At 42.5% G+C, this 57,671-nt stretch carries 48 protein-coding genes, 2 pseudogenes and 2 riboswitches (2 of these 52 running past the window's edge); of the genes and pseudogenes, 45 read left to right on the top strand and 5 right to left on the bottom strand.

Features of this window, described 5'->3' with window-relative positions; translation table 11 throughout:
* A protein-coding gene (locus R0K30_RS10245) for an MFS transporter (RefSeq protein WP_410610521.1) crosses the window boundary here: on the bottom strand, positions 1-183 show its 5' portion. It extends 1,002 nt beyond the left edge of the window; only the first 183 of its 1,185 coding nucleotides appear in the window; it begins with the start codon at positions 181-183; its stop codon lies off the left edge, out of view.
* Between the two features lie 101 nt (positions 184-284).
* Between R0K30_RS10245 and R0K30_RS10240 the strand changes: the two genes are divergently transcribed.
* From R0K30_RS10240 to ablB, 22 genes are all read left to right on the top strand, one after another.
* Positions 285-1,154, top strand: a complete 870-nt coding sequence (locus R0K30_RS10240) for a LysR family transcriptional regulator (RefSeq protein ID WP_410610519.1) — start codon at positions 285-287, stop codon at positions 1,152-1,154.
* Positions 1,155-1,296: 142 nt separating this feature from the next.
* Positions 1,297-1,398, top strand: a riboswitch (purine riboswitch).
* Positions 1,399-1,542: 144 nt separating this feature from the next.
* Complete coding sequence (locus R0K30_RS10235; protein WP_099727435.1) at positions 1,543-2,868, top strand: NCS2 family permease; 1,326 nt, start codon at positions 1,543-1,545, stop codon at positions 2,866-2,868.
* 218 nt (positions 2,869-3,086) lie between these two features.
* Positions 3,087-3,881 carry a hypothetical protein gene (locus R0K30_RS10230; RefSeq protein ID WP_410610516.1) on the top strand — a complete coding sequence of 265 codons (795 nt, stop codon included), beginning with the start codon at positions 3,087-3,089 and terminating at the stop codon, positions 3,879-3,881.
* Between the two features lie 204 nt (positions 3,882-4,085).
* Positions 4,086-4,640 (top strand): DUF2179 domain-containing protein, encoded by a 555-nt coding sequence (locus R0K30_RS10225; protein WP_034320274.1) that lies wholly within the window; start codon positions 4,086-4,088, stop codon positions 4,638-4,640.
* On the top strand, positions 4,637-4,837 hold the full coding sequence (locus tag R0K30_RS10220; protein ID WP_230031509.1) for an NETI motif-containing protein: 201 nt from the start codon (positions 4,637-4,639) through the stop codon (positions 4,835-4,837). The genes R0K30_RS10225 and R0K30_RS10220 overlap by 4 nt, the downstream gene beginning before the upstream one ends.
* Before the next feature lie 79 nt (positions 4,838-4,916).
* A riboswitch (purine riboswitch) is annotated at positions 4,917-5,018 on the top strand.
* A gap of 169 nt (positions 5,019-5,187) precedes the next feature.
* Positions 5,188-5,676 (top strand): 5-(carboxyamino)imidazole ribonucleotide mutase, encoded by a 489-nt coding sequence (purE, locus tag R0K30_RS10215; protein ID WP_410610564.1) that lies wholly within the window; start codon positions 5,188-5,190, stop codon positions 5,674-5,676.
* Positions 5,669-6,811, top strand: coding sequence for a 5-(carboxyamino)imidazole ribonucleotide synthase (gene purK, locus R0K30_RS10210; RefSeq protein ID WP_410610513.1), 1,143 nt, complete (start codon positions 5,669-5,671; stop codon positions 6,809-6,811). The genes purE and purK overlap by 8 nt, the downstream gene beginning before the upstream one ends.
* Entirely contained in the window at positions 6,808-8,103 is a 1,296-nt protein-coding gene (gene purB / locus R0K30_RS10205; RefSeq protein WP_099727396.1) for an adenylosuccinate lyase, read from the top strand. Before purK ends, purB begins: the two co-directional genes overlap by 4 nt.
* 71 nt (positions 8,104-8,174) lie before the next feature.
* Complete coding sequence (gene purC, locus R0K30_RS10200; protein ID WP_099727395.1) at positions 8,175-8,897, top strand: phosphoribosylaminoimidazolesuccinocarboxamide synthase; 723 nt, start codon at positions 8,175-8,177, stop codon at positions 8,895-8,897.
* Complete coding sequence (gene purS / locus R0K30_RS10195; RefSeq protein ID WP_003214349.1) at positions 8,890-9,144, top strand: phosphoribosylformylglycinamidine synthase subunit PurS; 255 nt, start codon at positions 8,890-8,892, stop codon at positions 9,142-9,144. Before purC ends, purS begins: the two co-directional genes overlap by 8 nt.
* Complete coding sequence (gene purQ, locus R0K30_RS10190; RefSeq protein WP_410610510.1) at positions 9,141-9,824, top strand: phosphoribosylformylglycinamidine synthase subunit PurQ; 684 nt, start codon at positions 9,141-9,143, stop codon at positions 9,822-9,824. The genes purS and purQ overlap by 4 nt, the downstream gene beginning before the upstream one ends.
* The gene (purL, locus tag R0K30_RS10185; RefSeq protein WP_230031511.1) at positions 9,808-12,039 is read left to right on the top strand and encodes a phosphoribosylformylglycinamidine synthase subunit PurL; all 2,232 of its coding nucleotides are present in this window, start codon (positions 9,808-9,810) and stop codon (positions 12,037-12,039) included. The genes purQ and purL overlap by 17 nt, the downstream gene beginning before the upstream one ends.
* Positions 12,015-13,445, top strand: coding sequence for an amidophosphoribosyltransferase (gene purF / locus R0K30_RS10180; RefSeq protein WP_099727392.1), 1,431 nt, complete (start codon positions 12,015-12,017; stop codon positions 13,443-13,445). The genes purL and purF overlap by 25 nt, the downstream gene beginning before the upstream one ends.
* Positions 13,446-13,540: 95 nt before the next feature.
* Positions 13,541-14,581: a phosphoribosylformylglycinamidine cyclo-ligase gene (gene purM, locus R0K30_RS10175; RefSeq protein ID WP_410610507.1), complete on the top strand. Its 1,041-nt coding sequence runs from the start codon at positions 13,541-13,543 to the stop codon at positions 14,579-14,581.
* Positions 14,578-15,147 carry a phosphoribosylglycinamide formyltransferase gene (gene purN, locus R0K30_RS10170; RefSeq protein ID WP_099727390.1) on the top strand — a complete coding sequence of 190 codons (570 nt, stop codon included), beginning with the start codon at positions 14,578-14,580 and terminating at the stop codon, positions 15,145-15,147. The genes purM and purN overlap by 4 nt, the downstream gene beginning before the upstream one ends.
* A 15-nt stretch (positions 15,148-15,162) precedes the next feature.
* Entirely contained in the window at positions 15,163-16,701 is a 1,539-nt protein-coding gene (purH, locus tag R0K30_RS10165) for a bifunctional phosphoribosylaminoimidazolecarboxamide formyltransferase/IMP cyclohydrolase (RefSeq protein WP_410610504.1), read from the top strand.
* 12 nt (positions 16,702-16,713) lie between these two features.
* Positions 16,714-17,991, top strand: coding sequence for a phosphoribosylamine--glycine ligase (gene purD / locus R0K30_RS10160; protein WP_410610502.1), 1,278 nt, complete (start codon positions 16,714-16,716; stop codon positions 17,989-17,991).
* A gap of 139 nt (positions 17,992-18,130) precedes the next feature.
* Complete coding sequence (locus tag R0K30_RS10155) at positions 18,131-18,367, top strand: hypothetical protein (RefSeq protein WP_212046334.1); 237 nt, start codon at positions 18,131-18,133, stop codon at positions 18,365-18,367.
* A gap of 70 nt (positions 18,368-18,437) precedes the next feature.
* Positions 18,438-19,940: a hypothetical protein gene (locus R0K30_RS10150; RefSeq protein WP_268496248.1), complete on the top strand. Its 1,503-nt coding sequence runs from the start codon at positions 18,438-18,440 to the stop codon at positions 19,938-19,940.
* The gene (locus R0K30_RS10145) at positions 19,900-20,418 is read left to right on the top strand and encodes a stage II sporulation protein M (protein WP_268496247.1); all 519 of its coding nucleotides are present in this window, start codon (positions 19,900-19,902) and stop codon (positions 20,416-20,418) included. The genes R0K30_RS10150 and R0K30_RS10145 overlap by 41 nt, the downstream gene beginning before the upstream one ends.
* A 604-nt stretch (positions 20,419-21,022) precedes the next feature.
* A complete protein-coding gene (locus R0K30_RS10140; RefSeq protein ID WP_268496245.1) occupies positions 21,023-21,769 on the top strand; it encodes an ABC transporter ATP-binding protein in 747 nt (248 codons plus the stop codon).
* 205 nt (positions 21,770-21,974) lie between these two features.
* The gene (gene ablB / locus R0K30_RS10135; RefSeq protein ID WP_249705249.1) at positions 21,975-22,820 is read left to right on the top strand and encodes a putative beta-lysine N-acetyltransferase; all 846 of its coding nucleotides are present in this window, start codon (positions 21,975-21,977) and stop codon (positions 22,818-22,820) included.
* Here the strand turns inward: ablB and R0K30_RS10130 are convergent.
* Positions 22,815-24,473: a PucR family transcriptional regulator gene (locus R0K30_RS10130; protein WP_099727385.1), complete on the bottom strand. Its 1,659-nt coding sequence runs from the start codon at positions 24,471-24,473 to the stop codon at positions 22,815-22,817. The genes ablB and R0K30_RS10130 overlap by 6 nt on opposite strands.
* A 191-nt stretch (positions 24,474-24,664) precedes the next feature.
* Between R0K30_RS10130 and R0K30_RS10125 the strand changes: the two genes are divergently transcribed.
* The 4 genes from R0K30_RS10125 to R0K30_RS10110 are packed head-to-tail and all read left to right on the top strand — an operon-like array spanning position 24,665 to position 28,649.
* The gene (locus R0K30_RS10125) at positions 24,665-26,029 is read left to right on the top strand and encodes an aspartate aminotransferase family protein (protein ID WP_410610498.1); all 1,365 of its coding nucleotides are present in this window, start codon (positions 24,665-24,667) and stop codon (positions 26,027-26,029) included.
* Positions 26,030-26,041: 12 nt separating this feature from the next.
* The gene (locus R0K30_RS10120) at positions 26,042-26,728 is read left to right on the top strand and encodes a CoA transferase subunit A (protein ID WP_367308170.1); all 687 of its coding nucleotides are present in this window, start codon (positions 26,042-26,044) and stop codon (positions 26,726-26,728) included.
* Positions 26,704-27,369, top strand: coding sequence for a 3-oxoacid CoA-transferase subunit B (locus R0K30_RS10115; RefSeq protein WP_249705250.1), 666 nt, complete (start codon positions 26,704-26,706; stop codon positions 27,367-27,369). The genes R0K30_RS10120 and R0K30_RS10115 overlap by 25 nt, the downstream gene beginning before the upstream one ends.
* 14 nt (positions 27,370-27,383) lie before the next feature.
* Positions 27,384-28,649, top strand: coding sequence for a peptidase (locus R0K30_RS10110; protein WP_410610495.1), 1,266 nt, complete (start codon positions 27,384-27,386; stop codon positions 28,647-28,649).
* Between the two features lie 33 nt (positions 28,650-28,682).
* On the opposite strand, the gene R0K30_RS10105 is transcribed toward R0K30_RS10110, so the two are convergent.
* The gene (locus tag R0K30_RS10105) at positions 28,683-28,904 is read right to left on the bottom strand and encodes a YgaP family membrane protein (RefSeq protein ID WP_034320223.1); all 222 of its coding nucleotides are present in this window, start codon (positions 28,902-28,904) and stop codon (positions 28,683-28,685) included.
* A gap of 126 nt (positions 28,905-29,030) precedes the next feature.
* Here R0K30_RS10105 and R0K30_RS10100 point away from each other — a divergent pair, with 126 nt between their 5' ends.
* Positions 29,031-30,773 (top strand): adenine deaminase C-terminal domain-containing protein, encoded by a 1,743-nt coding sequence (locus R0K30_RS10100; protein WP_230031517.1) that lies wholly within the window; start codon positions 29,031-29,033, stop codon positions 30,771-30,773.
* Between the two features lie 553 nt (positions 30,774-31,326).
* A complete protein-coding gene (locus tag R0K30_RS10095) occupies positions 31,327-31,641 on the top strand; it encodes a YerC/YecD family TrpR-related protein (protein WP_099727379.1) in 315 nt (104 codons plus the stop codon).
* Between the two features lie 247 nt (positions 31,642-31,888).
* Here the strand turns inward: R0K30_RS10095 and R0K30_RS10090 are convergent, their stop codons facing one another.
* Positions 31,889-33,469, bottom strand: coding sequence for an FMN-binding glutamate synthase family protein (locus R0K30_RS10090; protein WP_410610492.1), 1,581 nt, complete (start codon positions 33,467-33,469; stop codon positions 31,889-31,891).
* 137 nt (positions 33,470-33,606) lie between these two features.
* Here R0K30_RS10090 and R0K30_RS10085 point away from each other — a divergent pair, with 137 nt between their 5' ends.
* Positions 33,607-33,837 carry a hypothetical protein gene (locus R0K30_RS10085; RefSeq protein ID WP_249705252.1) on the top strand — a complete coding sequence of 77 codons (231 nt, stop codon included), beginning with the start codon at positions 33,607-33,609 and terminating at the stop codon, positions 33,835-33,837.
* On the opposite strand, the gene R0K30_RS10080 is transcribed toward R0K30_RS10085, so the two are convergent.
* Positions 33,818-34,240, bottom strand: coding sequence for a DUF2283 domain-containing protein (locus R0K30_RS10080; protein WP_257213768.1), 423 nt, complete (start codon positions 34,238-34,240; stop codon positions 33,818-33,820). The genes R0K30_RS10085 and R0K30_RS10080 overlap by 20 nt on opposite strands.
* Positions 34,241-34,513: 273 nt before the next feature.
* Here R0K30_RS10080 and pcrB point away from each other — a divergent pair, with 273 nt between their 5' ends.
* The 16 genes and pseudogenes from pcrB to R0K30_RS10010 all read left to right on the top strand — a co-directional run.
* A complete protein-coding gene (gene pcrB, locus R0K30_RS10075; protein WP_410610490.1) occupies positions 34,514-35,206 on the top strand; it encodes a heptaprenylglyceryl phosphate synthase in 693 nt (230 codons plus the stop codon).
* 57 nt (positions 35,207-35,263) lie between these two features.
* Positions 35,264-37,486, top strand: a complete 2,223-nt coding sequence (gene pcrA, locus R0K30_RS10070; protein WP_099727374.1) for a DNA helicase PcrA — start codon at positions 35,264-35,266, stop codon at positions 37,484-37,486.
* Between the two features lie 44 nt (positions 37,487-37,530).
* Positions 37,531-39,537, top strand: a complete 2,007-nt coding sequence (gene ligA, locus R0K30_RS10065; RefSeq protein WP_230031522.1) for an NAD-dependent DNA ligase LigA — start codon at positions 37,531-37,533, stop codon at positions 39,535-39,537.
* A gap of 15 nt (positions 39,538-39,552) precedes the next feature.
* Positions 39,553-40,740, top strand: coding sequence for a CamS family sex pheromone protein (locus R0K30_RS10060; protein WP_370461142.1), 1,188 nt, complete (start codon positions 39,553-39,555; stop codon positions 40,738-40,740).
* 133 nt (positions 40,741-40,873) lie between these two features.
* Positions 40,874-42,073: an MFS transporter gene (locus R0K30_RS10055; protein ID WP_230031523.1), complete on the top strand. Its 1,200-nt coding sequence runs from the start codon at positions 40,874-40,876 to the stop codon at positions 42,071-42,073.
* A gap of 91 nt (positions 42,074-42,164) precedes the next feature.
* Positions 42,165-43,457 (top strand): annotated as a pseudogene (locus tag R0K30_RS24050) (condensation domain-containing protein); the annotation flags it as partial.
* Positions 43,449-44,726 (top strand): annotated as a pseudogene (locus R0K30_RS24045) (non-ribosomal peptide synthetase); the annotation flags it as partial. The pseudogenes R0K30_RS24050 and R0K30_RS24045, both read left to right, overlap by 9 nt.
* Complete coding sequence (locus R0K30_RS24040; protein ID WP_486304016.1) at positions 44,703-46,634, top strand: condensation domain-containing protein; 1,932 nt, start codon at positions 44,703-44,705, stop codon at positions 46,632-46,634. The pseudogene R0K30_RS24045 and the gene R0K30_RS24040, both read left to right, overlap by 24 nt.
* On the top strand, positions 46,631-48,172 hold the full coding sequence (locus tag R0K30_RS10045) for a serine hydrolase domain-containing protein (protein ID WP_410610483.1): 1,542 nt from the start codon (positions 46,631-46,633) through the stop codon (positions 48,170-48,172). The genes R0K30_RS24040 and R0K30_RS10045 overlap by 4 nt, the downstream gene beginning before the upstream one ends.
* Positions 48,135-49,115: a C39 family peptidase gene (locus tag R0K30_RS10040; RefSeq protein WP_410610481.1), complete on the top strand. Its 981-nt coding sequence runs from the start codon at positions 48,135-48,137 to the stop codon at positions 49,113-49,115. Before R0K30_RS10045 ends, R0K30_RS10040 begins: the two co-directional genes overlap by 38 nt.
* Positions 49,112-49,822 carry a thioesterase II family protein gene (locus R0K30_RS10035; protein ID WP_410610479.1) on the top strand — a complete coding sequence of 237 codons (711 nt, stop codon included), beginning with the start codon at positions 49,112-49,114 and terminating at the stop codon, positions 49,820-49,822. Before R0K30_RS10040 ends, R0K30_RS10035 begins: the two co-directional genes overlap by 4 nt.
* Entirely contained in the window at positions 49,819-50,676 is an 858-nt protein-coding gene (locus R0K30_RS10030) for a 3-hydroxyacyl-CoA dehydrogenase family protein (protein ID WP_410610477.1), read from the top strand. Before R0K30_RS10035 ends, R0K30_RS10030 begins: the two co-directional genes overlap by 4 nt.
* A gap of 14 nt (positions 50,677-50,690) precedes the next feature.
* Entirely contained in the window at positions 50,691-51,746 is a 1,056-nt protein-coding gene (locus R0K30_RS10025; RefSeq protein WP_230031528.1) for an HAD-IIIC family phosphatase, read from the top strand.
* Between the two features lie 27 nt (positions 51,747-51,773).
* On the top strand, positions 51,774-52,043 hold the full coding sequence (locus R0K30_RS10020; protein ID WP_034320179.1) for an acyl carrier protein: 270 nt from the start codon (positions 51,774-51,776) through the stop codon (positions 52,041-52,043).
* The gene (locus R0K30_RS10015) at positions 52,030-53,172 is read left to right on the top strand and encodes an acyl-CoA dehydrogenase family protein (RefSeq protein WP_410610472.1); all 1,143 of its coding nucleotides are present in this window, start codon (positions 52,030-52,032) and stop codon (positions 53,170-53,172) included. The genes R0K30_RS10020 and R0K30_RS10015 overlap by 14 nt, the downstream gene beginning before the upstream one ends.
* A gap of 19 nt (positions 53,173-53,191) precedes the next feature.
* Positions 53,192-57,671 carry the 5' portion of an amino acid adenylation domain-containing protein gene (locus tag R0K30_RS10010; protein ID WP_410610470.1) on the top strand. 4,610 nt of this gene lie beyond the right edge of the window, so 4,480 of the gene's 9,090 nt are visible here — the first part of the coding sequence; the start codon lies at positions 53,192-53,194; its stop codon lies off the right edge, out of view.

The following is a 57,671-nucleotide window of genomic DNA, read 5'->3' as shown; positions in this document are numbered from 1 at the left end:
GAGAGCGCCTACTGCATAAAAGAGAGAGTAAACGGTGATAAGCTGCCCGGCAGAAGGAATGGAGATGTGTAAATCAGCAGCAATTATATCTAGAATACCTGACACGACGAATTCTGAAGTGCCTGTGACAAATGAACCGACAGCTAAAAGAATAATCAATAACTGGTGAGATGTGTTTTTCATTTTTGAACCCTTCCTTCATTTTGATACGTTGTATTCAGTTTAAATTCCGTGCTAACATAAGTAAAATTGATGTTTTTCATGAAGGAGATGAGTAAATACTCATGAGCTTTGTTCGTTTTGACATTATTGCGAAAGTGGTTGAGCTAGGAAGTTTTACAGCCACTGCTGAAGCATTAAATATGACGCAGTCCGCAGTGAGTCATGCTGTGGCAAGTTTAGAAGCGGAGTGGGGTGTTTCTTTATTCATTCGTGACAGAAAAAAAGGAATTATGCTGACGGACATTGGTCAAACGCTTCTCCCGCATATAAGAGAAGTGTTAAATAGAGTGGAGAAGATCCAGCAAGAAATTGCGTTAACGAAAAATATTGAAACGGGCTTGATTCGTATCGGGACATTTGCCAGTGCATCGGCTTGTTTATTACCGAAATTGCTTGTGAGCTATCAGAAAAAGCATCCGAAGATTGAATTCAAGTTTTATGAAGGGACGTATGAAGAAATATTGGAGTGGCTGGATTCTGGCATCATTGATGTTGGATTTGTTGTGAAAGGCAATGCGGATGATGCCTTTGATTTGCTGCCACTCATCAAAGATGAGATGGTGGTCGCCTATCACTCCAATCATCGATTTCAACAGCAGCCCATTGTAAAAATAACAGATTTAGCGGATGAAGCGTTTATTATGCCGACCGGTATGTATCAATCGCATGTAGAGGATATTTTTTCAGAGGCTCAAATCAAGCCAGCTACTTTATTTGAGGTGCATGATTGTACGACCATTGCCCGTATGGTCGGGGAAGGACTCGGTGTCACGATAGGCCCCGAGCTATTTTTGAAAACGCAGCAGCATGTGCAGATTAGTCAGCTGAATGTGTCGCATCATCGTGAGGTGGCGCTCGCCTGTCCATCTCTCTCTCATGCTTCTCCTGCGGTGAAAGAGTTTTTCCATGTAGCCGATGCGGTTTTTGCATAGGAGAGGAATTCAGAGAAGGGTGTATAAAGAACTAGATGCGATTTTCCAATTTCGTGTAATAAGACGAATGAAGCGGACATTTTTTTGAAAATTGTTCGCTTTTCGTATTGTGTTTTAAAAATGAAGTTGGTACAATAGACACAGAAATCAAATAGATAGAAGTCGTATAATCGCGGGGATATGGCCCGCAAGTTTCTACCAAGCTACCGTAAATGGCTTGACTACGTCAATTCACACTCGTTTGATATAAATCATGCATTGTTCTTGTTTGATGTCACGGTCTGAATTCACAATTGTAGTCAAGCGTCCCAAACTGTTGGGGCGTTTTTTATTTGACTTGTGAATGGGACAGACTAAAGCAAAAGGACATGAAGGGAGTCAGTTGGCTTTGAAACAGTTTTTTCAGTTTGATGAGTTAGGAACGAATTATCGCAGAGAGATCATCGGCGGTTTAACGACATTTTTGTCGATGGCTTACATCTTGTTTGTCAATCCGGTCACACTTGCTTTAGTGGCAGTACCGGATTTTCCAGATAAATTACGAATTGACCAGGGGGCTGTCTTTACAGCTACGGCATTAGCCTCTGCCGCAGGGTGTATCCTGATGGGATTGATCGCCAGGTATCCGATCGCGATTGCACCGGGTATGGGATTGAATGCCTTCTTCGCCTTCTCGGTTGTTCTTGGCATGGGCATCACATGGGAAGCAGCACTTTCTGGTGTGTTTGTTTCAGGATTGATCTTTGTTGCCCTTTCTTTAACAGGTTTCCGTGAAAAAATCATCAATGCCATTCCGGCTGAGCTGAAGCTGGCGGTTGGTGCGGGTATTGGTTTGTTCATTACGTTTGTCGGTCTGCAGGGCTCTGGCATTATCGCCAATAATGATAATACACTCGTTTCGATTGGAAACATTCATAGTGGTCCTGTTCTGTTGACGGTGTTTGGTATCGTAGTGACCGTTATTTTAATGGTTCTTCGAGTGAATGCAGGTGTCTTCATTGGGATGCTTGTGACCGCTATTGCAGGGATGCTTGTTGGTCTTGTACCAGTGCCGACGCAAATTGTGGGAAGTATTCCAAGTTTGTCTCCAACCTTTGGGCAAGCCTTGATTCATTTGCCAGACATTTTCTCGGTTCAAATGCTTGTCGTGATTTTAACGTTCTTATTCGTTGGGTTCTTTGATACAGCGGGTACGCTTGTGGCTGTTGCAACCCAAGCTGGTTTAATGAAAAATAATGAGCTGCCGCGTGCAGGAAGAGCACTTCTGGCGGATTCTTCTTCTATTGTTGTAGGTTCTGTCCTTGGAACATCGACGACAACGTCTTATGTTGAATCCAGCTCAGGTGTTGCTGCTGGTGCTCGTTCTGGATTTGCAGCGGTCGTGACAGGTATTTTTTTCTTGCTTGCGATGTTCTTCTCGCCGCTTTTATCAATCGTTACACCGAATGTGACAGCACCTGCTTTAATCATTGTCGGTGCATTGATGGTAGCTCCGCTAGCGAAAATTGCCTGGGATCGTTTTGAAATTGCTGTACCAGCCTTCTTAACGATGATTATGATGCCACTCACATACAGCATTGCGACAGGAATTGCGATTGGTTTCATTTTCTACCCGATTACAATGATCTTTAAAGGAAAAGCAAAAGAAGTGCATCCAATTATGTACGGATTGTTTGTCATCTTTATTCTTTACTTTGCGTTCTTAAATCATTAATTGTTCGCCTAAAACAGCAGCTCATGGAAGCTGCTGTTTTTTTGTTTTGTCTTATTTTCTTGCCATTTTAAAACCTCTGCTGCCTTTTATCCGTCTATTCATATGAAAGTCAAGGCGTCTTGACTGAACAGAGAGACTCCGCTACTTTAAGAGGAGTTATCCGAACAGGTCATTCGTATGAGCCTGTAAGGATTGTGCTGGATAGGAGTTGATATGAGATGTTAGAGAAAGATCAAGAGCAAAGTACATCAGAATTAAAAAATGAAGAGCCATCAATAGATCAAGAAACAAGACAATCCCGCCTCAGCAGAAGCGCGGCAAAACGTGGAAGAACTTCAAAGGCAGCAGCGGATGATGAGCGTTCTTTCATTCAGCGTATGCTGCAAGGCGTAGGCGGCGCGTTTAAGCGCTATGGCTCATATGGACTGGCGATGTTGAAATCACCGAGTCGAGCAATCAATCAAGCGGAAACGCTGCGCATGAAGTACGCCTGGATTTCAATTGTGTTATTCAGCGTGTGTTTTGCTTTAGGTAACTATGTTCAATTAAAGGCGTCAAAGACCCGTTTATTAGGCTTTGGTATTCATTATTCTTTTGGCGACGCCTTTTTGAGGGTAGCTGTCTTTACACTCATCCTGTTGACATTGATGATGCTCACGGTTTGGGTGCTTGGGAAGTACATGCTGAAAGGGAACATATCGCTGAAAGAAGTGATCATGAAATTTGGGGCAGCGCTTGTGCCAGTGCTTCTTTTATCCATCCTTTGGCTTGTATTTGCCATGCTGAATATTCCATATGTGACCGTCATGTTATCTGTAATGATGTTTTTTGGTCTCCAGTTAATAGCTGTAGTGCTCTTTCGTTCCATTCAATCGGAGCATGAAGCCGTACGTGGAGATTTGATGTATGCTGGCTGGGCATTTTTATTGGTTGAGCTGATCATCATTGCACTGCTGTGGAGCATTGTTGGGGAGTATTTGATTCCATCACTTGTTCCTGTCCGGTTTGGATAAAATATTTGTGAAAACCTCCTTTTTTCGAAAAGGAGGTTTTCATGTTGAGAAGAGGAAAAAACGGGTAAACTCTTGGTAACAAAGGCCACCCTTGTTGTCGAAAGATATATGTGTTTTTATCGCGCAAATTTGATTGTATCAAGGTTTGTTCTCTAGTAGAATATGGGGTGCTTTATTTGATTTTTAGTGCAGGGGGTTCAAATCGTGCTTCAACAACTTTTATCCAATGCGTTCACCATGGTTTTGATCATTTTAGTCATTAATATTGTCTATGTCTCTTTCTCCACCATGCGATTGATTTTAACAATGAAAGGCAGACGGTACGCAGCAGCTTTTGCTGGTACGGTTGAGATGCTCATTTATGTGATTGGGTTAAGCATTGTGCTAGATAACTTAGACCAAGTACAAAATGTTCTTGCGTATGCACTAGGTTATGGGATTGGGATCATTGTCGGGATGAAAATTGAAGAGAAGCTGGCACTTGGCTACATTACTGTGAACGTGATTACAAAAGAATTGGATCTTGATCTCCCAAGACAACTGAGGGAAAAAGGATATGGTGTCACAACCTGGGCAGCAGGCGGTCTTGAAGGAGACCGGTCAGCAATGCAAATTTTAACACCGAGAAAATATGAACTGCAATTATATGAAACGATTAAAACGCTTGATTCAAAGGCGTTTATCATCTCATATGAGCCCAAATCGATTCACGGCGGCTTCTGGGTGAAGGCTGTGAAGAAAAGGAGAATTAAAGAATGACCGCAAAACCAAAGAAGAAGAAATTCTACGTGGAAGACAACATGACAATCGACCAAGTGTTGGCCCAAATGGCAGAGGAAGGCTATTCGCCTGTCCGTCGAATGGAGGAGCCGATCTTTCAGGAAAAGAAGGAAAATGGGTCGATTCAGATCATTCCGATTGGGAAAAAAATCGTATTTGAAGGAAAAATAGTCTAAACACGAACATTAAAACGACGACTTCATAGATTGTTCGATAAATCCGTTGACATCATGAACATCCGTTGTTAAGATAAACATGAAATCAAAACACGAGCCTCATATAATCTTGGGAATATGGCCCATAAGTTTCTACCCAGTTACCGTAAATGACTGGACTATGCAGGATAGTGAACAAAACTGACATGGCGTTTCAAAAGCGAACAGCGCTTACCATGGCCCGGTTTGTGTTGCTTCCTAACAATGCAATGCAAATCGGGCCTTTTTGTTCGGCGTTTGACAAGCTGCTTAGGTTTGGGGAGCGTGTCAAACGATACAAAATCGAATATCAGCTTAAAGGTGGGGACAAAATGAAGCCGCTTGTAGGTGTCATCATGGGAAGTACATCTGATTGGGAAACAATGAAAAATGCGTGCGATATCTTAGAGGAATTAGACATTCCGTATGAAAAACAGGTTGTATCCGCACATCGGACACCTGATTTGATGTTTGAATATGCGACTGAAGCAAGGAGTAAAGGACTAAAGGTCATTATTGCCGGTGCTGGAGGCGCAGCACATTTACCGGGGATGGTCGCAGCGAAAACGACACTGCCGGTCATTGGTGTGCCCGTACAATCAAAAGCACTAAATGGGCTGGATTCGTTATTATCCATCGTTCAAATGCCAGGCGGTGTGCCAGTTGCCACAGTGGCTATTGGCAAAGCCGGTGCAACAAATGCAGGCCTGCTAGCCGCACAAATGATCTCAGCATTTGATGAAACGATTGCAGCTCGTCTTGAAGAAAGAAGAGAACAAACAAAACAGACTGTACTAGAAAGCAGTGATCAGCTTGGCTAAGCAGACCATTTTTCCGAACGCAACTATCGGTATTATCGGCGGAGGACAGCTTGGCAGATACATGGCCGTCAGCGCAAAGCAAATGGGGTACCGGGCAGCTGCCTTAGACCCTGTCACTCAATCTCCTTGTGGACAGGTTGCTGATACTGAAATCACAGCCGCATATAGTGACCTTGAAGCGATTCGACAGCTAGCGGAAATCAGCGATGTGGTGACATATGAGTTTGAAAATATTGATTATGATGCACTTAATCAGTTGAAGGAAGAGGCGTATTTACCGCAAGGAAGCGAACTTCTTCTGTTAACTCAAAACCGTGAAACTGAGAAAAAAGGAATTGTAGACGCAGACTGTGAAGTAGCGCCTTATCGCATTGTTCATGATGAAAAGGAGCTAGAAAACGCAGCGGATGTGCTTGGATTGCCTGCCGTACTGAAAACATGCAGGGGCGGTTACGATGGAAAAGGACAGTACGTGATCAAAGAGAAAGGGCAGCTTCATGAAGCTGCTGCACTCCTCACTCACGGAACTTGTATTTTAGAAAGCTGGGTCCCATTTCAAATGGAGCTCTCAGTCATCGTCGCGCGGTCTGTTCATGGAGAAATTGCGGTATTCCCAGTCGCTGAGAACATTCATAAGCACAATATTTTATTCCAAAGCATTGTGCCTGCAAGGGTAGATGACCGCATTGAGGAAAAGGCGAAAGAGCTGGCAACGACACTGGCTGAAAAGCTAGGGTTAGTCGGTACACTTGCTGTAGAACTGTTCCTGACAAACGAAGGAAAGCTGCTCGTCAATGAACTGGCACCTCGCCCGCATAATTCTGGTCACTATACACTCGATTTATGTGAGACGAGTCAGTTTGAACAGCACGTTCGCGCGATATGTGGTTTGCCGCTTGGCGGTACAGCCCTTTTATCAGAGGGCATGATGGTGAACTTATTAGGCGATGAAGTGGACATTCCAAAAGAGCACCCTGAGCTTTTAAAGGAATCAAAGCTTTATCTATATGGTAAGCATGAAGTGAAAGCCGGCCGCAAAATGGGGCATATGACGTTTATGAAAAAGCTCGATGATGAATGGATGACAAACATCACAAAGATATGGACTGAAAGAGATGGAGGAAACGGGAAATGATCGAACGTTACGCACGACCAGAAATGTCAGCAATCTGGACAGAGGAAAACAAATTTAATGCATGGCTTGAAGTAGAAATTCTTGCTTGTGAAGCTTGGGCAGAACTTGGCATCATTCCGAAAGAAGACGTCGTGACAATGCGCAAGAATGCCAGCTTTGATATTGGACGTATTTTAGAGATTGAACAAGACACGCGCCACGACGTGGTTGCCTTTACGCGTGCTGTATCTGAATCTCTAGGAGAAGAAAGAAAGTGGGTTCATTACGGGTTAACCTCTACAGACGTAGTGGATACGGCGCTTTCATATCTATTAAAACAGGCGAACGATATCTTGCTCAAGGACATTGAGAGATTTGTTGACATACTAAAAGAAAAAGCAAAAGAGCACAAATATACCGTCATGATGGGCCGTACACATGGTGTACACGCTGAACCGACAACATTTGGTCTGAAGCTTGCTCTTTGGTACGAAGAAATGAAGCGTAACTTAGAACGTTTTAAACAAGCAAAAGCTGGCATCGAATTCGGCAAAATCTCTGGTGCTGTTGGCACATATGCGAACATCGACCCGTTTGTTGAGCAATATGTATGTGAGAAACTTGGCATCAAAGCTGCACCAATTTCTACCCAAACCTTGCAGCGTGATCGTCATGCAGATTACATGGCAACTCTTGCTTTAGTCGCTACAAGCATTGAGAAATTTGCTGTTGAAATTCGTGGTCTCCAAAAGAGTGAAACACGCGAAGTAGAAGAGTTCTTCGCAAAGGGACAAAAAGGATCATCGGCTATGCCGCATAAACGGAACCCAATCGGCTCTGAAAACATGACGGGGATTGCCCGCGTCATCCGTGGTTATATGCTGACAGCTTATGAAAATGTACCGCTTTGGCATGAGCGTGATATTTCTCATTCATCTGCTGAGCGCATCATTTTACCAGATGCAACGATTGCACTGAACTATATGCTGAATCGTTTCTCAAACATCGTGAAAAACTTGACGGTCTTCCCTGAGAACATGAAACGTAACATGGACCGCACACTTGGCTTGATTTACTCACAGCGCGTTCTTCTTGCGTTAATCGATACAGGCATGGCACGTGAAGAAGCGTATGACACCGTTCAGCCAAAGGCAATGGAAGCTTGGGAAAAGCAAGTGCATTTCCGTTCATTAGTAGAAGCGGAAGAAAAAATCACATCACGCTTAACACCTGAACAAATTGCGGATTGCTTCGATTACAACTATCACTTGAAAAATGTCGATATGATTTTCGAACGTCTAGGTCTTGCATAAGAAATGGGCCGCCTGCTCGGCAGGCGCCCAATCCTGAAAATTGCAACATTCAAATTAGGAGGCCAACCTGAATGACTGTGAAACAAGAACTTCTCTACGAAGGCAAAGCGAAAAAAATCTATCAGACCGATGACGAGCATATTTTATATGTCGAATATAAAGATTCAGCCACAGCATTTAACGGCGAAAAGAAAGCTGAAATTGAAGGCAAAGGCAGACTGAACAACGAAATTTCAAGCTTAATCTTTCAAATGCTGCATGAGAAAGGGATCAACAATCACTTTGTAAAACGCCTCTCTGAAACAGAACAGCTCATTCAAAAGGTGCAGATTGTACCACTTGAAGTGGTTGTACGAAACGTTGTGGCAGGCAGTATGTCAAAGCGCCTCGGAATTCCAGAGGGAACGCAACTGGACACACCTTTGATCGAGTTTTACTACAAGGATGATGCACTCGGTGATCCGCTCATTACAGAAGATCATATTCGCATTTTACATGCAGCGACACCTGAGCAGGTGGAGGAAATGAAACAGATCACAAGACAAGTGAATGAAGAGTTAAAGCAAATCTTCTCAGATTGCCATGTGAATTTAATTGATTTCAAGCTTGAATTCGGAATAGATCACGAGAATCGTATTTTGCTAGCTGATGAGATTTCACCTGATACGTGCAGGCTTTGGGACAAAGACACAAACGAAAAGCTTGATAAAGACGTGTTCAGACGAAACCTGGGCGGCTTAACGAATGCATACGAAGAAATTTTCAAAAGACTTGGAGGCCATAAACATGTATAAAGTGAAAATTTTTGTCAGCTTAAAAGAGAGCGTTCTTGATCCACAAGGAAGTGCCGTGCAGCACGCTTTGCACAGCATGTCTTATCAGGAAGTAAAGGATGTCCGTATCGGGAAATACATGGAGCTTGTCATTGAAAAATCAGATCGTGATTTAGACACAGTCGTAAAAGAAATGTGTGAAAAATTACTTGCCAACACGGTGATTGAAGATTACCGCTATGAGGTGGAGGAGGTTGTCGCACAGTGAAGTTTGCAGTGATCGTCTTGCCTGGCTCTAACTGTGATATCGATATGTACCATGCGATTCAAGATGAGTTAGGTGAACAAGTTGAATATGTATGGCACGACGAAACGAGTCTTGACCGATTTGACGGTGTACTCGTACCAGGCGGTTTCTCTTATGGGGATTACTTAAGATGTGGTGCGATTGCTCGCTTCTCAAACATCATGCCGGCGGTGAAAAAAGCAGCTGCGGAAGGAAAGCCTGTTCTTGGTGTTTGTAACGGGTTCCAAATTCTTCAGGAGCTTGGCATTCTTCCAGGTGCGATGAGACGAAATAAAGACTTGAAATTTATCTGTCGTCCAGTTGAACTCATTATAGAGAACAACGAAACGCAATTTACAAGCGGCTATCAAAAAGGCGAATCCATTACGATTCCTGTAGCACACGGTGAAGGCAACTTCTACTGTGATGAAGACACTTTAGCGAAGCTCACTGAACGAGGCCAAATCGCTTTCACTTACGGAGACGATATTAACGGCAGTGTCAATCGAATTGCAGGTGTAACGAATGAAGAGGGCAATGTACTCGGCATGATGCCGCACCCTGAGCGCGCAGTTGATTCATTACTAGGCAGCGCAGACGGACTTAAATTGTTTCAATCTATCGTGAAAAATTGGAGGGACACTCATGTCACTACTGCTTGAACCAAGTCACAAGCAAATTAAAGAAGAGAAATTGTATCAGCAAATGGGATTGAGTGATGAAGAATTCGCTTTAATCGAATCCATTATTGGCAGGCTGCCAAACTACACAGAAACGGGTATTTTTTCTGTGATGTGGTCAGAGCATTGCAGTTATAAAAACTCGAAGCCTGTTTTAAGCAAATTCCCGACAAAAGGAGAGCATGTTCTTCAAGGCCCTGGGGAAGGCGCTGGAATCGTTGATATTGGAGACAACCAAGCGGTTGTATTTAAAATCGAATCACATAACCATCCATCTGCGATTGAACCGTATCAAGGAGCGGCAACAGGTGTCGGCGGGATTATCCGTGATGTATTCTCTATGGGTGCGCGTCCAATTGCTGTATTAAACTCTCTTCGTTTTGGTGAACTGACTTCACCGCGCGTGAAGTACTTGTTTGAAGAAGTAGTGGCAGGGATCGCAGGCTATGGAAACTGTATCGGTATTCCAACAGTCGGCGGAGAGGTTCATTTTGATCAAAGCTATGAAGGCAACCCGCTCGTTAACGCCATGTGCGTTGGGTTAATCAATCATGAGGACATCAAAAAAGGCCAGGCCAAAGGTGTTGGCAATACGGTCATGTACGTTGGTGCCAAAACGGGACGTGACGGGATTCACGGTGCAACATTTGCCTCTGAAGAATTTTCTGATGGATCAGAAGAAAAACGTTCAGCTGTTCAAGTGGGCGATCCGTTCATGGAAAAGCTATTGCTTGAAGCGTGCCTTGAAGTCATCAAAAACGATGCGCTCGTTGGTATTCAAGATATGGGAGCAGCTGGCTTAACAAGCTCAAGTGCGGAAATGGCCAGTAAAGCAGGTTCGGGTATCGAGATGAACCTAGACCTCATTCCGCAGCGTGAAACAGGCATGACGGCATATGAAATGATGCTGTCTGAATCTCAAGAGAGAATGCTTTTGGTCATTGAAAAAGGCCGCGAACAAGAAATCATTGATATCTTCGAAAAATACGATCTTGAAGCTGTATCAGTCGGTCATGTGACAGATGATAAAATGCTTCGTTTACTCCATCAAGGTGAAGTGGTTTGTGAACTTCCTGTTGATGCACTTGCAGAGGAAGCACCGGTTTATCACAAGCCGTCAAGTGAGCCTGCTTACTATCGTGAGTTCTTAGAAACAAAAGTCGAAGCACCTGACATCACAGATGCAGCAGATACGTTAAAGCAGCTCCTTCAGCAGCCAACGATTGCAAGTAAAGAATGGGTTTACGATCAATACGACTACATGGTACGAACAAATACAGTCGTTGCACCGGGCTCTGATGCGGGCGTTTTAAGAATCCGTGGAACGAAAAAAGCCCTAGCGATGACAACAGATTGTAACGCACGCTATCTCTACCTTGATCCAGAGGTCGGCGGGAAAATCGCAGTCGCAGAAGCAGCACGTAACATTGTCTGCTCAGGCGCTCGTCCTCTTGCAGTAACAGATAACCTGAACTTCGGTAACCCGGAGAAACCAGAAATTTTTTGGCAAATTGAAAAGTCTGCTGACGGAATTAGCGAAGCATGCCGTACGCTAAGCACACCGGTGATCGGTGGTAACGTCTCTTTATATAACGAATCAAATGGAACAGCGATTTACCCAACACCTGTCATTGGGATGGTTGGTTTGGTTGAAGATACAGCTCATATTACGACTCAATCGTTCCAGCAGGCAGGCGACGTGATTTTCGTCATTGGTGAGACGAAGGAAGAATTTGCAGGCAGTGAGCTTCAAAAGATGACAGAAGGCCGTATCTACGGAAAAGCACCTGAAATTGATTTGGATGTCGAGCTCACGCGTCAGGAAGCCCTTCTAGCGGCGATTCAAAACGGACTTGTTCAATCGGCGCATGATGTATCTGAAGGCGGACTTGGTGTGGCACTTGCTGAGAGTACGTTTGGAACAGACGGCCTTGGTGCTGATATCCAAATCGATTTAAACAGCGAAGCCTCATTATTCAGTGAGACGCAGTCACGTTTTGTTGTGACAGTTAAGCCAGAGCACCGCGAAGCGTTTGCTGCGGCTGTGAAGGATGCAAAAGAAGTCGGAACGGTCACAAATGATGGTGTATTTACGGTCAAAAATCAAGAAGGACAACAATGGATTCATGCAGCAGTCAACGAGCTTGAATGCGCATGGAAAGGAGCGATCCCATGCTTGCTGAAATCAGAGGCTTAAACGAAGAGTGTGGTGTCTTTGGGGTTTGGGGACACGAAGAAGCCCCTCAAATCACATATTACGGATTGCATAGCCTTCAGCACCGAGGACAGGAAGGTGCAGGAATCATTGCAACAGATGGTGAAAACCTGACGTCACACAAAGGCCTTGGACTGATTACGGAAGTCTTTCAAAACGGTGAGCTAAAGGATTTAAAGGGAAGAGGAGCGATCGGACACGTTCGGTATGCGACAGCAGGCGGAGGCGGCTTTGAAAATGTGCAGCCCCTCTTCTTTCGCTCGCAAAATAACGGCAGTCTTGCCCTTGCTCATAACGGGAACTTAGTGAATGCAACGCAATTAAAGCAGCAGCTTGAGAATCAAGGGAGTATTTTCCAGACATCCTCTGATACAGAGGTGCTGGCTCACTTAATTAAGCGCAGCGGGTATGTTGAATTGAAGGAACAGATCAAAAACGCCCTGTCTATGCTTAAAGGAGCCTATGCTTTCTTAATTATGACAGAAACAGAAATGATTGTGGCGCTTGATCCGAACGGCTTACGTCCACTTTCACTTGGTATGCTTGGGGACGCTTATGTTGTCGCTTCTGAAACATGTGCATTTGATGTCGTTGGCGCAACATATTTACGAGATGTGGAGCCTGGCGAAATGCTGATCATTAATGATGAAGGATTAAAATCTGAGCGCTTCTCTATGAACATTAACCGCAGCATGTGCAGCATGGAATATATTTATTTCTCAAGACCTGACAGCAACATCAATGGCATCAACGTGCATAGTGCGAGAAAGAATCTTGGCAAGAAGCTTGCAGAAGAAGCCCATGTGGAAGCAGATGTTGTCACAGGGGTACCAGATTCTAGTATTTCTGCAGCGATTGGATATGCCGAAGCAACAGGCATTCCGTATGAGCTTGGTTTAATTAAAAACCGATATGTCGGCCGGACATTTATTCAGCCGTCTCAAGCATTGCGTGAGCAGGGCGTGCGTATGAAGCTGTCTGCTGTGCGCGGGGTGGTCGAAGGAAAGCGTGTTGTCATGGTGGATGATTCGATCGTACGTGGAACAACGAGCCGCCGAATTGTCACGATGCTAAGAGAAGCGGGTGCAACGGAAGTGCATGTCCGCATTAGTTCACCGCCAATCGCTCATCCGTGTTTTTATGGAATTGATACGTCCACACACGAAGAGCTGATTGCTTCTTCTCATTCAGTTGAAGAAATTAGACAGGAAATCGGTGCAGACTCCATTGCATTTTTATCTGTAGACGGTTTAATGGACGGGATTGGCAGAACGTATGATGATCCGCAGCGTGGTCAGTGTTTAGCATGTTTTACTGGAAAATATCCGACTGAAATTTATGAAGATACTGTCCTTCCGCATGTGAAGGAAACAGTCCTGACGAAATAATCGAATAATGGAGCAGCAGTCAAGATGATTTGATATGCTGCTCTTTCATTCTGCCGAAAATACATGGAAGAAAGCAGATAAAAGGAGTGAATGGGATGTCAGAAGCATATAAAAACGCCGGTGTCGACATCGAAGCAGGATACGAAGCCGTCAAACGAATGAAAACACACGTAGAACGCACAAAACGAGCAGGCGTCATGGGTGCTCTAGGCGGATTTGGCGGTATGTTTGATCTATCTGAGCTGCCATACAAAAAGCCCGTTCTTGTCTCAGGAACAGATGGTGTCGGAACGAAATTAAAGCTTGCCTTTTTAATGGATAAACACGATACGATCGGCGTAGATGCCGTGGCGATGTGTGTCAACGATGTGCTTGCACAAGGGGCAGAGCCGCTCTTTTTCTTAGATTATTTAGCTGTCGGAAAAGCAGATCCATTGAAAATTGAATCCATTGTTAAAGGGGTGGCTGACGGCTGCGAGCAATCTGGTTCGGCGCTTGTCGGCGGAGAGACAGCAGAAATGCCAGGTCTTTACACAGAAGAAGAATATGATATTGCTGGTTTTTCAGTAGGCGTCGTTGAAAAGGATGAAATCGTGACAGGAAACGGTATGAAAGAGGGGCATTTGCTCATTGGACTCAGCTCAAGTGGAATTCATAGCAATGGCTACTCTCTCGTTCGCAAAGTATTGCTGGAAGACGCTGGTCTTGATCTTCATCAAACGTATGAACCTTTTACAAGACCGCTTGGAGAAGAGCTGCTTGAACCGACGAAAATTTATGTAAAGCCTGTTCTCAAACAAGTGAAAGCCGGTAAAATTGACGGGATGGCACATGTGACAGGCGGCGGCTTTATTGAGAATTTACCACGTATGCTGCCTGAAGGGCTTGGCGTTGAAATTGATAACGGCTCATGGCCAGTACCGCCTATTTTCTCCTTCATTCAAGAAAAAGGACTGTTGAAGTCAGAAGAGATGTTTAATGTGTTTAATATGGGCATTGGCTTTGTCTTAGCTGTAAAAGAGGATCATTTAGTTGATGTGATCAGCGGGCTTGAACAAGACGGAGAAAAAGCATTTCTCATTGGGCGTGTTCAAAAAGGAGAAGGTGTCACATTCGGCGGTGGAAGCCTCTCATGAAGAAGTTTGCGATCTTCGCCTCTGGAAGCGGGACGAATTTTCAAGCCATTATGGATACGTTAAAAGAAGAAGAGTGGCAGGCAGAGGCCGCCATTGTGATTTGTGATAAACCGGGTGCGAAGGTGCTGGAGCGTGCTGAGAAAGAGGGCATCCCCTCCTTTGCTTTTACGCCGAAGGCTTTTCCAAGCAAAGCCGCTTTTGAACAAACCATTATTGAACAGCTTACGCTTCATGAAGTGGAATGGATTTTCCTCGCTGGGTATATGAGACTGATCGGTCCGACATTACTTGAAGCATACAGAGGGAAAATCGTGAATATCCATCCATCTTTACTGCCAGCATTCCCAGGGCTTGATGCCATTGGACAAGCCTATCAAGCAGGAGTCAAAGTGGCAGGCATCACCGTCCATTATGTTGACGAAGGCATGGATACGGGCCCGATTATTGACCAAGCAGCGATCCATATAGAACAAGGCGAAGACCTTGAATCAATTGAAAAAAGAATGCATGAACTAGAACACACACTATATCCAAAAGTGATCAAATCACTTTTAGAATTATCTTAATGAGGTGACAAAGGCATGACGATCAAACGCGCATTAATCAGTGTTTCCGATAAAACGAATCTTGTACCTTTTGTGAAAGCATTAACAGAACTGGGTGTTGAAGTCATTTCAACTGGAGGTACACATAAGCTTCTTCAAGAGAACGGCATTGATGTCATTGGGATTTCTGAAGTGACTGGATTCCCAGAAATCATGGACGGACGACTCAAAACACTTCACCCGAATATTCATGGTGGACTTTTAGCAGTGAGAGAAAACGATGAGCATATGGCACAGATTGAAAAGCATGGCATTCAGCCGATTGATCTTGTTGTCGTGAACCTCTATCCATTCAAAGAGACGATCTCAAAAGACGATGTGACATATGAAGAAGCGATTGAAAACATTGATATTGGCGGACCGGGAATGCTTCGTGCAGCATCAAAAAACCACCAAGACGTCACAGTGATTGTCGATCCTCGTGACTATGATACAGTCATCCAGCAAATCAAAGAAGGCGGCGTGTCACTCGAGAAAAAACGTGAGCTCGCTGCAAAGGTATTCCGTCATACGGCTGCTTACGATGCTCTGATTGCGGATTACTTAACAAACTTTGTGGGCGAAACAGAGCCAGAACAGTTCACTGTCACGTTTGAGAAAAAACAATCCCTTCGTTATGGAGAAAACCCTCACCAAGCGGCGACTTTCTATGAAAATGCTCTTCCAGCCAAAGGTTCTTTGGCTACTGCAAAGCAATTACATGGAAAAGAACTTTCCTACAACAATATCAAAGATGCAGATGCCGCTCTTCAAATTGTACGTGAATTCACGGAGCCAGCAGCTGTCGCTGTGAAGCATATGAACCCGTGCGGCGTTGGTACAGGAGAAACAATTGCAGAAGCATTTGACCGAGCATTCAAAGCAGATGAAACGTCTATTTTTGGCGGTATTGTGGCACTTAACCGTGAAGTAGACAAACAAACGGCTGAGGTGCTGCATACGATTTTCTTAGAAATTGTCATCGCCCCATCGTTCAGCCAAGAAGCGCTTGACGTGTTAACAGCGAAAAAGAACCTTCGTCTATTAACATTAGATGTAGAAGCGAATCTCGGGAAAAAGGAAAAACAGCTGACAAGTGTCCATGGCGGACTGCTTGTTCAGGATATTGACACGTACGGCTTAGAGGAAGCAACCATCTCTATTCCAACGAAAAGAGAACCAACAGAAGACGAATGGAAAGACTTAAAGCTTGCTTGGAAAGTCGTCAAGCATGTGAAATCAAATGCTATTGTCCTTGCGAAAGATCAAATGACAGCAGGAATCGGTGCTGGTCAAATGAACCGCGTGGGCTCAGCGAACATTGCCATTGAGCAAGCTGGTGAAAAGGCAAAAGGAAGCGCACTAGGCTCTGATGCATTCTTCCCAATGGGCGATACAGTGGAAGCTGCTGCAAAGGCAGGCGTCACAGCGATCATTCAGCCAGGCGGATCTATTCGTGATGAAGAATCGATTCAAAAAGCAGATGAATACGGCATCGCCATGGTCTTCACTGGCGTTAGACATTTCAAACATTAAGGGGATGACAGTGTGAACGTATTAATTATCGGCAGAGGCGGAAGAGAGCATACCATCGCATGGAAAGTGAATCAAAGTGAACTTGTCAGCCAAGTATTTGTCGCACCCGGCAATGATGGAATGACAGATGCTGCGAAGCTTGTACCAATCGACGAAGGCGATCATGAGTCATTAATTCGTTTTGCAAAAGAAAACGAAATCGGCTTAACCATTGTCGGTCCAGAGGTTCCTTTAATCGCAGGTGTCGTTGATGCATTTGAAGAAGCAGGTCTAAAAGTATTTGGACCGAATGCAAAAGCTGCGGTCATTGAAGGCTCAAAGGAATTTGCAAAAGACTTAATGAAGAACTACGATATCCCAACAGCCGCTTACGCCGCCTTTACCTCGTTTGAAGAAGCAAAGGCATATGTGGAAGAAAAGGGTGCGCCGATAGTTATTAAAGCAGACGGGCTTGCCGCAGGAAAAGGCGTCACAGTGGCCATGACGCTTGAAGAGGCGGTCGATTGTCTGCATGATTTCTTAGAGGATGAAAAGTTTGGCGATGCAAGTGCATCTGTCGTCATCGAAGAATTTTTAACAGGCGAAGAATTTTCACTCATGGCCTTTGTCAACGGAGAAAAGGTGTACCCGATGGTGATTGCGCAGGATCACAAACGGGCCTTTGAAGATGACAAAGGGCCGAATACCGGCGGGATGGGCGCTTATTCACCAGTTCCGCAAATTTCAGATGAAGTCGTCCAAAAAGCGGTGGAAGATGTCGTCAAACCGGCAGCTCGCGCGATGGTGCAGGAAGGGCGTCCATTTACAGGCATTTTATATGCAGGTTTAATGCTGACACCAGAAGGCTCAAAGGTGATTGAATTCAATGCACGCTTTGGCGATCCTGAAACGCAGGTTGTCCTCCCTCGTCTTGAATCAGATCTAGTTCAAGTCTTTCTCGACATTCTAGACGGAAAAGATGTGGACTTACAGTGGAAAGACACTGCCGCTGTCAGTGTAGTTCTTGCTTCAGAAGGATACCCAGAGGACTATGCAAAAGGCACGCCAATTGGTGCCTTGCAAACGACTGTGTCTGATGTCGTGACCTTCCATGCAGGAACAAAAAAAGAAAACGAGCAATTCGTCACAAATGGCGGCCGTGTAGCGAATGTCACTGCATTTGATGACACGTTTGAAGCGGCAAGATCAAGAGTATATGAAGCCGTTGAAGAAATCATTCAACCAGGGCTATTTTATCGCCGTGACATTGGCGCCCGTGCGTTGAAGGCTGCGGGGAAAACTAAGCACTGAATTTCAGATAGTACAGATGGTAGATAGTTAACGAATCTTTTGATTCATAGAATGATATGATAATAACAGAAAAAAATGTTGAAATATATATATATTGTGATAATATGGTTTTAGGTCCAATAAATAGGGGGTGAATACTATGAAATTATTAATTATGCTAACTGGAACTTTCGGTATTTCATCAGGTACCGCTGGTGCGATTTATGTAGCTTTAAATCAGGCTTTTAAAAGCGGAGCGTTATCAGTTGGAAGAGTTATGCTTTTAATGGCTGGCACAGGGGTTGGTGCACTCTTAATTGGTGCTATTTTTGCTTTTGGTGGTGCTTTTATTATTAAGAAATTGAAAGCCGGCAGAGCAGCAACTGTAGCTTGGTAACAGTGATAAATCCGATATTACGATATCGGATTTATTTTTAATAGGAGGTAATATGTTTAGGATAATTATATTGGAAATTAAAGCAATTACAAGACAATATAAAGATATATATAAGATCAGCTCTCAAGAGGCCTTTATGTATCTTCTTTTTTTTATGTTGACCATACTTTTATTTTACATACTCAGTTTATTTAAAATTAAGTTATTAAATGTACAAAAAATCATTTATGTCTTTTCTATTTTCTTATCAATAAGCATTCATAAAAATTTCCTTTACGAATACGTAAAAAATAAAAGAATTGAGTATCCCGAGGTTTTCCCACTAAACAGAGAAAAATTCTTTTACATCAAAGCAATAAAGTATGATTATATTGTACTGATGGAAAGTTTAATTATATTCATACCAATTGGAATAGCTTTTTGGTTAGCTGGTTACTCATCATTATATAACGCTATCTTTTTCATAATTACGGCACTTCTTATTTATTTGATAACAAATAATATAGTTTCAGTAGTGAAATTTTTAAAAATGAAGTTAGTAAAACCAGTGGTTACAATCTTTTTTAAATCATTGATGTTAGTCTTATTCTTTTATATTGTTTCAATAGCTATTAGTGAATTAGAAAAAATAATAGGGTATTTGTATAATGATAAAAAAATAGACCTATTTACCTATTTTGATAATCTTGGATATTTTTTCTCGTTAGATATATTTAATTCTATTTTTATAATGCTCAGCTTTATGATATTGTTGATAGTTGTTTTATTAAAAGTGTTACTATATTCTCGATTAAATTTAGTGAATAATATGGAAAATGAAAGAGGGATGTTATTTAATAGAAGATTTTTCAAGTCGCCGATTTTAAATAAAGAAATTAAATATCTTACATCTCAAGGTATATTAGAAAAGGTTCTAACCAACTTTTTTGTTTATTTCATCGCAAGTATGCTTTTATTAATGCTCAATTTTATAATTAAAGTTGAAATAATAATTCCTAATAATTTAGTATTGTTGCTATTGATTGGTGAAAGTTTGAGAGCAGTTGAGGAGTTATCAAAAAATTATTTAGGAAATGAAAAAAAATACGTAGAAAATTATATTTTTTCTGGGTTTGATTTAACTAATTTGTTAATAAATAAAATCATACTAAACAACATTATTATTTTGGTTAGCATGCTTCCAATTTTAATTTTATTTACTATCATTTTTAAATTCTCACTAGCGTTTTTTCTTTTAGCCCTTGTATGTCTAATATTAAATACAATTAGTTTTTCAATAATAAGTGTTTATTTTAATAGTGCTAAAACTTCATTTGTAAATAAACTGGCAATCCCGCATAGATATGCTCCGTATAAAAAAATGGCATTCAATACTTTGATTTTATACTCAAATTTAATCATTATTATTTTTTTCGAACTGATTTTTAATGGTTGGTTTAGAATTTTTCTTAGTACTGTTTTCTTAATTGTACAAACATTAATAGTCCTAATCAGTTTTTCTTTAATTTTAAGAAAGAAACGTGAGGTTTTGTATGGGGAATATTCTTATTCAGTATTTAAAAAAAATAGATAGGGTGATGATATTTAGTATCATGCTATCTATTATTACACTAGCGATTTCTTTTTTTACAGGATTTAATATGAAAGATAGTTTTGTTGAAAATCATCTAGAACTAAGTTTTTGGGATATTTTCATAAATAATTCCATAGTATCTATTATGTTTTTTTTAGGAGCTATAACCTTTGGTTTGTTAAATTTTATATATCTTTTTATAAATGGTTATTATATCGGGACAACATTTTCATATAAAATTTCTAGTGAAGGTCTTCAACAAACAATTGACCTTGTTTTCTGGCATGGATTATTAGAAGTACCTTCACTAATTTTGAGTTCTTCATTAGGTTTTGTACCATTGTTATTGGTAATATTCAGTGCGCACTCAAGTAAAAAAATAAAAATAAAAAAATATCTAAAGTATGCAGTAGTGGTTATTTTATTGGTATTTATTTTAAATGCTTTGGCAGCCCTAATAGAGAGTACGACATTTTAAAGGAGGATTATATGTACATATCGAAAATATTTAATCAAAAGAAATATATAGTGTTGTGTTTATTTATTAGTATCTTGTTGTATTCTCTAATATATCAACATGTAGACACTGGTATAAAATCCGCATTTAATGATATTATCAAAGCTTCAGGTACGGATATAAATGCATTAGAGTTTGAAGGAATAAAGAAGATTGAGTCAATATTGACAAGTGTCTATTTTCAACTACCTATGCAACTCATTACAAGTTTAATTAACTTGTATGCAATTGGTGTTTTATACTTTATTTTCAATAAAGTCATAAATATATTTAAAACTAAGAAGACTGATCTTACTTATTCAGGAATTGTCAATATACTTTATGTGGGGCTGTATATTCAAGTAGTTGATCTCTTAGTGCAATCTATAATAATGATAACTTCTAAAACTTCTTTAGACTACTATCAAAATTCTTGGTCTTCTATATATTGGTTGTACTTTGTTCTAATTCAAACAACAGTAGTTATAATACTTTTCAAAAAGTATTATAATGTTCTGTTCTCTCCTGTAATCTTCTTTTTATTTCTAATCTTGATTCAATGTGTAATAAGGTTTGGTGATTTCTTTTGAGTTTACTAAGTGTTAGAAATGTTACTAAAGTATTTGAGCGGGAAAAAATCATTTTGGATAATATATCTTTAGACTTAGAAGAGAATGATATTACGTTTATTTTGGGATCAAACGGTGCCGGGAAAACAACATTATTACAGATACTTTTAGGATTAATTGAAAAGCAAGAGGGTGATGTTTTATTTGAAGGGAAAAAATTGAATTATCCTCTATCAAATGAGTTTAAAAGAAAAATCGGCTATGTTTCAGATCAACCATTATTAATTGAGTATTTAACTGCACTAGAAAATTTAGAGTATATTAGTTTTATCTATAATATTAAATATTCCCGAAATGATTTCATTGAAATCTTACAAAGGTATGGTTTAATGGATGTTGATGATAAACTGGTAAAGAACTTTTCTCGAGGCATGCGTACAAAATTAAATCTGTGTTTTTTAGATATTATTGATCCAATGGTTATCTATATGGATGAACCGACAATCGGCTTAGATGTAATGAGTATACAATATCTAACATCTAAAATTCTGGAGTTTAAAAAAAATGGTAAGACTCTTCTCATCACATCTCATGATATGGCCTTTGTTATGCAACTTGCTGAACATATATATATACTTCACGGTGGAATAATTAAACGGATGAACGATTTGAAGGTCAATTCTTCTAATTCTTTAAAAACATTTAATGAATATATACAATCAGAAATAAAAACTATGAACGGGGACATAGAAAATGATTTTTAAAGGATTTATTGTTTTTTCACTAATTTTACTTATCCTAACTATTGTTTTTTCAAATCTTTTGATGTTTCAAGCAGAAAAGCAAAACAAAGTCAAAAAGGCCTCAGCCATTAGCTATATGACCATTTCGATTTTTTCTGGCATCGCTATTTCTTCATTTTTAATTTGGAAGTTCTTTATTAGCTGATTCATAAGAGAGGGTGAGTGTATGGTGCAATTGAAGGAACTTGCAAACGAGCGTTTTTCTGCTTTGATCTGTATGGATCCATTCAATGAGCGAATTCGATTAGATGATTATAGCGGCAGGGTTCGGGATGTGATTCAGTCCGTGCTTCAGGAAGCGGCGGACTGCAAGGCTTCTAAGGTCATTGTAAAAGTAAGGCGTGAGCATATGCCGCTTTTTTTAGAGAAGGGCTTTCGGCTTGAAGGGGTGTTTTCTCATTATTTTCTTGGAAGTGATGCATACGGCATGTCGCTCTTTCTGACCGAAGATCGAATGAACAGCCCGTTTTGGCTGAAGGAAGATGAAATCGTTGCGTCTATTCAAGAAAAGCCGATTAAAAAAGACCAAGGCACATGGCAGGATGAGTATGTGATGAGGAAAGCCGGTCCAGAGGATGTGCACAAGCTGGCAAAGCTCTATGATACCGTCTTTGAAACGTATCCCACGCCAATGAACGAGCCAGATTACATCCAAAAGGTGATGGAGGAAGGGACAGTCTTTTATGCCGTCGAACATGACGGTCATATTGTGAGTGCGGCATCCGCCGAAATCAATGCACCGTATGGACATGCGGAATTAACAGATTGTGCAACCCTTCCAACATACAGAAAACTAGGATTCATGCATCATTTGATTCTAGCACTCGAAAAAGAGCTTCAATCGATGCATATCTATGTCTTTTATTCTCTTGCACGTGCACTGTCCTATGGGATGAATCAAGTGTTTTATCAGCTTGGGTATACGTATACCGGGCGTTTCCAAAACAACTGCTATATTTTTGACAAAATTGAAGATATGAATCTATGGGTGAAAACGCCGAATGAATCATGAAATGGTTCTCATCTGATCAAGCAGACCAGATAGGCGGTAAGCCATGATGCTTAGCTGCAGCTTCATCCGATCATCAGTGGATTTGAGGCGGCAGCCTGTTCTCGTTTCAATTTGTTTCAGCCGGTAGCTTAATGTATGCCGATGAATAAACAATTCCCCCGCAGATTTTTGAATATTTTCATTGTGTGCCAAATACACTTCGAGTGTATGGATCAGATCAGCCCCTTGTTTTTTCGTATAAAGCAAAGGGCTTAACAGCTCCACGTAAAAGTCATGCAAATTCATTCCGGCTTCGTTCATTTCAAGGAGCATACCATATAAGCCGAGCTTCTGATAATGAATGATGCTCTCGTCTGTTTTTAAAAGAGGAAGAAGTTTTGCTGCATACTGGGCTTCCTTTGCACTTTTTGCAAAGAGAATGATCTGATCATAGGCTCTGCCAATGCCAATCACAATCGGATGAAGCGGGAAAAAATAAGACCAAGTGCTCCGGCACTCCTCTGATGCGCTATACCACTCCGTTTCTTGAAACGCTTTCTTTCCCGCTGGTGTCAGCACAAAAACGGAATCAAGCCTTGCCTTTAGTAAGAAAGGAATATGTCTGCGTTCAAATATCGATGTGAGTAATTGAGATAGGCGCTGCACCATCTGGTGATCGAGCTGTGTGTGCTGATGCTGAAATTGAAAGTAGATGACCACTTGTTCATCGCTCATATCATATTGAAGCTTTCTTGCTTGTTCGACCACATAGCTTTCTTCTGTGTATTGCTGCTGCAACATATCATCTAACAAATGTCCCTGCATTTGGTTTTCTGTATCTTGAATGGCCTTTTGTTTCAGCCATTCAATGGCATACACCGCCCCGGCATGCTCGATCGCGATCGCATCGAGATGATGCCACGCCTCCTTTTTCTTTAAAGACACAATAAACCCGAAAATATCGCCCATCGCAATCACCGGGCATGCAGCGAGGACAAACGCACCACACGTGTCATAGACGAGCCGCCCTTTCTCCTCTGCCTGCTTGAGAAGAGGAGTGGTCTCAATTGGTTCACGATCTGTCAAAAAGCCAAAAGCAGGAGAATACGTCACTTCATCCTTTACAAGATGAGCAGCCTTTTGATGCAAAAAGACATCGAGCACGACGATGTTCGCCGTAGTGAGATGTGCCAGCTCATCCGTAATTTGCGTCACATTCTTATTGCTCACATTTAAATGGGTCAGTCTTTGATGAATCGCTGAAGAATATTTGAGTTGATGGAGCTGACTGCTGACGATTTGCTCTAGGACGGCTTTTGTAATGTCTGAGAAATTGACATGTGAAGGAATCTCAATGAGCGGAATGCCGCTGCTTTTGGCCGCTTGAATCAGTGATGCTGGGATCTCCGTTAAGTACACGCCTTTATAAATCGCAATGGCTGATAGACGCTGAGATTGAATCAATTTTTCAAGCCGTATGCGTCTTTCCTTATTTTCTGCAAGCCCAAATCCGGTTGTGACGAGTAGTTCCCCTTCTGAAACCCTAGAAGTGTCCTCGATAATTTCCACAATGGTCACCCACTGAATGAGGCGGTCCAGTCCATTTTCTCCAGCAAGCAGTTTTGTTTCCTTCATAATATCGAGCGAGAGTGCGTCTTTGACGAGAATCGCCATAGACTCATGACCTCCTTTTGAACACTTTTATACACGATGTATAAAAAATGTGTGTGAAATTCGGGCATGTGGCGAATGGAGGATGACTGCCCTCTTGATTAAGCTAATCTTATAACAAGTATACAAAATTTTCTTGCGATTCATGTGAAAAGAAAGATGCAGCTGCTGACGAGAGAGGGAGGAATGGCAAAGTGGAGACCCGGAATTACTTAATCAAACCGATGTTAAATCAGGATTATCCTGTGGCTGTGAAAGGAGAGGGGATTTATTTATATGATCGAGAAGGAAATAAATATGTAGATGGATCATCGGGTGCGGTTACGGCGAGTATTGGACATGGCATACAAGACATCATTGATGCCATGACAGAGCAAGCGAAAAAAGTGAGCTTTACGTACAGGTCACAATTCACAAATGAACCAGCGGAAGAACTTGCCTATGAATTGAGTACCCTTTGCCCAGGCAATCTGAACTGGTCTTTTTTTGTCGGAAGCGGATCAGAGGCAACAGAGACAGCGATGAAAATCGCGATACAGCATTGGCAGGAGCAGGGGAAGACTGAAAAGAATCACATCATATCAAGATGGATGAGTTATCACGGCATCACGCTTGGTGCGCTGTCAATGTCAGGTCATATTGCAAGAAGAGAGCGCTTTGAACCACTGCTTGAAAAACACCCGGTGCTGTCTCCGCCGTATAGCTACCGGTCATGGCTGCCAAAAGAAGAAAGCAAACAGGTCGAGTGGTATGTACAGGAATTTAACACCGTCATCCAGCGTATAGGAAAAGAGAGGATTGCAGCCTTTATTGCTGAGCCAATTGTTGGAGCAGCGGGAGCAGCACTTGTTCCGCCCGACGGATATTTTGAGGCGATGAAGCGGGTCTGTGAGGAAAATGACATTTTAATGATTGCAGATGAAGTCATGACAGGCTTTGGACGAACTGGGAAAATGTTTGCCATGGAGCACTGGGGTGTCGTACCAGATATCATGGTTCTTGGGAAAGGAATGAGTGCCGGCTATTCACCAATTGCGGCAACCGTATCAGCGGATCATGTGATCGCTCCAATTCTCAGTGGCTCAGGCTCTGTAATGACCGGTCATACGTTTAGTGCCAATCCGCTTTCAGCAGCCGTCTCACTGGCCGTCATTCGATATATGAAAAAACATCAGCTTCATGAACGAGCTGACCTGTCCGGTCGATATTTAATGAATGCCTTAAAAGACTTGCAAACAAACCATTGCATCATCGGGGATGTAAGAGGAAAGGGACTGCTTATTGGTATAGAGTTTGTCGCAGATCGATTATCCAAAACGCCATTTCCTGCACATGCTCAGATGACCAATCTAGTCGTTGAGACGGCAAAGCAAAATGGATTGCTTGTGTATCCAGCAAGCGCTGGAGAGGACGGAGTGGGAGGCGCAGCTGTCATGATTGCACCGCCGCTTTCCATTACGCAGCAGGAGATGGATGAACTCATTCATCTATTCGGGCAGACCATCACGCAGGTCGAACAAGAAGTCATCAATCGAGGGTTTTTCCCATCTGCGATGTAGGGAGGAAAAAATATGAACAAAACAGCGGGCTTTGATGAAGTGATCGCGCGTTTTAAAGACGGCATGACCATCATGTTTGGCGGGTTTGGGGGCGTGGGTTCACCGCCATCATTGATAGATGCCATTTTAGAAGCCAATATCAGAGATCTGACATTGATTGGAAATGATGCAGGCTTCCCGCAAATTGGTGTTGGCCGGCTCATCACAGAAGGGAGAGTCAAGAAAATCATTGCTTCTCATATTGGCTCCAATCCCATTGCCGGGCAGAAAATGCAGGCAGGTACATTAGACGTTCTCTTTTACCCGCAGGGCATCCTAGCAGAAAAGATCAGAGCAGGCGGGATGGGGCTAGCGGGCATTGTCACAGATGTCGGCATGGATAGCCTGAATCTTGGTGAGAAACAATTGGTTCCGCTCAATGGAAAGAACTATATCCTTGAGCCTGCGCTGACAGCGGATATTGCTATTGTGAATGCCCTCAAAGCAGACGAAGCAGGCAATCTGATATTTGATAAAAGTGCACGGAATACAAACCCGATTGTAGCGATGGCAGGAGACTGGACCATTGCGGAAGTAGAAGAGATTGTGCCTGTGGGCAGTCTTCATCCAGAGGAAATCGTGACACCAGGCGTATTTGTAAACCAAATCGTGCAATCAAAAGGAGTGAACTGGACATGGGCATGGGAGACATCGATTTAAGACACCGCATAGCCAAACGTGCGGCGCAGGAAATTGAAGATGGCATGATCGTCAATCTAGGGATCGGTATCCCGACACTTGCAGCTGAATACATCCCAGCACATTACCGGGTGTGGCTGCATGCAGAAAACGGCATTATGGGGGCAGGCGCCTCACCTGTACAAGGTGAAGAAGATCCAAATTTGTGCAATGCTGGTGGTTTTCCAATTACGTTAACAAAAGGCGGCTCATACATGGACAGCACGACTGCTTTTGGCATCATTCGAAAAGGCATGCTGGATATGACCATTTTAGGTGCACTTGAAGTAAGCAGTCAGGGTGATCTTGCGAATTGGATTGTGCCAGGCAAACGAGTACCTGGAATGGGCGGAGCGATTGAGCTGGCGCAAAAGGCGAAAAAGGTTGTGGTGGTGATGAGCCACCTTGATAAACATGGACAGTCAAAGGTGAAATCCGCCTGTACGCTGCCATTAACCGCTAAATCTTGTGTGGATCTGATTATTACGGATATGGCGGTCATTGAGGTCAAGTCGCAGCTGCTCATTTTGCGTGAAGTCATGCCGCCGTTTCAGCCGGAAGATGTCATAAGGGCGACAGAGGCCCCGTTAATTTTAGCGCCTGATGTCAAATCTGTTGTGTAGAAAGGATGACCGACTTGCAGCCAATTACACGTATCAGAAGCTGGATGAGAGAGCACCAGGATGAAGCCATTACGCTTCTAAAGCAAATGGTGCAATGTGATAGCACCCAAGGAAATGAACAAGAAGTACAGCAAATCGTGGCAAATAAACTGTCAGCCATAGGCTTTGATGTAGATGTATGGGAAATCGGCGGCGCTGACTTGCTGGAACATCCTTATTTTTATTCTACGCGGCGTTCTTTTAAAGGTAGTCCCAATGTCGCTGGACGATTGAAAGGGAAAGGGGACGGCAAATCCATTTTATTGAATGGTCACGTGGATGTTGTCCCAGAAGGAGATACGAATCAATGGACATATCCGCCCTACAGCGGGCATATCATAAACGGGAGACTTTATGGACGCGGGGCAACAGATATGAAAGGCGGGAATGTTTCTTTACTCTTCGCACTTGAGGCGCTGCATGCGCTTCAGATTCCGCTGAAAGGAGATGTGGTGTTCCATAGTGTGGTCGAAGAAGAAAGCGGCGGGGCAGGCACACTTGCAGCGATACTGAGAGGGTATACAGCAGATGCTGCCATCATACCGGAACCAAGTCATATGAAAATCTTTCCGATTCAGCAGGGGTCTAAGTGGTTCAGACTGCATATTAAAGGAAGGGCAGCTCATGGCGGAACAAGATATCACGGTGTCTCCTCTATTGAAAAAAGCACCATTGTCCTTTCACATATAGCGGGACTAGAAGAAGAAAGAAATCGGCGAATCACCGAGCCGCTGTTTCAGCATATCCCCATTCCGGTCCCGATCAACATTGGGAAAATTCAAGGCGGTGATTGGCCGTCCTCTGTAGCAGACCTTGTCATAATGGAAGGCAGACTTGGCGTGATGCCTGGTGAGACAGTTGAGCAGGCAGAGGAGGAATTAGAAAATTGGATGGCGGGACTCGGGGAAAAGGATGAATGGTTCCAAGATCATCCTGTAGAGGTCGAATGGTTTGGAGCAAGGTGGCTTCCAGGGTCAATCGATGCGGATCATCCGCTTCTAGGTCTATTGAAGGAACAATATGAAGAGGTATTAAAGCAGCCGCCAAAGGTTGAAGCCGCCCCATGGGGAACAGATGGCGGATTACTGTCACAGGCGGCGGGTATTCCGATCATTGTGTTCGGACCTGGAACAACGGAGCTTGCCCATTACCCGAATGAATCCATCGACATTGAGCATGTGATCGAAGCAGCTGAAATTATCGCGGGTACGATGATGAAATGGTGCGAAGTAGCAGAATGATGCGAAAAATTGATCACAAAAAAGAAGGCTGTCTCACTCAGCCTTCTCTTTATGTGTGTCCTGCTGCTCACACATATATGTCACTGGACAAAAACGAAGAATGCCAGATGCCAGTTTCATACCGCCAAACATGATGCTGAAAAGAAGCATTTTACTCCATGGTTTTCTAGCATACAAGGACCCAGCCACAGTACATATTGTCATTCCGCAGGCAATTCTAATGAGCGCTTCCATTAAGCCAAGATTAGGTTTCATTGAAGGTGAATCTCCTTTTTTAAAATTATTTTAAGTGTGATTTCAAGAAATTGTAACGTTTCATTAATGCGTAACGTGGTTCGTTATGTTACGATAGGGCTAATACAAATGAAGGAGAGTATGTGAATGTCCGAACGTACTTTTAATTGGAGAAACAATGACATCCGCACACAAATCGATGTAGTCGACTCAAAAATAGTTCCAACACTCCTTTTAACGAATGGACTCGTGCTAAACCCGTTTTTGAAGCAATGGGTGAAGGCAAATATTTGGATACATGATGATCGAATTGTTTATGTCGGAGCAGAGCTTCCTCAAAATAAATCAGCCAAACGTGTGATTGATTGTGAAGGGAAATACATTGTGCCAGGGTATATTGAGCCTCATGCGCATCCGTTCCATATTTATAATCCCCAATCACTTGCAGAATATGTGTCTCAATTTGGCACAACAACAATGGTCAGCGATAACTTATTTCTTCTTTTGCAGAGCAATGAAAAGAAAGCGCTTTCCACTCTATGTGAATTAAAAAAGCAGCCATTTCAGTATTTTTGGTGGTCCAGATACGATCTTCAGACTGAAGTAAGATATGAAGATGAAATGCTTCCAATCAACTATCGCAAGGAATGGATTGATCATCCTGACGTCCTTCAAGGCGGCGAATTAACAAGCTGGCCAAGATTGATGGACGGTGATGATCTCATTTTATATTGCATGCAAGAAACGAAGAAGCAGAGAAAACGAATTGAAGGGCATTTTCCCGGCGCTTCTGAGAAAACGCTAACAAAAATGAAGCTGTTTGGAGCGGACAGTGATCATGAAGCAATGAATGCAGATGATGTGCTAAAGCGCTTGTCTCTTGGCTACTATGTTTCACTGCGGCATTCTTCCATCCGCCCAGATTTAGTGAACATTTTAAGAGAACTACATGAACGCGATTTTAGGCACTATGACCACTTTTTCTATACAACAGATGGAGCTGCCCCTCACTTTTATGAGGAAGGCATGATTAATCGTTTAATTTCAATTGCCCTTGAAGAAGGCGTGCCCACGATTGATGCGTACAATATGGCGACATTTAACATTGCAAAATACTATCAAATGGATGACTTATTAGGCGTTGTCGGTCCAGGTCGATTGGCTTCTTTGAATATTTTAGATGATCCGATGAACCCAAATCCTGAAACGGTTATTTCTAAAGGGGTTATTCTCAAATTAGATGGTGAGAACCAGCATCAATTTCAAGAAACAAAATGGGAAAATGGCGGGCTTGTTCCACTAGACTTAGGCTATGACCTGACGATGAGCGATTTGCAATTCTCCATGCCTCTTGGTGTCAAAATGAGAAATGCCGTTATCATGGAGCCGTATACAGTGGAGATTGATAACTCCGTGAACCAGCTGTCCTGTGACCATGATCAAAGCTTCTTTAGCCTGATTGACCGAAAAGGCGAGTGGCGTGTGAATACGATGCTAAAAGGTTTTGCAAATAAAGTGCAGGGCTTTGTCAGCTCATTTTCGCTCACGGGTGACATTTTAGTGATTGGGAAAAATAAAGAGGACATGATGCTGGCACATAAGAGAATGAAAGAAATCGGCGGGGGGATCGTCCTCACAGAGAACGGGAAAATTTTGCACGAAATCCCGCTGCAATTATCAGGCTGTGCATCGGCCGAACCGTTTGAGACTGTTCTTCAGCAGATACAAACATTACGCGAGCTGCTCATTGAGCGAGGCTATCCATTTGACTGTCCAATTGATACACTTGTCTTTTTCCAAAGTACACATTTGCCGTATATTCGAGTGACACCAAGAGGAATATTTGATGTCATGAAAAAAACTGTACTCTTTCCGTCTATAATGCGTTAAAATATAACAGAGTGGAGCTGTATCACCTTTGCCACATTTCTGACAGCTGTTATAGGGCAGAAGTGAGCAATGGGTCTCTTCGCTGCCATGTAAGTGAAAATGATCTTATGTGCGATGTTGACAAAGCAGAGGGCTTTGACATGACGAGTGAAGTGCCCTAATTGTAAAATGAATCTGTCGGTTACGCTGGCCGACCAACATATTTTGAATGATTGAGCAAGGCGGGACGCTTGTTTGTTGTCTCGCCGTGCTTTCCACACTGTATTTAGGGCAGACCTAATGGAGCAGAAGTGATCTACATATCGGAAGCAAACAAGTTTGTCAGATTGTCGTACAAGGAAAATGACAAAACTTGTCGAATTTGTTTACGATAAAGAAGCTTCGGCTTACGAAAGAACCTGACGGCGGCATTTTCAGAGTAGAACCAAACCTGTCATGATTCGTTCAAAGCTCATTGCTGAGGTTGAAAAAAATGAGTCAGGAAAGATACCGCTTTCTCGGAAAAATGTCGTGCGAAGCGGTGTGCCAATAGTAAAGGAGAAGATGTATAAAGATGCAAATTGATAAATTAAGGGGCAAAAGCTTAGATCAATTATTCAACTCCATCTTATCCCTTAAAGACCTGGAAGAATGCTATCGATTTTTTGATGATTTGTGTACCATCAATGAAATCCAATCTTTATCACAGCGTCTTGAAGTAGCGCGTATGCTTCGCGAGGGAAACACGTATCATAAAATTGAGACGGAAACAGGTGCGAGCACCGCAACCATTTCACGTGTCAAACGCTGCTTGAACTACGGAAACGATGCCTATACGATGGCACTTGACCGCGTAGCAGAACAACAAGCAAAAGACGAAACAAAATAAAGCAGCCTTCACTGTAAACAATCCTTTTTCCGAAATGGATTTGTTTGCAGTTTTTTTATCGAAAGCGCTGTGAAACGACGAACAGGGACTGATGAAGTGGCCCCTGTTCTTTTACTTTAGCTCGCCCATAAACCACCTTTTTCTCACGCATACTCTTTCTCCCCTTTTCCATTCACTTCTCTAAGTTCTTTATACGTGATTGATCAGGAATATCAATGAAAAAGGTGCGTCTCCGCACCTTTTAAAGCTAGACAGACTGCTGTGTGTCTGAGAACATAGGCACTTCGCTTGTTTGGCCATTCTCTTGTCTAAAGATAATATGTTTTTCATGAAAATGAATGGGCGATTCAATACCAGCAGCTGCGGATAAGTTAAATAAACCTTCTCTAAGAGACAGGATATAATTGCATACTCGGTATTTCTTTTCTTCAATCGATAACCCCTTTTGCAGCTTTGGATCAGTCGTGGCGACTCCTACTGGGCATTTATTCGTGTGACATACTTGCGCGCGAATGCAGCCGACTGAAAACATGAGTCCTCTTGCGATATTTACAAAGTCAGCACCCATTGAAAGGGCAATCGCAATTTTATCAGGTGAGAGAAGTTTGCCAGAAGCAAACAGCTTGAGCTGATCTCTGACACCATATTCCTTCAATATTTGATGAACCATTGGGAGTGCGGTGAAAATCGGCAGGCCTGCGGAATCGGCCAATTCATGAAAGGAAGCTCCTGTGCCGCCTTCTCCGCCATCCACTGTAATGAAATCAGGGTGCTTTCCGCTTTTTTTCATATAGCTGGCAAGCTCTTCAATGTCTTCTTTATGTCCGACAACAAGCTTGATTCCAACGGGCTTTCCGCCTATACTTCGCAGTTGTTCAATAAAATCAAACATGTCCGGAATGGAATTGAACATCTCAAATCGGTTCGGGCTGTCAATCGATTGGTGAGGCGGTAATTTACGGATATGCGCAATTTCTTCTGTGACTTTTTCTCCGTCAATGTGACCGCCGCGTGTTTTCGCTCCTTGTGCCAGCTTGAGTTCAAAGGCTTTGACTTCTTCATGTTCACTTTTTTTCTTAAATTCTTCGAAGGAAAATGCGCCATCCTCTGTTCTGACTCCAAATAGACCTGGACCAATCTGGCAAATGATATCGGCGGCGCCTTTGAGGTGATAAGGGGAAAGTCCGCCTTCACCAGTGTTCATCCACGTGCCGCCGGCCATTTTCAATCCGGAGGATAGCGCCGTAATCGCCCGGTCGCCTAAGGAGCCATAGCTCATGGCGGATTGACCAATCAGTCCCTTTACATGGAAAGGTTTCCGACACGTCTTTTCTCCAATGATTTGTACATCCTCTTCATGAAGATAATAAGGTTTTGCTTCGACTTCTTTGATATGTTCGCTTCTTCGCAGTAAATTATCTTGATCAATCTGATACACTTTTGTTTGAATTTTTTCGGATTGATCAATTCGTAATTCATCTCGCTGTTTTGGAAACAGAACGTTTCGAATGTAATAACCAGGCTTGTCAAAATCACGTTTTGATCCAAACCCCATCGTCCGGCTGTTGTACTTTCCAGACATGACGGCCTGCTCGTATTCTCTTCTCGAAAAAGGAAGCTCCTCTCGATCATTGAGAAAGAGATATTGGCGAAGCTCAGGTCCTATTTTTTCGAAAATGAACCGTAGTTTTCCAATGACCGGATAATTTCGCAGGACAGAATGTTCTTCTTGCTTTTCATCCCTCATCCAAATCCATATCAATAAAATGATGGGTACGATCAAACAAATCACTAGCAGTGCGGCTATGACAATTAAAGTAGTTGTCATGTCATCCCTCTTTTCTCTTTCATTACTGTTGTTATTCCACTTTTCCTTCAAAGAGAAACCACATGAACATATTGTGACGTTTAGAAATGAAGAGGCGGGGTAACTTAAAAATAAGCTGACAAGGGGAGGGAACATATATGAATAAGCGTCCAAATACGTATGTACTTGCAGGATTAGGGGTTGGAGGTGCTGTGTTATTAGCGGTTAAAAATAAACAGCATCTGAAAAAATGGGCAAGCATGTTCCGATCAAATGAAAAGGTTCCTGAAAAAGCCGGCCATCCTGATCCGTTAGATATCCAAGACAACAAGATGGTCGATGAAGGGGCTATGACATCTGTCCATTATTTTAATGAAGTGAAACAATAGTTTGAAAAAACCGTTTTGACCATTCAAAACGGTTTTTTCTTGTCTTTCTTTTGACGTTATATCGAAGAGGATCGACAATGGTAAAACCAATCAGTCCATTGTGATCAGGCGTCGAGAATTGAAATTCAATGCCCGATAAATGATAGGTTGAGAGAACTTCCTGATCCGTAAAACGTAATGAAAGCTCGTCCTCATAAACGGGTGTGTGCTTCAAAACCTCGGCTTCTTCTGCAAATAACTCCAGCCCAGCCACTCGGCCCTCTTTGTCGATGTCTGCGTTCACACATTCATTCACGTCTAATTCAATGGTTTCTTTGATTGTCCCGATTCCAGGCGGGATGAGATAGATGTATCCGATGTCGATCGTTTGATCATATGTGATGGTTCTTTTCAAATCATTCACCTGCTTGGTAGATAGTAAAATGTTCCTTTATTGTATAATATCATGTGATGAGACGAAGTAGCTCGCATTTCAGTTCAGCATCAATATATTTATCTCCCTCAGCTCCTCTTGAAGTGGATCTTTCCATATAGTCTCCATTAGCCTTACCTAGAGTTGAAATCGTCTATTTTCAAAAGAATGAAACTTTTAGCTGAAGGAGGTTACCCGTTTTTTGCGGTCACTGATTTTGTTATAATATTTAAATGGAATGAAACGAATGGAGGAACGTTTTTCATGTATGATGTTACCGAGTGGAAGCATGTCTTTAAACTCGATCCAAATAAAGAGATTTCCGATGAACAGCTAGAAACGATTTGCGAATCTGGTACGGATGCCATATTGATTGGCGGCAGTGACAATGTGACAGAGGACAACGTGCTCCAATTGATGTCAAAGGTCCGCCGGTTTCTTGTGCCATGTGTGCTTGAAATATCAACACATGAGATGATTGTGCCGGGCTTCGATCTGTATTTCATCCCGGCCGTATTAAACAGCTCTCATCCTGATTGGATTGTTGGGCTTCATAAGGATGCGATGAAGGAATACGGTGATTTGATGTCAATGGAAGAGATTGTGCCAGAAGGATATGTGATCTTGAACAAAGATTGTAAAGCGGCCAAGCTTACAGAGGCAAATACAGCGCTGGATATAGATGATGTAAGGGCATATGCAAGAGTGGCAGAGCATTTGATGAAACTGCCCATTTTTTATCTAGAATACAGCGGGACGCTTGGAGACATAGAGCTTGTCAAAGAAACAAAAGCAGTGCTTCACGAAACGGTTCTTTTTTATGGCGGCGGCATTGAGAACGCAGATCAGGCAAAAGGCTTTGCACAGCATGCAGACGTGGTCGTTGTAGGGAACGTCATTTATGACAATTTCAAAGAAGCGTTAAAGACAGTCGACGCAGTCAAAAAGTCATCATAGTCAAACGAGACGAAACGGGTTAAAATAGAACATAAGTTCGAATTGGCGGTGAATGGAATGAATGAAATATCGAATCATCTATTAGAAGGGCTGAATGACGCGCAGAAAGAAGCGGTCAAAGCAACAGACGGTCCGCTATTACTGATGGCAGGAGCAGGAAGTGGTAAAACACGGGTGCTCACACATCGAATTGCATACTTAATGGCAGAAAAGCATGTCGCTCCGTGGAACATTTTAGCGATTACGTTTACGAATAAAGCAGCACGTGAAATGCGTGAACGTGTCCAAGCCATTTTAGGGCCTGGCGCAGATGACATTTGGATTTCTACGTTTCACAGCATGTGTGTCCGAATTTTAAGACGCGATATTGACCGCATTGGTGTGAATCGCAACTTCTCCATATTAGACACATCTGATCAGCTTTCAGTGATTAAAAACATTTTAAAAGAACGAAATATTGATCCTAAAAAGTTCGACCCACGCAGTATTTTAGGATCAATCAGCAGTGCAAAAAACGAACTCATTGATGCAGAGGAATACGCAAAAACAGCCGGGGACTTTTACGATCAAGTGGTCAGCGATGTGTATACAGATTATCAAAAACGATTACTCAAAAACCAGTCACTCGATTTTGATGATTTGATTATGATGACGATCCGTCTGTTTGAACGCATCCCTGAAGTATTAGAGCATTACCAGAGGAAGTTCCAATACATTCATGTCGATGAGTATCAGGATACAAACAGAGCGCAGTACATGCTTGTGAAGCTGCTCGCTCAGCGTTTTCAAAATATTTGTGTCGTCGGTGACTCAGACCAGTCCATCTATCGCTGGCGCGGAGCGGATATCACAAACATTCTTTCCTTTGAAAAAGACTATCCGTCCAGTGAAGTGATTCTGCTTGAGCAAAATTACAGATCGACGAAACGCATTTTGCATGCCGCAAATACGGTCATACAAAACAATGCGAATCGTAAACCAAAAAACCTTTGGACAGAAAATGATGAAGGAGCAAAGATTGCCTATTACCGTGCAGATAATGAATTCGGCGAGGGACAATTTGTCGCTGGAAAGATTCATCAGCTTCATCAAAGCGGAAAGCGTAAATTATCCGATTTTGCGATCCTCTATCGAACCAATGCTCAGTCCCGTGTCATAGAGGAAACATTATTGAAGTCAAACATTCAATACAACATTGTCGGCGGTACGAAGTTCTATGACAGAAAAGAGATCAAGGACATTTTGGCGTACTTACGACTTGTGGCAAATCCAGATGACGATATTAGTTTTGCGCGAATTGTCAACGTACCAAAGCGCGGAATCGGAGCCACATCTGTTGATAAAATTGCGGCATATGCAGAGATGAATGACCTGTCTATGTTTGAAGCGCTTGGTCAGGTAGATTTCATTGGACTGAGTGCGAGGGCAGCCAATGCTCTTGATGAGTTCAAACAGCTCATTGATCAAATGACGAACATGCAGGAGTATTTATCTGTCACAGAATTAACAGAAGAGATCCTCGAGAAAACAGGCTATCGTGAAGCGCTTAAGGTCGAAAAAACGATTGAAGCACAAAGCCGCTTAGAAAATATTGATGAGTTTCTATCTGTCACAAAGAATTTTGAAGAACAAAATGAAGACAAATCACTTGTGACCTTCCTGACGGATCTCGCCCTCGTCGCAGACATTGATAAGCTGGATGAAAATGAGGAAGAAGATCAGGATGCCGTCATCTTAATGACCCTTCACGCCGCAAAAGGTCTAGAATTCCCTGTTGTTTTCTTAATGGGGATGGAGGAAGGTGTCTTCCCGCACAGCCGTTCATTGATGGAAGATGCCGAGATGGAAGAAGAACGCCGCCTTGCATACGTAGGCATCACACGGGCTGAAGAAGAGCTTTATTTATCAAGTGCTAAAATGAGAACATTATTCGGCCGGACGAACATGAACCTTGAATCAAGATTCATTAGAGAAATACCAGCCGATTTATTGGACAACCTAAATGAGAAAAAAGAAAAGAAAACACCGTTTGGCCAAACAAGAGAAAGACCGCAAAGACGGGGCCCTGTCTCTCGTCCGCAAACTCAAACCATTCAAAACACAGGTGCCGGCAGTATTGGCTGGGCTGTGGGCGATAAAGCAGCCCATAAAAAATGGGGCGTTGGAACGGTCGTGAGTGTGAAAGGCAGCGGAGACAGCACAGAGCTTGATATTGCGTTCCCAAGCCCTACAGGCATTAAGCGGCTCCTCGCAGCATTTGCGCCAATCGAGAAGCAATAAACCGATAGGACTTATAAAACGGATGACTTGAAAGGAAGAAGCAGATGGATAAAGAAGCAGCGAAACGCCGGATCGAGGAACTGCACCAGATTTTGAATCAATACAACTACGAATATCATACACTTGATCGTCCAAGTGTTCCTGACGCTGAATATGATGCGCGGATGCGTGAGCTGATCTCTCTAGAGGAAGAACACCCTGATTTAAAAGCAGCCGATTCCCCCTCACAGAGAGTAGGGGGTGCTGTGTTAGATGCCTTCCAAAAAGTGCGTCACGGCACACCAATGCTCAGCCTCGGGAATGCGTTTAATGAACAGGACCTTCTTGATTTTGACCGCCGGGTTCGTCAAGCAGTCGGTGACGATATCGCATACAATGTCGAGCTGAAAATTGACGGACTCGCTGTTTCTCTCCGTTATGAAAATGGAGTGTTTGTCCGAGGTGCCACGCGTGGAGATGGGACAACGGGTGAGGATATTACAGAAAACCTAAAAACCATTCGCTCCATCCCGCTCAAAATCAATCGTCCTCTGTCGATTGAAGTGAGAGGGGAGGCATTTATGCCAAAACCTTCTTTTGAAGCATTAAATGAAAAAAGATTACAAAACGAAGAAGAGCCGTTTGCGAACCCGCGTAATGCGGCTGCGGGCTCACTTCGTCAGCTTGATACGAAAATTGCAGCGAAACGAAACCTTGATATCTTCGTCTACAGTATAGCGGAGCTTGATGAAATCGGTGTTGAAACGCAAAGCGCGGGACTCGACCTTCTCGACGAACTTGGCTTTAAAACCAACAAAGAAAGACGGATGTGCCAAACGATTGAAGAAGTGATTGATCTCATCGAAACACTGAAAACAAAGCGTGCCGATTTTTCTTATGAAATCGACGGAATTGTCATCAAGGTCGATTCCTTGGCTCAGCAGGAAGAGCTTGGCTTTACAGCAAAAAGTCCGCGCTGGGCTGTTGCGTACAAGTTCCCTGCAGAAGAAGTCGTGACGAAGCTGCTTGACATTGAACTGAGCGTGGGGCGTACAGGTGTTATCACACCAACAGCGATTCTTGAGCCTGTAAAAGTAGCAGGGACGACCGTGCAGCGTGCTTCTCTTCACAATGAAGATTTGATCAAAGAAAAGGATATTCGCCTTTTTGATCAAGTGATTGTGAAAAAAGCGGGCGATATTATTCCGGAAGTCGCAGGCGTCCTGATCGATCAGCGTACAGGAGAAGAAAAGCCGTTTCACATGCCGACTGAATGCCCAGAGTGTCATAGTGAGCTGGTGAGAATTGAAGGAGAAGTCGCCCTGCGATGCATCAATCCTGAATGTCCCGCACAAATACGTGAAGGACTCATACACTTTGTTTCTCGTAATGCGATGAACATCGATGGTCTTGGCGAGCGTGTTATTACACAGCTTTTCAAAGAACAGCTTGTGTCTCGTGTGTCAGACCTTTACCGATTAACGAAAGAAGAGCTCATTCAGCTCGAACGAATGGGCGAGAAATCTGTCGATAATTTACTGCGTTCGATTGAGCAATCGAAAGAAAACTCTCTTGAGCGTTTACTGTTTGGTCTCGGCATTCGATTTATTGGTTCTAAAGCGGCGAAAACCTTAGCGATGCATTTCGAGGACATCGATCAATTAAAGCAAGCGACAAAAGACCAATTACTCGAGGTTGACGAAATTGGTGAAAAAATGGCCGATGCAGTCGTCACTTACTTTGAGAAAGAAGAAATATTGGATCTGCTAAATGAACTTAAAGAACTTGGGGTCAATATGAACTACACAGGGCCTAAGCCGGTGAAAGCAGAAGAAAGTGATTCCTACTTTGCAGGAAAAACAATCGTGCTTACAGGGAAATTAGAAGAAATGTCTCGAAACGATGCAAAGACAGCGATCGAAGCATTGGGCGGCAAATTAGCAGGTAGTGTGAGTAAAAAAACAGACTTAGTCATTGCCGGAGAAGCAGCTGGTAGTAAACTGACAAAAGCAGAAGAACTCAATATTGAAATTTGGGACGAAGCTAAAATGCTTGAGGAGCTAAAGAAATAAGAGGAGTGTTTTCTATTGAAAAAGTTGTTATTGCTGCTGACAATGCTCACACTGGTACTGTCAGCGTGTGCACCTTTTGGGGGAAAGGACGAGGAAGAGGTCACACAAAAAACGGATGAAACGAAGGAAACAGCGATCATCCCCATGTACAATATCTCTGACTCCTATTACAAAATGGTGCTGCCGTTTAAACAAGGGGCTGCAAGAGGATTAACAGCAGAGCGTCTCAATACACGCTTGGATATTGATGAATTTGAAATAGGACTCATGCGCCTGGCAACAGAGTCATTTAATACAAACGACTATCTTTTCCAAGAAGGACAGCATTTAGATGAGGATACCGTTCTCAGCTGGCTCGCGCGCAAAAAAACAGGCAGTGATCTGAAAAAAGCTGAAAAAGCAGATAAAGACTTTAAGAACCTAGGCTTAAATCCTGCTCTTCCAAACTCAGGTTCAACAAAGTCAAAAAACGAAAATAGTCCAATATACTTATCTTCGATGCTAGAGCATAATTACTTAATTCGAAAAGACAAAAATAGCTTACAGCTTGGTGGAGTCGTCATTGGTCTTGCACTGAACTCTGTCTATTATTATCGTGAAAATATCGGTGATCCCCAGCAAGAGGTGACCATCGATTCATCGAAAAATTCAAAGAAACTCTTGGCAGAGGGCGAAAAAATCGCTGAGCAAGTGATCAAACGAATTCGTCAAATGGATGGTTTGCAAAAAGTGCCTGTCATGATTGCCCTTTATAAACAAGCGCCAAAATCGTCGATTGTACCAGGAAACTTTATCGCCAAAACCGATGTGAAAGCAGGCTCAGCTGATATCGGCAATTGGGATACGATCAAAGAAGAGAATGTATTCTTCCCTTCAAATAATGCGAAAAGTAACTACAAAGATGATTCAGAGCGATTTGACCGCTTCAAGACAAAGGTTGAAGACTACTTCCCGAATTACACTGGAGTGGTAGGAAAAGGTTTCTATAAAAACGGAAACCTGCAAAAAATGAAAGTAGAAATTCCAATGCAGTTCTACGGAAAAACGGAAGTCGTGGCTTTCACGCAATATTTAACAGGTGAAGTGATGGACTACTATAAGAGCACAAATATAGAAATTAACATCACATCTTCTGATCAACAAGAAGCCCTGATCACGAAAAATGCTGAAGACAAAGAACCTATCGTCCATATATATGACTAATAAAAAACCGCCTTTTGGCGGTTTTTTAAATTAGGTAAAATGTATCAAATCATGAAAAAATTGTTATAAAAAGTAGAAGTGTAGAAAATAATGTATTATTATGATTGGTAATGAAGAGAAAATGGAGATAAATATGAAAAACAAATCATTTTACTTTTTATTAGGGGGTCAAACCCTAGCTAATTTTGGGGATTCACTATATGTCCTCGTTCTTACCATCCTGACGTATCAATTAACAAATTCTACGCTGATTGCTTCAATGGTAGCCGTCTCGCAGTTTGTTGGACAAGCACTTGGAGCGATACTCATCCCTTTCTTTATGTATCAGCTTAAGCTAAAAAGGCTCATTATCTATTTGCAAATTTGTCAAATTACTTTCTTCGGCTGCTTAATTTTCATTTATATTCTACAACTATCAACATTTTCTATTCCTCTTTTTTTTATCATTGTATTTCTACTTTCTTTGATAGATGGAGGAACCATTCCTGTTCGAAATTCAATGATTCCACGTTTAGTAGAAAAGCACTTTTTACTAAAAGCCAATAGCTATATCTTAACTTCTGATCAAATTGTCCTTTTACTAGGCTGGCTTTTAGGAGGACTATTTATTGGCATTCTAGGACCACAATTTTTACTTTTGACGACACTTGTTTTATACAGTTTGTCGCTCATATCCATGCTCTTTATCATCGATACTGGAGCTGCGGCTAAACAAGAGAAACAGTCTGAATCATTTGGTGCAAGGGTCTTTTCAGGCTGGAAGCTCATGTATGAGAAGCCGACAATTCGAACATTAACGATTTTAGAAATGCTTTCCATGTGCGGCAGAAGTATTTGGACTGGTGCCATTATCCTTGTCTATGTTACAGAAGTCTTACACCAGCCTGCCACATGGTGGGGCTTTATTAACGCAAGCTATTTTGGCGGAACCATTCTAGGCGGCCTGCTCGTGCTGCGGTTTGCAAAGCATGTGGAACAGCGTTTGTTTGATCACATTTTTTACAGCTCGGTGATCGTTGCCGTATTGACCCTATGCTTAGGGCTGAATCATTCAGCTTGGCTGAGTTTGTTATTTGTCTTTTTGTTAGGCCCAGCCTTTCAGCTTCGCAGCATTTCCATTCGCACATATGTACAAGATACACTGAGTCAAATTGAATTGCCTAAAATACTATCAGCTCAACATACACTATCAACTTTTATATACGGAATGTCCATCCTCATTATGAGCACCATGACCGATCTCTTTGGGGCAAGAGTCGTCTTTTTTATAAACGTTGTCCTGTTTACTGTGTCGGCTTTCCTAGCGTCTAGATTAAAAAATGAACAAATTTAGACATTTTATCTCAATTATTTACAAAAATACTATTGTATGATTTAATATGTTCGTAGAAATGTTAACTATATGAAAAGTAGAGGTGGCGTAATTGACTAGTAGTTTAGTATATTGGCCATTAACACATCCGCAGCGGCGCGTGATGAACATGGAAACATTTTATCCAAAAACACCGATCAATCATATTGGCGGTATCATTTTTGTCAATGGGCCGTTGCAGCTCGACAAACTGAAGCAGGCCATTGCATCTTGTATCAAGACGACAGAATCACTTCGTCTCAAGCTAGTAGAGAAAGACGGAGAGATTCTTCAATACGTTGCTTCAAACACAGACAACCATATTCCTGCCTATGAGTTTTCCACACATGAACACATGTTAGAATGGGCCGGAAAAGCCTTCAAAACACCATTTCAGTTACTAGAAACCTCTCTCGCCGAATTTGCCGTATTGAAAGTCGGCGAACAGCATTCCGGTTATTTCATCAAATGCCATCATACTGTAGCAGATGGATGGTCGATGAAAGTCATCATCGATAAAATTAGTCAACTTTACACTGCTCTTACACACAGCTCCTCTATCGAACAAGAAGCAGACAATCATTCTGTTTTTATTGATAAAGAATCGAAATATATGAACTCCCCAAGATTTAAAAAAGATCAGCAATTTTGGAAAGAAACATTATCTGATGTGTCTGAAAGTGATTTGGTACAGGGAACTGACCAAATCAAAGGCCATCGACAAAGCCATTATCTTGATCGACAACTCTCAGAAAGAATCTATGAATTTATAGACACCCATCATTGTTCAATCAACTCTTTATTTACTTTAGGCCTCTTCGTTTACTTGCATAAAAAATACCAGCAAAAAGATTTTATTATTGGGACGCCAGTTCTCAATCGTTCCGGGCAAAAGGAGAAAGCCACATCCGGTATGACCGTCAGCACAATGCCTTATCGAATGAAGATCGATCCTCATCTATCTTTGTTAGAAAGTCTGACAGACGTTCAAAAAAACTATAAGGCTTACTTCCTGCATCAGCGCTATCCATATGACGCACTTGTCAAAGATTTAGAGCTTGCAAAGGCAGGATATGATCAGCTTTTTCAAATCTTTATCAACTCCTACAGCACAAATATGGTGCAGGAGATGGAAGGGTACGCAGTTGAATACATAGAGCTTTACAATGGCTTCCAGCCATACGGTTTACAAGTTGCTGTGAAAGAATGGGATGAAAAAGGGCAAATCGAGCTGCAATATGATTACAAAATCTCAGATTACGGCAAGGAAGACATCAATTTTCTTCATGAGAGGATGCTCCTATTTGTCGAGAACATACTCACCCAGCCTAAGCAGCACATAAAAGACGTACTTCTTATGACAGAAGAGGAGAAACATCGAGAGCTTTATCAATGGAATGACACAGCCGTCCGATTTCCACAGAAACAAAAAATCCATGAATTGATCACAGATATGTCTAAGACTTCCCCTGATCGAATCGCACTTCAGGATGGATCTCATGTAATGACATACGGTGAACTTGAGAGAAAAACCAATCAAATGGCACATTTCCTCCAAACAAAAGGCTTACAGAGGCATGACTTTGTTGCAGTATGCATGAACCATTCACCAGAACTTATTGTGCTGCTGCTTGGAATTTTAAAGGCGGGCGGTGCATACGTACCGATTGATCCTGAGTATCCGCAGGAGCGCATTCAGTTTATTTTGGATGATAGTCAGGCGAAGCTGTTTTTCACAGAACAAGCGTCGTCATACCATTTTGAAGGCGATACGTACAATGTGTATAGCGTGTGGGATGACTTAGATCAGTATGATTCAGCACATTCATTCATTGGAGATGCTGGAGATGTCGCATATATGATCTATACGTCCGGCTCTACAGGACAGCCAAAGGGCGTCATGATTGAGCACCGAAGCTTAGTGAACTATATCTTGTCTGCCAAAACACACTATACAGATTCAGCAGATGATCATTTTGCCTTGTATTCATCCATTGCATTTGATTTAACTGTGACATCCATTTATACGCCATTGGTGACTGGAAGTACAGTGGTGATCTATCGTCAAGAGGATCAGTCAGGTTTTTTACTAGAACATATCTTGTTTGATCAAAAAGCAAAAGTCATCAAACTGACACCAGCTCATATGGCGCTGCTAACAGATGCTGCACTGTCTCAATCAGTAGTGAAACGGATGATTGTTGGCGGGGAGCAATTACCGGCAGCTTTGGCCAAAAGAATCACAGAGGCAAGTGATGGACGAATTTCGATCTTTAATGAATATGGACCAACTGAAGCAACCGTTGGCTGCATGATTCATCAATTTCAACAAGACGATGGCGGGACGTCAGTGTCTATTGGTGTGCCGATGCCAAATACGGAGATTTACCTTTTAGATGAAAATCAGCAAGTGGTGTTACCAGGGACAGTAGGAGAAATGTATATTTCAGGCGAGGGTGTTGGCAGAGGATATTGGCAAAGACCTGATTTGCAGGAATCGCGCTTTCTGCCGAATCCATTTGTAAGCCATCGCCGCATGTACCGAACAGGTGACATTGCCAAACGAGCAAATGATGGAAAGATTGAATATATTGGCCGGCTTGATCATCAAATCAAGCTGAGAGGCTACCGGATTGAGCTGGGGGAAATTGAACTTGCGCTTATGGCACTCGATGAAGTTGATAAAGCCGCTGTCATTGATCTAACCGATCAGGCTGGAGAAAAACAGCTGGCTGCTTATATTGAATTAAAAGAAAAAGAGATGACGACCTTTTTACTAAGAAAAAAATTATCAGAGCAGCTGCCAGCTTATATGGTCCCAGCGTATATTGTCATACTAGATGAGCTCCCGCTAACTCAAAACGGAAAAGTCAATCGAGCAGCACTGCCTGATCCATTGCTGTCTCAAGTGGAAACAGAGGTTGAATGGTCTAAGGAAAAAGCGGTCATCGAAGAGATCATAATAGATACAGCAAAAGATATCTTAGGGCATGAAAAGATCGACCCAGCTGATCATTTTTATCAGCTTGGCGGTGACTCCATTAAGGCGATTCAATTTATTGCGAAGTTAAAAGACAAGGGACTCTATTTAAAAACAAAAGATATATTTACTTATCCAATTTTTAGAGAAATGGCACAAGTCGTCCAGCAAGAACCGGCATTACATATCTCACAAGAGCAGGCTGAGGGCGATGTGAAATCGATACCAATTGTCGAATGGTTCTGGTCCCAGCGGTTAAAAGACGAACATTTCTGGCATCAATCCATCATTGTTCATTCAAAGAAGAAGATGGATGAAAGGATCTTGAACGATGCTTTAAAAGAGCTGGTCATTCATCATGATGGATTAAGGTTAAAAGTACAAGAAACGACAAACACACTCTATTATGATGAAAGCATGCAGCATATTCCGCTGATGATACACGATTTCACGGAGCTGTCAGAAGAGAATGTGCAAGAAGCGTTAAAAGAAGTGGGTTTTCAGTTGAAGCAGAGGACCCATCTTTATCAAGGACCATTAATTCAGGCAGCACTTTGTCAAACCACAGCTCAATCACATCTCATTTTTGCCGCACATCATCTTTTAGCTGACGGCATGTCATGGCAAATTCTTGTGGAGGACTTGATGAAATTATTGCATGCAGAAAAGGTCACAGCAGAGATGCTTCCGCTCAAAACACATTCATATCAGACGTTTGCGGAGCGGATGAACCAGTATGCAGCATCAGGTGATGTAAAAAAGGAATTCAGCTATTGGCAAAAAGAGGTGCAGGATATTCAGCCTTTGTATCAAGTGGCTGCAAATGAGGGATATGTCAAAGATGAAATCAAATTGACCAAGGTATTATCAGTTGAGCTGACGGATCAATTGATCAATCAAGCGAACAAGGCGTATCAAACGCAGCCTCATGAATTGTTAATCTCAGCGTTAACGCAAGCCTGTTCTCAGCAAACGAATCAAAAGCAGATTTCTTTAGAATTAGAAGGCCATGGCAGGGATGCTGTGCAGGAAGATATTGATGTGTCTAGAACGTTCGGATGGTTTACAACCATGTATCCAGTGAATGTGAATGTTTCTGAATCTGTTGCAGATCATATTCGGGCTGTCAAAGAAACGATACGTGAAGTACCAAATAAAGGTGCAGTCTATGGTCTGTTGTCACTCATCAATAGACAGCTTCCGGACCATTCAGCGCCACAACTACGGTTTAACTATTTAGGTGAGATCGATCAGGTACTTAAACAATCACCTGATTATGAGATGTCCTATTTTTCTTCAGGTGCTGATTCGTCATTAGATAATCAATTAACAACCGTCATCGATATGGTCGCAACAATCAAGGGTGGTCAGCTGATTTTCCATCTATCTTTTAGTGAAAAACAGCTGAGTGAAACAGAGATGACGCAGCTTTTGCATGAGGTAGAGCGGCAAATTGAACGTTTGGTTCAGCATTGTCTAGAGACGGAAGAGATCGAATTTACACCGTCTGACTTTGAGACAGTGGACATGTCTCTTGAAGAAATGGATTCGTTATTTACATGAGGAAGAGTCAGCACATTGTCTACATTTCATTTGTCCTGGCAATGTTATGGATCAGTAGTGTTGCCGGCCAAACAAATGCACAAGCAGCGATTTCATCTAAGGCCATTGATCAAGTGATTGAAGAACAGATGGAGCATGGGCGCATTCCAGGCATGTCCGTTGTGGTTGTGAAAAAGGACCAAGTGGTGTACCAAAAAGGCTTTGGTTATGCGGAGCGAAAGAAGAAGGAGCCTGTGACAGACAGCACTTTTTTTGAAATTGGCTCTACATCAAAGGCGTTTACCGCCCTTGCTATTGTTGACCTAGAGAAACAAGGGAAAATAGATCTGAAAGAACCGGTAAGTAGCTATATTCCAGGTTTTTTTCCAACGTACCATGGCAAGCCTCAGCGGATCACAGTGGATCAATTGATGCATCACACAAGCGGCATTCCCTTTCAAACCATTGCGCTTATCCAGCCAGATGATGCAAAGGATGCGTTGAAAAAAACAGTCCATCAGCTGAAATCAATCGAACTTAACCGCAAGCCGGGAAGCTCCTTTGAATATGCCACCATCAACTATGATGTCCTTGGTCTCATCATTGAAAATGTAACAAGGCAGCCATATGAGGCATATATGAAAGGGCTGTTTAAAAGACATCATCTTGACCAAACGGAGGCTGGGCCCGAACGAATGAAGCACGGTGTTGTTTCGGAAGGGTTTAAACTGCAATTCCTTGCTCCGCATGTTTATCACGCACCGGAATATCGAGGCAATACCCCTGCTGGCTATATTGTGATGAATAGCCAGGAGGTTGGTACTTGGCTGCAATATCAATTGACCGATTCAACGTGGTCTCGTTTTGTGAAAAATCCTGATCACTTGACTGTGAATGTCCCAGACGAAGGGAAGCATGTCTATTACAATGCCGGCTGGTATATAGAAAAAAAACATGAGCATGTGAAATCGTTATTCCATGCAGGCTCTAACCCAAATTATTCATCATTTTTTCTGATCCAGCCAAAAGAAGGCGTTGCGATCGGAGTGTTAGCAAATATGAATAGCAGCTACACCGAACAAACGGCTCGTCTTGTTGCCAAAGCGATTGTGGGAACAAATGATCAAGAAGAATCATCAATGGATCCATTTCAGCTCATTGATCAATTGAGTCTTGCCGCTACATGTCTTTTTATTTTACTGCAAACGGTGTCTATTCTTCGATTTATCAAGTGGAGGAAGCGTGTAAAAAGTGGTGCTGTGGTTCAGCGGAAAATGACACTTGGCGTTTGGCTGAAAGGTCTCTGCTGGGTATTGCTCTTGATCGGAATATTGATCCTGCCAATGATTCTATCGCAGGCTGCCTTTAATGGGCTGCCTTGGAAAATGATTTTTGTATGGGGACCTTCCTCTCTCATTGAACTAGCGATCTCTTATTATTTGTTTTTTGTTTGGTTTTGTACGATTGGTTTCATCAAAGGATTCATGGTGACATCTACTGCTGGAAAGAGAGGACAAAAAGATGACCATCAAACAGATTTCGGGCATTCATCCTTATAATGATTTGTTTTATCGCAGCTGCTTCTTCAATTGCTTTTTCCCGATTGTCAAGCTGCATGATCAAGAAGTCGCTCCATACTTATTAAATGATCAATTCGCATATGAACTTACAGAAGAAGGTTTTTTGCAGATTGACTGGATGTCGACACACGATCCAGAAAAGATTATGAATTTACAAGGCATTCAAGTCGAAAAAATCACGCGTTGTGCCAATCTCACTGAGAAAGTCAAACAAGATGTGACGCTGAATCGCCCGGTTATTGTGTGGGTAGATCCTTACGTTCAGCGAGGTAGAAAAGAGTATTTGACGACACATAGCCGGCATTCGATTTTAATCACGGGTTTTCATGAAAATCAGCAAATTTTCCATGTATTAGAGAATCGGCATTTAGATAATTTGTCGTATGAGCATCAAGTGTTGCCATATACAGACGTGCAGAAAGGATATGACACCTTTCATGATTATTTTCAGCCGAATGATCAATTTCATTCCTATGCGGCTTTCCACTTTGATTCGAAAAAGGTCTCGACTGAATTATTTGCTCAAAAAACAGCTTATTTCCTGAGAAATATGCATGGTCAGCTTGACGCAATAGAAAAAGGAATCACAGCACTCGAAACATTTTATGAGCAGTTTTCGCAATTGAATGACATCGAGAAGCTCGTGGCATCTTTCAATCAGGTCATCAATACGAAGAAAGTGGAGCTGTATCGGCTGAGTCTGATCAAAGAAGATCTGCCTGAGTTGATGCGGTGGATGGAACGTATTTTAGCAGAATGGGAGAAAGCGAGGCATCAGGCAGCGAAACTCCTTTTTTCAGGTGACATGTCCAGCAGGTACCAAGCCAGCATCAAAGCTTCCTTAGAACAAATTATCCATGATGAAAAAAACTGGCTTGAAGCGTTGGCAATCAAATGCAAAAGGGAGTGTGGCGTGTCGTGAAGTTATTTTGCTTACCGTACGCAGGTGGAGCAAGCACCGTATTCAGTACGTGGAAATCTTATATAGACCTGTCGATAGAAATTCGTGCACTTGAACTCCCTGGACACGGGACAAGAATGACAGAGCCTGTGCTGACCGATTTACAGCAGGTCGCAGATGATCTTTATTTACAGGCGTCCTCTTTCTTAAAAGATGGAGAGCCCTACGCCATTTTCGGTCATAGTATGGGAGCTGTCCTTGCATACGAATTACAAAAAAGAATGAAAACAAGATTCAACAAAGAGCCTGTCCATGTCTTTTATTCTGGACGCTTTCCACCACATATTCCAGAAAAGAAAGTCTATCATCAGCTGTCAGATACCAAATTAAAAGAGGCGATTATTGCAATGGGCGGCGTTCCTGAGGAGCTTGCCGATAACCATGCAGTACTTGATTTCTTTCTGCCGATTTTAAGAGCAGACTTTCAGCTTCTAGAGACCTATCAGTGTGATGAAGTCGTTCCAGCTGCTTGTCCAATTTCTATTTTTTATGGTACGCGAGATTTGCCTTCTGTGCTGTTTGATTTAGACGATTGGGACCAATATACAAGCGAAGATTGTGCGTTTTTTGAATTCGATGGAGATCACTTTTTTATTCATTCATTAACAAATGAAGTGGTAGAGAAAATCAATGTCATTTTAAAGCGAATTGGAGTGTTGGAGAAATGAACACGAAGCACATAGGCGTGATTGGAGCAGGTGTGATGGGGGCTGATATGGCTTTAGACCTTTCAGCAAATGGCTATCAAGTCACACTAGTTGATATCACAGAAGAAAAACTAAACGAAGCGCTAGAAAAAATCAAGAAGACATACCAATTGGTTCAATTTGTGAGAAAGAAGAAAATTTCGTTGTCTTTAGAAAACGTATTGTCTCAAATCCAGCTAACGACTTCATTTGAAGGCTTACATGATGCGCATATCGTCATTGAAAATGTGACAGAAGATTGGGAGATGAAAAAACCAATTTATGAAAAGCTGCGAGATATATGTGCGAAAGAAACCATTTATTTTGTCAACACAAGCTGTATTTCCATCACAAAGGTAGGGGCCCTTATGCATTACCCTGAGAAGGTTATTGGGGCGCATTTTATGAACCCTGTTCCTCTTAAAGCGTTAGTTGAAGTGATTAGAGGAAAAGCAACGTCTGATGACACAGTTGAAACGGCAAAAGGTTTCTTGAAATCCTTTGATAAAACACCTGTAGTGGTACATGATCTCCCAGGATTTGTTTCCAACCGAGTGCTTATGCTGACAATCAACGAAGCCATTTGGACGGTGCAAGATCAAGTTGCCACACCAGCGGATGTCGATAAAATTTTCCGCGGAGGTTTCGGTCATAAAATGGGTCCACTTGCGACAGGTGACTTGATCGGGCTCGATACGATTTTGAATTCATTGCTTGTTTTATACGAGAGTTACAAAGATCCGAAGTTCCGTCCGTGTCCTCTACTTGTCAAAATGGTCGACGCAGGCGAGTACGGAAAAAAATCAGGTAAGGGCTTTTTCCAATATGACATGTGAGAGGAGAAAACAAAATGGCTAAGCAAATCAAGTGTGTTGTCTGGGATTTAGATCATACATTATGGGATGGGATTTTACTTGAATCAGATGAGGTGACGTTAAAGCCATCGATCAAGGAAGTGTTAACGGAGCTAGATGAGCGCGGTATCCTTCTTTCTATCGCAAGCCGAAATGATGAAACAGCCGTGAAGGAAAAGCTCTCCGCCTTCGGAATCGATCATTTCTTCCTCTATCCAGAGATTCATTGGAATGCCAAATCTAGTTCATTAAAGAGAATCAGCGAGCGCTTGAATATTCATAAAGATACCATTCTCTTTATTGATGATCAGCCATTTGAACGAGAAGAAGTGAAGGCTGTTCATCCGGAGATTACGTGCTGGGATGCGGTGGATTATATGACGTTGCTCACAGATGATCGGCTGCGTCCAGTCTTTATCACAGAGGATGCAAGACGACGTAGAAAAATGTACTTAGAAGCGGATAAAAGGCAGCAGGAAGAAGAGAAATATGAAGGGCCGCCTGAGAAATTTTTGGCGTCTTTACATATGAAATTCGTTATATCGGAAGCAGGAGAACAGGACCTCCAGCGAGCCGAAGAACTAACTGTCCGTACCAATCAATTAAATGCAAGCGGAAAAACCTACGATTATGCAGAGCTTGATTACTTCCGTCAATCAGATGCTCACTTGCTGCTTGTCTGTGAACTTGAAGACAAATTCGGGTCCTATGGGAAAATTGGACTCTCATTAATAGAAGAAATAGGTGACACCTGGCATGTCAAACTGCTGCTCATGTCTTGCCGCGTCATGTCTCGAGGTGTCGGGACCATTTTACTCACAACGATTTTGCAAGAAGCGAAAAAGCGAGGAAAGCGGCTTGTGGCCGACTTTAAACAAACAGACCGAAACCGCATGATGTATATCACATACAAGTTTGCGAATTTCAAAGAAATCGAGAATGGGGAGGATGGCTATATTTTGTTTGAAAACGATTTAAGCTTGATTCAGCCTTTCCCAGAATACGTAGATGTCAAAGTTGAGATTGACCAAAAAGCCCCAGCCAAACAATAAAAAAGCGAAAAGCGAGGAGATTGAATCATGAACCTACACGAACAAGTAAGAGCATATATTGAGCAAAACCTAGTGGTATTTGATGAAGAAATTGAGTTAGGAAATGATGATCACATTTTTGAACAAGGTTTTGTCAATTCTCTTTTTGCGATGAAACTAGTGAACTACATTGAACATGACTTTCACTTCCAGTTAGACAACGAAGACCTCGACATTGCCAATTTTAGTACGGTCAATCGCATTGTCTCCTTAATTGAGAAAAAACAACAGGGGGCGGCCCTTCATGAAAACAGCTGAACAAACAATTGATGCCATTGAGGAAATACGACAGTATTGCGATGAACATATCCGCCCGTTTGCCAATGAATTCGATGAAACAGAACATTTGCCGGAGTCGCTGATTCTCGATATGGCGAAAAGAGGCTACTTGGCAGCAGGTATCCCATCATCCTATCAAGGACTGGGGCTTAATCCGATTGCGTATGGACAGTTCACTGAACAAGTAGGGAAAGCTTGCTGTAATGTACGGACATTATTGACAGTGAACTCTCTCGTAGGAGAAGCCATTCTTCGTTATGGAACAGAAGACCAAAAACAAGGCTGGCTCGTTGCATTAGCCAAAGGGGAAAAAATCGGTGCCTTTGCTTTGTCAGAGCCGAATATTGGATCAGATGCCAATCATGTTGAAACAAGCTATCAAAAGGATGGACAGTCTTATGTCTTGAATGGGAAGAAAAAGTGGATTTCCTTTGGAGCGATTGCGGATTTCTTTATTGTGATTGCTAGAGATGGCGAACAAGTCACCGCATTCCTTGTCGAGCGAGATCAGCCAGGTGTAGAGATTGAGAGGATTACAGGAATGATGGCCAACCGAGCGTCTTATTTAGCAGAAATCACCCTCGATCATGTACAGGTGCATGAAGACTGTGTCTTAGGACCAGTTGGGGGCGGATTTAACCATGTGGTGTCACTTGCTTTAGATCATGGAAGGTACAGTGTTGCTTGGGCAGGGCTTGCCATTGCACAGGAAGCCGTTGATTCTCTCGTCACGTATTCACGTAAAAGAACACAATTTAATGAAAAACTGTACAAGCATCAAATGATCAAAGGCATGATCGGAGATGCGGTCACCCAGCTCCATGCAGCGAGAGCCTTATGCCTAAAGGCCGGAGAAATGAGACAAGCGCAGCATCCTGATGCCATCACAGAGACATCAATCGCAAAATATTTCACATCTAAAATCGCCGTTGATATTACAAATACAAATGTCCAAATCCATGGGGGAAGCGGATTTAGCCGGGAAAATTCAGCTTCAAGACTGTATCGTGAAGCGAAGGTGCTTGAAATTATTGAAGGGACTTCACAAATTCAGCAGCAGGTCATTGCTAACTATGGTTTACGCCATTATTTCGTGAAGCATTCTTAGAGAGAAAGGAGATGATCCCATGGCTTTAAAGCCGCAGAAGCTGGATAAACAGAACATTGAAAATATGTTAGGTATCACTACGATCCAAGAAGGACTGCTGTTTCATCATTTAATGGAACCAAACGGAACGGCTTATTTTGAACAACTGCTGATCCAGATAGATGGTCCGCTTGATCGAGAAATCTTTGAACAATCTTGGACGAATGTCACCAAACAGCATGAAATGCTTAGAACATTGTTTAGATGGCAGGAGCTCGCAAGGCCTGTACAAATTGTTCTGAAACAGCATCAGCCTGACATTCGATATCGTGATTTGACTCAAACTGTGCAGCCTCTTCATCTGCTGAAAGAGGAAGTGGCGACACAGGAACGAGAAGAACGTTTTGATCTACAGCAAGTCCCATTTCGTCTGACGTTATGTGAGGTAAATGAAGAAGTCAGCTGGGTTCTCATTAGCTTCCACCACATTTTATTGGATGGATGGAGCCTTGGGATTGTATTAAGTGATTGGATGAGTGCATATGAGCGTTTATCAAATGGGGACAAACCGCTTCTTGAACAAAGGCCGTCCTACCAATCATTTGTCAAATGGCAGCAGAACATCCTTCAGCAGACAGAAGCACAGGCCTCCTATTGGAAAAATGTTTTCAACGGCTGGAGTTATGCAGAACTGCTTCCGAAGTCAGGCAGCATACATGAAGCTTCAGCAGCCTTTCACAAATATGAACATCAAGTGGATGCTTCTATTGCTGAGAGCCTGAGCGAATTCACGAACAAACATGACGTGACATTGGCATCTGTGATGTATACGCTGTGGGGCGTTTTGCTATCTAAGTATGCCAACCAAGATGATATTGTGTTTGGAACAACAGTATCAGGAAGAAATGCGGATGTCCCTCATATCGAGAAGATGACTGGCCTGTTCATTAACACATTACCGCTGCGGGTCTCATTCGAACAGGATAGGTCTATTCTTGAACTTATGCAGCAAGTCAATCGTGAGGTAGCTGTGAGAAATGAATATGAACATACGCCGCTATCTGATTTAAAGAAGTATGCAGGGATGACAGCAGAGCAATCGTTATTTGATTCAATCGTCGTCATTGAAAACTATCCACTTGATCGAATGCTAACGAAAAGCGATCATCCTGTTCGTATTCGTGGATTTGAGATGACAGAGCAGACGGAATTCGATCTTACGCTTAGTGTGCAGGCGTTTGATGATCAGCTGCATTTCTCATTGGTGTATAACCCCGTCAGTTTTTCAGCTGAACAAATCGAAAAGTGGTGTCAGCATTTTCTCCATCTCCTGTCTGATGCCTGTGCTCATCCGCACAAATCTGCGTCTCAATTACAGCTGCTATCAGAAGAAGAGAAACAAAAGCAGCTAGCGGTCTTTCGTCAATATGGCGGGGCAACTTCTTGCAATGAACCGACGGTGATTGACCTATTTGAAGAGCAAGTGGAACAAACGCCAGCGGCAGCGGCAGTTGAGTTTGGCGATACGACGGTTACATATGAACAACTCAACAAGAGAGTGAATCAGCTCGCACATTATTTACAAAAGAAAGGGGTCAAACAGGAGCAGCGTGTCGGTATTTTAGCAGAGCATTCCATTGAAATGGTGATAGCATGCTTGGCCATTTTAAAAGCTGGCGGTGCTTACGTACCAATTGATCCTGAATACCCGCAGGAACGAATAGAATATTTATTAGAAGACAGCGGAGTAGAATGGCTCCTAACACATCCGATTAACGGGCTTACTTATGCCTATAACGGAGAAAAAATTGATATTACACAGCCGGATCTATACACCGGACCATCAGACAACCTGGCAACAGCCATCACCTCAGATCAAACAGCCTACTGCATTTATACATCAGGAACGACAGGAAGACCTAAAGGTGTACTCATTCACCATCTTGGCTTAGCCAACTATATTGATTGGGCGAAACAAGTATATGTTCGAGGAGAAACAAGGCATTTTGCTTTGTATACTTCACTGTCATTTGACCTGACGGTTACTTCTATTTTCACACCACTGATTTCAGGAAATACCATCATGATTTATCACCATGAAAACAGGCAGCTGCTTGTCGAAGACATTATAAAAGAAAATCGCGTACATGTGATGAAACTGACACCATCTCATTTACAGTTTATTAAGCATCTGTCTTTCCCAGACAGCCAAATGAAATGCTTCATTTTAGGCGGAGAACAACTGGAAGCATCTCTAGCGAAATCCATACAGCAATCATTCCCTCAGCCAATTGAAATTGTAAATGAATATGGACCGACTGAAACGGTTGTTGGCTGCATGATTCATCGATATGACGCAGACCGTGATCAAGACGTGTATGTGCCGATTGGTAAGCCCGCTCAGCATGCAGATATTCTTCTTTTTGACAGACATATGAATCTCATGCCGGAAGGGACCGTCGGCGAATTATATATTGGGGGAAAAGGTGTCGCAAAAGGCTATTTGAATCGCCCGGAACTAACCGAAGAGCGATTTGTCGATCACCCTTTCCAGCCAGGAGAAAAAATTTATAAAACGGGTGATGCAGCCCGCATCCTGCCTAATGGACTTATTCAGTTTTTAGGACGAAATGATGATCAAGTGAAGCTGAGAGGCTATCGTATCGAAACAGGTGAAATTGAATTCTGGCTGAATGAACAGCCAGGGGTCAAAGCAGCAGCTGTCGTTGTGAAGCCAGATGCCTCTGGTACACCATGTTTGGCAGCGTATGTTGTTACGACAGTCATACTAGATGAACCTGCCATGAAACAAGCATTGGCTGATCAGCTGCCGGATTATATGATTCCATCGCACTTTGTGCAATTGGATGATATGCCGCTGACTGCTAATGGCAAGCTAGATAAACGGGCACTGCCTGCTTTGAAGCAGGCACAGAAAACGAAAAAGCTGGCGGGCTCTGACAATCTTTCTGAAACAGAGAAGGTCATTCAGGACATATGGGAAAAAGTCCTTGGCTTAGATGAGGTAAGCGTTCATGACAAATTTTTTGACATTGGCGGGCATTCTCTCAATCTGATCCATGTCAACCAACAGCTGGCTAAGCAATTAAATCAAAGCATTCCAATGGTAGAAATGTTCCGCCGTCCGACGATTAGAGAGCTTGCAGCGTATTTAAGCGGCGCATCAGAGCAGGAAGCGGCAGGCACGCAGCCTGCGAACCAAAAGAGAAGAAAAGACAACGAGCCAATTGCGATTATTGGAATGGCAGGTAAATTCCCTGGTGCGAAAAATGTTGAGGCATTTTGGCGGAATTTGAAGAAAGGAGAAGAATCGATTTCATTCTTTACCGATGAAGAACTGCTCGAAGCTGGAATTGACCGTCAAACCTTCGAGCGTTCCGATTATGTGAGAGCAAAAGGTGTGATCGATGGACCTGATTTATTTGACGCAGCCTTCTTCGGTTATTCGCCAGGTCAGGCTGAAATGATGGATCCTCAAATCCGCCTCCTGCATGAGTACGCCTATAAGGCCCTAGAAGATGCAGGATACGTACAGGAAGATTATCCAGGTAAGGTCGGTTTGTTTACTGGGTCCACATCGAATTTTCAATGGATTCAGCGATTTGCATCTTCCCTTGATAGCAGTATGTCAGAGCTGTTTGAAGTGGGTTCACTCAATGATACGTATACCGTGAGTACAAGAATTGCCCATAAATTGAATTTGAAAGGGCCGGCACTGACGCTTCAAACCGCTTGTTCGACCTCTCTGGTCGCCCTGCATTTGGCCTGTCAATCCATCGTAAATGGTGATTCAGATGTAGCGCTTGCGGGAGGGGTGTCAATCTTGCACCCAGTAAAATCAGGCTACATTTATCAGCAGAACATGGTGAAATCAAGCGATGGTCATTGCCGCGCCTTTGACGATCAAGCAGATGGAACAGTGGGCGGAGATGGCGTTGGTCTTGTTGCTTTAAAAGCACTTAGTGAAGCCATAGAAGATGGTGACCATATTTATGCGGTCATTAAGGGCTCTGCCATCAACAATGATGGTGATCAAAAGGTTGGCTTCAATGCACCAAGCGTGGAAGGACAGACTCGTGTCATTCAGGATGCCTTACATCAGGCAGATGTTTCACCAGATACGATTGAATATGTGGAAACACACGGAACAGGAACGTCTCTTGGTGATCCGATAGAAATAGAGGCGCTCTCAAAAGCTTTCCAAACAGAGAAAAAACAATTTTGCCGCATTGGGTCTGTGAAAACAAATATTGGACATTTGGATGCAGCAGCAGGAGCCGCTGGCTTGATCAAAGCCGTGCTCTCGCTTCAGCATCATACATTTGTGCCAAGTCTTCACTTCAAAAAGGCCAATGAAAACATCGCATTTGAGCATAGTCCATTCTTTGTGAACACCGAACTGACCGACTGGAAGCAGCCAGCTTCACATTTACGCCGGGCTGGGGTGAGCTCATTTGGAATGGGTGGAACAAATGCACATGTCATATTGGAAGAAGCAC

The organism is Bacillus sp. SIMBA_154, from assembly GCF_046536015.1.
GTDB lineage: Bacteria > Bacillota > Bacilli > Bacillales > Bacillaceae > Bacillus > Bacillus pumilus_P.
This window is presented reverse-complemented; position numbering and strand designations above follow the sequence as displayed.

Excerpts from the sequence above, each read along its gene's own strand:
- R0K30_RS10240 (WP_410610519.1), top strand. The coding sequence starts at position 285 with ATGAGCTTTGTTCGTTTTGACATTATTGCGAAAGTGGTTGAGCTAGGA.
- R0K30_RS10230 (WP_410610516.1), top strand. The coding sequence starts at position 3,087 with ATGTTAGAGAAAGATCAAGAGCAAAGTACATCAGAATTAAAAAATGAA.
- R0K30_RS10220 (WP_230031509.1), top strand. The coding sequence starts at position 4,637 with ATGACCGCAAAACCAAAGAAGAAGAAATTCTACGTGGAAGACAACATG.
- purE (WP_410610564.1), top strand. The coding sequence starts at position 5,188 with ATGAAGCCGCTTGTAGGTGTCATCATGGGAAGTACATCTGATTGGGAA.
- purB (WP_099727396.1), top strand. The coding sequence starts at position 6,808 with ATGATCGAACGTTACGCACGACCAGAAATGTCAGCAATCTGGACAGAG.
- purC (WP_099727395.1), top strand. The coding sequence starts at position 8,175 with ATGACTGTGAAACAAGAACTTCTCTACGAAGGCAAAGCGAAAAAAATC.
- purS (WP_003214349.1), top strand. The coding sequence starts at position 8,890 with ATGTATAAAGTGAAAATTTTTGTCAGCTTAAAAGAGAGCGTTCTTGAT.
- purL (WP_230031511.1), top strand. The coding sequence starts at position 9,808 with ATGTCACTACTGCTTGAACCAAGTCACAAGCAAATTAAAGAAGAGAAA.
- purF (WP_099727392.1), top strand. The coding sequence starts at position 12,015 with ATGCTTGCTGAAATCAGAGGCTTAAACGAAGAGTGTGGTGTCTTTGGG.
- purM (WP_410610507.1), top strand. The coding sequence starts at position 13,541 with ATGTCAGAAGCATATAAAAACGCCGGTGTCGACATCGAAGCAGGATAC.
- purN (WP_099727390.1), top strand. The coding sequence starts at position 14,578 with ATGAAGAAGTTTGCGATCTTCGCCTCTGGAAGCGGGACGAATTTTCAA.
- purH (WP_410610504.1), top strand. The coding sequence starts at position 15,163 with ATGACGATCAAACGCGCATTAATCAGTGTTTCCGATAAAACGAATCTT.
- R0K30_RS10155 (WP_212046334.1), top strand. The coding sequence starts at position 18,131 with ATGAAATTATTAATTATGCTAACTGGAACTTTCGGTATTTCATCAGGT.
- R0K30_RS10145 (WP_268496247.1), top strand. The coding sequence starts at position 19,900 with ATGGGGAATATTCTTATTCAGTATTTAAAAAAAATAGATAGGGTGATG.
- ablB (WP_249705249.1), top strand. The coding sequence starts at position 21,975 with ATGGTGCAATTGAAGGAACTTGCAAACGAGCGTTTTTCTGCTTTGATC.
- R0K30_RS10130 (WP_099727385.1), bottom strand. The coding sequence starts at position 24,473 with ATGGCGATTCTCGTCAAAGACGCACTCTCGCTCGATATTATGAAGGAA.
- R0K30_RS10120 (WP_367308170.1), top strand. The coding sequence starts at position 26,042 with ATGAACAAAACAGCGGGCTTTGATGAAGTGATCGCGCGTTTTAAAGAC.
- R0K30_RS10115 (WP_249705250.1), top strand. The coding sequence starts at position 26,704 with ATGGGCATGGGAGACATCGATTTAAGACACCGCATAGCCAAACGTGCG.
- R0K30_RS10105 (WP_034320223.1), bottom strand. The coding sequence starts at position 28,904 with ATGAAACCTAATCTTGGCTTAATGGAAGCGCTCATTAGAATTGCCTGC.
- R0K30_RS10100 (WP_230031517.1), top strand. The coding sequence starts at position 29,031 with ATGTCCGAACGTACTTTTAATTGGAGAAACAATGACATCCGCACACAA.
- R0K30_RS10095 (WP_099727379.1), top strand. The coding sequence starts at position 31,327 with ATGCAAATTGATAAATTAAGGGGCAAAAGCTTAGATCAATTATTCAAC.
- R0K30_RS10090 (WP_410610492.1), bottom strand. The coding sequence starts at position 33,469 with ATGACAACTACTTTAATTGTCATAGCCGCACTGCTAGTGATTTGTTTG.
- R0K30_RS10085 (WP_249705252.1), top strand. The coding sequence starts at position 33,607 with ATGAATAAGCGTCCAAATACGTATGTACTTGCAGGATTAGGGGTTGGA.
- pcrB (WP_410610490.1), top strand. The coding sequence starts at position 34,514 with ATGTATGATGTTACCGAGTGGAAGCATGTCTTTAAACTCGATCCAAAT.
- pcrA (WP_099727374.1), top strand. The coding sequence starts at position 35,264 with ATGAATGAAATATCGAATCATCTATTAGAAGGGCTGAATGACGCGCAG.
- ligA (WP_230031522.1), top strand. The coding sequence starts at position 37,531 with ATGGATAAAGAAGCAGCGAAACGCCGGATCGAGGAACTGCACCAGATT.
- R0K30_RS10055 (WP_230031523.1), top strand. The coding sequence starts at position 40,874 with ATGAAAAACAAATCATTTTACTTTTTATTAGGGGGTCAAACCCTAGCT.
- R0K30_RS10045 (WP_410610483.1), top strand. The coding sequence starts at position 46,631 with ATGAGGAAGAGTCAGCACATTGTCTACATTTCATTTGTCCTGGCAATG.
- R0K30_RS10040 (WP_410610481.1), top strand. The coding sequence starts at position 48,135 with ATGACCATCAAACAGATTTCGGGCATTCATCCTTATAATGATTTGTTT.
- R0K30_RS10030 (WP_410610477.1), top strand. The coding sequence starts at position 49,819 with ATGAACACGAAGCACATAGGCGTGATTGGAGCAGGTGTGATGGGGGCT.
- R0K30_RS10025 (WP_230031528.1), top strand. The coding sequence starts at position 50,691 with ATGGCTAAGCAAATCAAGTGTGTTGTCTGGGATTTAGATCATACATTA.
- R0K30_RS10020 (WP_034320179.1), top strand. The coding sequence starts at position 51,774 with ATGAACCTACACGAACAAGTAAGAGCATATATTGAGCAAAACCTAGTG.
- R0K30_RS10015 (WP_410610472.1), top strand. The coding sequence starts at position 52,030 with ATGAAAACAGCTGAACAAACAATTGATGCCATTGAGGAAATACGACAG.